The sequence below is a fragment of the Paenarthrobacter sp. NPDC089675 genome, assembly GCF_044749185.1.
Lineage (GTDB): Bacteria > Actinomycetota > Actinomycetes > Actinomycetales > Micrococcaceae > Arthrobacter.
Genome location: NZ_JBIVHM010000011.1, coordinates 54,701 through 109,330, shown reverse-complemented (window position 1 = coordinate 109,330; position 54,630 = coordinate 54,701). Strand labels below are relative to the sequence as shown.

General features: G+C 63.8%; 54 protein-coding genes, 1 pseudogene and 1 riboswitch (1 of these 56 running past the window's edge). Of the genes and pseudogenes, 24 read left to right on the top strand and 31 right to left on the bottom strand.

Annotated elements, in window-relative coordinates; genetic code table 11:
- The 6 genes and pseudogenes from ACIPY2_RS19605 to ACIPY2_RS19580 all read right to left on the bottom strand — a co-directional run.
- Nucleotides 1–607, bottom strand: a pseudogene (locus ACIPY2_RS19605) (urocanate hydratase); the annotation flags it as partial.
- Nucleotides 608–637: 30 nt separating this feature from the next.
- Nucleotides 638–1,552: an ABC transporter substrate-binding protein gene (locus tag ACIPY2_RS19600; RefSeq protein WP_400268068.1), complete on the bottom strand. Its 915-nt coding sequence runs from the start codon at nt 1,550–1,552 to the stop codon at nt 638–640.
- 76 nt (nt 1,553–1,628) lie between these two features.
- Nucleotides 1,629–2,381: an ABC transporter permease gene (locus tag ACIPY2_RS19595; RefSeq protein ID WP_400268067.1), complete on the bottom strand. Its 753-nt coding sequence runs from the start codon at nt 2,379–2,381 to the stop codon at nt 1,629–1,631.
- Complete coding sequence (locus ACIPY2_RS19590) at nt 2,342–2,992, bottom strand: ABC transporter permease (RefSeq protein ID WP_400268066.1); 651 nt, start codon at nt 2,990–2,992, stop codon at nt 2,342–2,344. The genes ACIPY2_RS19595 and ACIPY2_RS19590 overlap by 40 nt, the downstream gene beginning before the upstream one ends.
- Nucleotides 2,989–4,095: an ATP-binding cassette domain-containing protein gene (locus ACIPY2_RS19585; protein WP_400268065.1), complete on the bottom strand. Its 1,107-nt coding sequence runs from the start codon at nt 4,093–4,095 to the stop codon at nt 2,989–2,991. The genes ACIPY2_RS19590 and ACIPY2_RS19585 overlap by 4 nt, the downstream gene beginning before the upstream one ends.
- Nucleotides 4,092–4,778: an IclR family transcriptional regulator gene (locus tag ACIPY2_RS19580; protein ID WP_400268064.1), complete on the bottom strand. Its 687-nt coding sequence runs from the start codon at nt 4,776–4,778 to the stop codon at nt 4,092–4,094. The genes ACIPY2_RS19585 and ACIPY2_RS19580 overlap by 4 nt, the downstream gene beginning before the upstream one ends.
- A gap of 245 nt (nt 4,779–5,023) precedes the next feature.
- Between ACIPY2_RS19580 and ACIPY2_RS19575 the strand changes: the two genes are divergently transcribed.
- The 3 genes from ACIPY2_RS19575 (at nt 5,024) to ACIPY2_RS19565 (ending at nt 9,366) form a co-directional block, all read left to right on the top strand.
- Nucleotides 5,024–6,223: an allantoate amidohydrolase gene (locus ACIPY2_RS19575; RefSeq protein WP_400268063.1), complete on the top strand. Its 1,200-nt coding sequence runs from the start codon at nt 5,024–5,026 to the stop codon at nt 6,221–6,223.
- Entirely contained in the window at nt 6,220–7,569 is a 1,350-nt protein-coding gene (locus ACIPY2_RS19570) for a formimidoylglutamate deiminase (RefSeq protein ID WP_400268062.1), read from the top strand. Before ACIPY2_RS19575 ends, ACIPY2_RS19570 begins: the two co-directional genes overlap by 4 nt.
- Nucleotides 7,570–7,899: 330 nt before the next feature.
- Nucleotides 7,900–9,366: a sugar porter family MFS transporter gene (locus tag ACIPY2_RS19565; RefSeq protein WP_400268061.1), complete on the top strand. Its 1,467-nt coding sequence runs from the start codon at nt 7,900–7,902 to the stop codon at nt 9,364–9,366.
- Between the two features lie 65 nt (nt 9,367–9,431).
- On the opposite strand, the gene ACIPY2_RS19560 is transcribed toward ACIPY2_RS19565, so the two are convergent.
- The 3 genes from ACIPY2_RS19560 to ACIPY2_RS19550 all read right to left on the bottom strand — a co-directional run bounded on the left by ACIPY2_RS19560 (nt 9,432) and on the right by ACIPY2_RS19550 (nt 11,736).
- Complete coding sequence (locus ACIPY2_RS19560) at nt 9,432–10,658, bottom strand: MFS transporter (RefSeq protein ID WP_400268060.1); 1,227 nt, start codon at nt 10,656–10,658, stop codon at nt 9,432–9,434.
- Between the two features lie 20 nt (nt 10,659–10,678).
- On the bottom strand, nt 10,679–11,122 hold the full coding sequence (locus ACIPY2_RS19555) for a MarR family winged helix-turn-helix transcriptional regulator (RefSeq protein ID WP_400268059.1): 444 nt from the start codon (nt 11,120–11,122) through the stop codon (nt 10,679–10,681).
- 122 nt (nt 11,123–11,244) lie between these two features.
- Nucleotides 11,245–11,736, bottom strand: coding sequence for a GNAT family N-acetyltransferase (locus ACIPY2_RS19550; protein WP_400268058.1), 492 nt, complete (start codon nt 11,734–11,736; stop codon nt 11,245–11,247).
- A 106-nt stretch (nt 11,737–11,842) separates the two neighbouring features.
- On the opposite strand from ACIPY2_RS19550, the gene ACIPY2_RS19545 reads away from it, so the two are divergent.
- The 5 genes from ACIPY2_RS19545 to cycA all read left to right on the top strand — a co-directional run bounded on the left by ACIPY2_RS19545 (nt 11,843) and on the right by cycA (nt 15,722).
- Complete coding sequence (locus ACIPY2_RS19545) at nt 11,843–12,172, top strand: PadR family transcriptional regulator (RefSeq protein WP_400268057.1); 330 nt, start codon at nt 11,843–11,845, stop codon at nt 12,170–12,172.
- Between the two features lie 2 nt (nt 12,173–12,174).
- A complete protein-coding gene (locus tag ACIPY2_RS19540) occupies nt 12,175–12,546 on the top strand; it encodes a DUF1048 domain-containing protein (RefSeq protein ID WP_400268056.1) in 372 nt (123 codons plus the stop codon).
- Entirely contained in the window at nt 12,543–13,316 is a 774-nt protein-coding gene (locus tag ACIPY2_RS19535; protein ID WP_400268055.1) for an ABC transporter ATP-binding protein, read from the top strand. The genes ACIPY2_RS19540 and ACIPY2_RS19535 overlap by 4 nt, the downstream gene beginning before the upstream one ends.
- Nucleotides 13,313–14,074 carry an ABC transporter permease gene (locus ACIPY2_RS19530; RefSeq protein ID WP_400268054.1) on the top strand — a complete coding sequence of 254 codons (762 nt, stop codon included), beginning with the start codon at nt 13,313–13,315 and terminating at the stop codon, nt 14,072–14,074. Before ACIPY2_RS19535 ends, ACIPY2_RS19530 begins: the two co-directional genes overlap by 4 nt.
- Before the next feature lie 187 nt (nt 14,075–14,261).
- Nucleotides 14,262–15,722, top strand: a complete 1,461-nt coding sequence (cycA, locus tag ACIPY2_RS19525) for a D-serine/D-alanine/glycine transporter (protein ID WP_400268053.1) — start codon at nt 14,262–14,264, stop codon at nt 15,720–15,722.
- A gap of 334 nt (nt 15,723–16,056) precedes the next feature.
- On the opposite strand, the gene ACIPY2_RS19520 is transcribed toward cycA, so the two are convergent.
- The 3 genes from ACIPY2_RS19520 to ACIPY2_RS19510 form a co-directional block, all read right to left on the bottom strand.
- Entirely contained in the window at nt 16,057–17,205 is a 1,149-nt protein-coding gene (locus ACIPY2_RS19520; protein ID WP_400268052.1) for a mannitol-1-phosphate 5-dehydrogenase, read from the bottom strand.
- Entirely contained in the window at nt 17,205–19,223 is a 2,019-nt protein-coding gene (locus ACIPY2_RS19515) for a PTS mannitol transporter subunit IICBA (protein ID WP_400268051.1), read from the bottom strand. The genes ACIPY2_RS19520 and ACIPY2_RS19515 overlap by 1 nt, the downstream gene beginning before the upstream one ends.
- A 66-nt stretch (nt 19,224–19,289) precedes the next feature.
- Complete coding sequence (locus ACIPY2_RS19510; protein ID WP_400268050.1) at nt 19,290–20,012, bottom strand: TetR/AcrR family transcriptional regulator; 723 nt, start codon at nt 20,010–20,012, stop codon at nt 19,290–19,292.
- Nucleotides 20,013–20,141: 129 nt separating this feature from the next.
- Here ACIPY2_RS19510 and ptsP point away from each other — a divergent pair, with 129 nt between their 5' ends.
- The 6 genes from ptsP (at nt 20,142) to ACIPY2_RS19480 (ending at nt 24,182) form a co-directional block, all read left to right on the top strand.
- On the top strand, nt 20,142–21,827 hold the full coding sequence (gene ptsP / locus ACIPY2_RS19505) for a phosphoenolpyruvate--protein phosphotransferase (RefSeq protein ID WP_400268049.1): 1,686 nt from the start codon (nt 20,142–20,144) through the stop codon (nt 21,825–21,827).
- A 32-nt stretch (nt 21,828–21,859) separates the two neighbouring features.
- Nucleotides 21,860–22,138 carry an HPr family phosphocarrier protein gene (locus tag ACIPY2_RS19500; protein WP_400268048.1) on the top strand — a complete coding sequence of 93 codons (279 nt, stop codon included), beginning with the start codon at nt 21,860–21,862 and terminating at the stop codon, nt 22,136–22,138.
- A 125-nt stretch (nt 22,139–22,263) separates the two neighbouring features.
- On the top strand, nt 22,264–22,665 hold the full coding sequence (locus ACIPY2_RS19495) for a helix-turn-helix domain-containing protein (protein WP_400268047.1): 402 nt from the start codon (nt 22,264–22,266) through the stop codon (nt 22,663–22,665).
- Nucleotides 22,666–22,762: 97 nt separating this feature from the next.
- Nucleotides 22,763–23,014, top strand: coding sequence for a hypothetical protein (locus ACIPY2_RS19490; RefSeq protein WP_400268046.1), 252 nt, complete (start codon nt 22,763–22,765; stop codon nt 23,012–23,014).
- Nucleotides 23,015–23,022: 8 nt separating this feature from the next.
- The gene (locus tag ACIPY2_RS19485) at nt 23,023–23,826 is read left to right on the top strand and encodes an alpha/beta fold hydrolase (protein ID WP_400268045.1); all 804 of its coding nucleotides are present in this window, start codon (nt 23,023–23,025) and stop codon (nt 23,824–23,826) included.
- A gap of 113 nt (nt 23,827–23,939) precedes the next feature.
- Nucleotides 23,940–24,182, top strand: coding sequence for a DUF6480 family protein (locus ACIPY2_RS19480; RefSeq protein ID WP_400268044.1), 243 nt, complete (start codon nt 23,940–23,942; stop codon nt 24,180–24,182).
- 10 nt (nt 24,183–24,192) lie between these two features.
- Here ACIPY2_RS19480 and ACIPY2_RS19475 read toward each other — a convergent pair whose 3' ends face one another.
- Nucleotides 24,193–25,251: an ATP-dependent DNA ligase gene (locus tag ACIPY2_RS19475; protein ID WP_400268043.1), complete on the bottom strand. Its 1,059-nt coding sequence runs from the start codon at nt 25,249–25,251 to the stop codon at nt 24,193–24,195.
- Nucleotides 25,252–25,534: 283 nt separating this feature from the next.
- Nucleotides 25,535–25,684: riboswitch (cyclic di-AMP (ydaO/yuaA leader) on the top strand.
- A gap of 4 nt (nt 25,685–25,688) precedes the next feature.
- On the opposite strand from ACIPY2_RS19475, the gene ACIPY2_RS19470 reads away from it, so the two are divergent.
- Nucleotides 25,689–26,915 carry a hypothetical protein gene (locus ACIPY2_RS19470; protein ID WP_400268042.1) on the top strand — a complete coding sequence of 409 codons (1,227 nt, stop codon included), beginning with the start codon at nt 25,689–25,691 and terminating at the stop codon, nt 26,913–26,915.
- Nucleotides 26,916–27,111: 196 nt separating this feature from the next.
- Here the strand turns inward: ACIPY2_RS19470 and ACIPY2_RS19465 are convergent, their stop codons facing one another.
- Nucleotides 27,112–28,329 carry a PucR family transcriptional regulator gene (locus ACIPY2_RS19465; protein WP_400268074.1) on the bottom strand — a complete coding sequence of 406 codons (1,218 nt, stop codon included), beginning with the start codon at nt 28,327–28,329 and terminating at the stop codon, nt 27,112–27,114.
- Nucleotides 28,330–28,534: 205 nt separating this feature from the next.
- Here ACIPY2_RS19465 and ald point away from each other — a divergent pair, with 205 nt between their 5' ends.
- The gene (ald, locus tag ACIPY2_RS19460) at nt 28,535–29,653 is read left to right on the top strand and encodes an alanine dehydrogenase (RefSeq protein WP_400268041.1); all 1,119 of its coding nucleotides are present in this window, start codon (nt 28,535–28,537) and stop codon (nt 29,651–29,653) included.
- Between the two features lie 70 nt (nt 29,654–29,723).
- On the opposite strand, the gene ACIPY2_RS19455 is transcribed toward ald, so the two are convergent.
- The 3 genes from ACIPY2_RS19455 to ACIPY2_RS19445 all read right to left on the bottom strand — a co-directional run bounded on the left by ACIPY2_RS19455 (nt 29,724) and on the right by ACIPY2_RS19445 (nt 31,868).
- On the bottom strand, nt 29,724–30,476 hold the full coding sequence (locus ACIPY2_RS19455; RefSeq protein ID WP_400268040.1) for a hypothetical protein: 753 nt from the start codon (nt 30,474–30,476) through the stop codon (nt 29,724–29,726).
- Nucleotides 30,473–31,030, bottom strand: a complete 558-nt coding sequence (locus tag ACIPY2_RS19450) for an RNA polymerase sigma factor (RefSeq protein ID WP_400268039.1) — start codon at nt 31,028–31,030, stop codon at nt 30,473–30,475. The genes ACIPY2_RS19455 and ACIPY2_RS19450 overlap by 4 nt, the downstream gene beginning before the upstream one ends.
- 136 nt (nt 31,031–31,166) lie before the next feature.
- Complete coding sequence (locus ACIPY2_RS19445) at nt 31,167–31,868, bottom strand: hypothetical protein (protein WP_400268038.1); 702 nt, start codon at nt 31,866–31,868, stop codon at nt 31,167–31,169.
- A gap of 260 nt (nt 31,869–32,128) precedes the next feature.
- Between ACIPY2_RS19445 and ACIPY2_RS19440 the strand changes: the two genes are divergently transcribed.
- Together ACIPY2_RS19440 and ACIPY2_RS19435 are read left to right on the top strand one after the other, a co-directional pair.
- Nucleotides 32,129–33,319, top strand: a complete 1,191-nt coding sequence (locus ACIPY2_RS19440; RefSeq protein WP_400268037.1) for a WXG100 family type VII secretion target — start codon at nt 32,129–32,131, stop codon at nt 33,317–33,319.
- 34 nt (nt 33,320–33,353) lie between these two features.
- Nucleotides 33,354–33,827 carry a hypothetical protein gene (locus ACIPY2_RS19435; protein WP_400268036.1) on the top strand — a complete coding sequence of 158 codons (474 nt, stop codon included), beginning with the start codon at nt 33,354–33,356 and terminating at the stop codon, nt 33,825–33,827.
- Here ACIPY2_RS19435 and ACIPY2_RS19430 read toward each other — a convergent pair.
- From ACIPY2_RS19430 to ACIPY2_RS19405, 6 genes are all read right to left on the bottom strand, one after another.
- Entirely contained in the window at nt 33,824–34,873 is a 1,050-nt protein-coding gene (locus ACIPY2_RS19430; protein ID WP_400268035.1) for a Gfo/Idh/MocA family oxidoreductase, read from the bottom strand. The two genes, ACIPY2_RS19435 and ACIPY2_RS19430, sit on opposite strands and share 4 nt — an antisense overlap.
- A gap of 204 nt (nt 34,874–35,077) precedes the next feature.
- A complete protein-coding gene (locus ACIPY2_RS19425) occupies nt 35,078–36,808 on the bottom strand; it encodes an ABC transporter family substrate-binding protein (protein WP_400268034.1) in 1,731 nt (576 codons plus the stop codon).
- A gap of 76 nt (nt 36,809–36,884) precedes the next feature.
- Nucleotides 36,885–39,032 (bottom strand): dipeptide ABC transporter ATP-binding protein, encoded by a 2,148-nt coding sequence (locus ACIPY2_RS19420; RefSeq protein ID WP_400268033.1) that lies wholly within the window; start codon nt 39,030–39,032, stop codon nt 36,885–36,887.
- Nucleotides 39,029–39,991, bottom strand: a complete 963-nt coding sequence (locus ACIPY2_RS19415; protein ID WP_400268032.1) for an ABC transporter permease — start codon at nt 39,989–39,991, stop codon at nt 39,029–39,031. Before ACIPY2_RS19415 ends, ACIPY2_RS19420 begins: the two co-directional genes overlap by 4 nt.
- Nucleotides 39,991–40,974 carry an ABC transporter permease gene (locus ACIPY2_RS19410; RefSeq protein WP_400268031.1) on the bottom strand — a complete coding sequence of 328 codons (984 nt, stop codon included), beginning with the start codon at nt 40,972–40,974 and terminating at the stop codon, nt 39,991–39,993. The genes ACIPY2_RS19415 and ACIPY2_RS19410 overlap by 1 nt, the downstream gene beginning before the upstream one ends.
- Before the next feature lie 331 nt (nt 40,975–41,305).
- Nucleotides 41,306–41,905 (bottom strand): TetR/AcrR family transcriptional regulator, encoded by a 600-nt coding sequence (locus ACIPY2_RS19405; RefSeq protein WP_400268030.1) that lies wholly within the window; start codon nt 41,903–41,905, stop codon nt 41,306–41,308.
- An 88-nt stretch (nt 41,906–41,993) separates the two neighbouring features.
- Here ACIPY2_RS19405 and ACIPY2_RS19400 point away from each other — a divergent pair, with 88 nt between their 5' ends.
- Both ACIPY2_RS19400 and ACIPY2_RS19395 read left to right on the top strand, forming a co-directional pair.
- A complete protein-coding gene (locus ACIPY2_RS19400) occupies nt 41,994–42,563 on the top strand; it encodes an NAD(P)H-dependent oxidoreductase (protein ID WP_400268029.1) in 570 nt (189 codons plus the stop codon).
- A 541-nt stretch (nt 42,564–43,104) separates the two neighbouring features.
- A complete protein-coding gene (locus ACIPY2_RS19395; RefSeq protein WP_400268028.1) occupies nt 43,105–43,599 on the top strand; it encodes a GerMN domain-containing protein in 495 nt (164 codons plus the stop codon).
- 12 nt (nt 43,600–43,611) lie between these two features.
- Here ACIPY2_RS19395 and ACIPY2_RS19390 read toward each other — a convergent pair whose 3' ends face one another.
- The 3 genes from ACIPY2_RS19390 to ACIPY2_RS19380 form a co-directional block, all read right to left on the bottom strand.
- Entirely contained in the window at nt 43,612–44,151 is a 540-nt protein-coding gene (locus ACIPY2_RS19390; protein ID WP_400268027.1) for a hypothetical protein, read from the bottom strand.
- Entirely contained in the window at nt 44,132–45,187 is a 1,056-nt protein-coding gene (locus ACIPY2_RS19385) for a hypothetical protein (protein WP_400268026.1), read from the bottom strand. Before ACIPY2_RS19385 ends, ACIPY2_RS19390 begins: the two co-directional genes overlap by 20 nt.
- 124 nt (nt 45,188–45,311) lie before the next feature.
- Nucleotides 45,312–46,160 (bottom strand): isocitrate lyase/phosphoenolpyruvate mutase family protein, encoded by an 849-nt coding sequence (locus tag ACIPY2_RS19380; protein WP_400268025.1) that lies wholly within the window; start codon nt 46,158–46,160, stop codon nt 45,312–45,314.
- 112 nt (nt 46,161–46,272) lie between these two features.
- On the opposite strand from ACIPY2_RS19380, the gene ACIPY2_RS19375 reads away from it, so the two are divergent.
- The 3 genes from ACIPY2_RS19375 (at nt 46,273) to ACIPY2_RS19365 (ending at nt 48,489) form a co-directional block, all read left to right on the top strand.
- Nucleotides 46,273–47,580 (top strand): PLP-dependent aminotransferase family protein, encoded by a 1,308-nt coding sequence (locus ACIPY2_RS19375; RefSeq protein ID WP_400268024.1) that lies wholly within the window; start codon nt 46,273–46,275, stop codon nt 47,578–47,580.
- The gene (locus ACIPY2_RS19370) at nt 47,577–48,005 is read left to right on the top strand and encodes a universal stress protein (protein ID WP_400268023.1); all 429 of its coding nucleotides are present in this window, start codon (nt 47,577–47,579) and stop codon (nt 48,003–48,005) included. Before ACIPY2_RS19375 ends, ACIPY2_RS19370 begins: the two co-directional genes overlap by 4 nt.
- Nucleotides 48,006–48,177: 172 nt before the next feature.
- Nucleotides 48,178–48,489, top strand: coding sequence for a hypothetical protein (locus ACIPY2_RS19365; RefSeq protein ID WP_400268073.1), 312 nt, complete (start codon nt 48,178–48,180; stop codon nt 48,487–48,489).
- 57 nt (nt 48,490–48,546) lie between these two features.
- Here ACIPY2_RS19365 and ACIPY2_RS19360 read toward each other — a convergent pair whose 3' ends face one another.
- The 5 genes from ACIPY2_RS19360 to ACIPY2_RS19340 all read right to left on the bottom strand — a co-directional run bounded on the left by ACIPY2_RS19360 (nt 48,547) and on the right by ACIPY2_RS19340 (nt 54,422).
- Nucleotides 48,547–49,146 carry a phosphatase PAP2 family protein gene (locus ACIPY2_RS19360; protein ID WP_400268072.1) on the bottom strand — a complete coding sequence of 200 codons (600 nt, stop codon included), beginning with the start codon at nt 49,144–49,146 and terminating at the stop codon, nt 48,547–48,549.
- A 97-nt stretch (nt 49,147–49,243) separates the two neighbouring features.
- The gene (locus ACIPY2_RS19355; RefSeq protein WP_400268022.1) at nt 49,244–50,935 is read right to left on the bottom strand and encodes a dihydrolipoamide acetyltransferase family protein; all 1,692 of its coding nucleotides are present in this window, start codon (nt 50,933–50,935) and stop codon (nt 49,244–49,246) included.
- 53 nt (nt 50,936–50,988) lie between these two features.
- A complete protein-coding gene (locus ACIPY2_RS19350) occupies nt 50,989–51,969 on the bottom strand; it encodes an alpha-ketoacid dehydrogenase subunit beta (protein WP_400268021.1) in 981 nt (326 codons plus the stop codon).
- Nucleotides 51,969–53,153, bottom strand: a complete 1,185-nt coding sequence (pdhA, locus tag ACIPY2_RS19345; protein ID WP_400268020.1) for a pyruvate dehydrogenase (acetyl-transferring) E1 component subunit alpha — start codon at nt 53,151–53,153, stop codon at nt 51,969–51,971. The genes ACIPY2_RS19350 and pdhA overlap by 1 nt, the downstream gene beginning before the upstream one ends.
- Nucleotides 53,154–53,303: 150 nt before the next feature.
- The gene (locus ACIPY2_RS19340; protein ID WP_400268019.1) at nt 53,304–54,422 is read right to left on the bottom strand and encodes a histidinol-phosphate transaminase; all 1,119 of its coding nucleotides are present in this window, start codon (nt 54,420–54,422) and stop codon (nt 53,304–53,306) included.
- A gap of 103 nt (nt 54,423–54,525) precedes the next feature.
- Between ACIPY2_RS19340 and ACIPY2_RS19335 the strand changes: the two genes are divergently transcribed.
- Nucleotides 54,526–54,630, top strand: the 5' end (the start) of a protein-coding gene (locus ACIPY2_RS19335; RefSeq protein ID WP_400268018.1) for a phage holin family protein. The gene runs 324 nt beyond the window's last position; the window shows 105 of its 429 coding nt (coding positions 1–105); it begins with the start codon at nt 54,526–54,528; its stop codon lies off the right edge, out of view.

Sequence of the window (54,630 nt, the reverse complement as noted above, 5' to 3'; positions counted from 1 at the left end):
CGCCGTCGTTCAGCGTCACGGCCAGCGGTTGGGCGCCGCCCATGCCACCGCAGCCGCCGGTCAGGGTCAGCGTCCCGGCAAGCGGGCCCTCCGACTCGGCACCGGCCGCCACGCGGCCCTCCGCGGCGAGCTTGCGCCCGACGGCGGCAAACGTCTCATAAGTGCCCTGCAGGATCCCCTGGGTGCCGATGTAAATCCACGACCCGGCAGTCATCTGCCCGTACATCGTCAGGCCCTCAGCCTCCAGACGGCGGAACTCCGGCCACGTCGCCCAGTCCCCCACCAGATTCGAGTTCGCCAGCAACACACGCGGCGCCCACTCATTCGTGCGGAACACACCCACCGGCTTACCCGACTGCACCAGCAGCGTCTCGTCCTTCTCCATGGACTCCAGGGTCCGGGTAATCGCATCAAACGCAGCCCACGAACGCACAGCCCGGCCGGTGCCCCCGTAGACCACCAGGTCATCCGGACGCTCAGCAACCTCAGGATCAAGATTGTTCATCAACATACGCAACGGCGCTTCAGTCTGCCACGACTTAGCGGTGAGCTCCGTACCCCGGGCAGCCTTGACCGGGCGGGCTCCAGTAGTGAAATCGGCAGTCATTCTTACTCCTCTAAAGCGAACCGGAAAGGACTAGCCCAGGTTCTTGTTCTTGAGCCATTCCTTGGCGATCTCACCGATGTCTTCGAACTTGGCAACGCGACCGTTCATGGTGATCAGGTCCTCCGTGGTGAGCGCCGCGGAAACCTTGTCCAGGGTTTGCTTGACGGTGTCCGTGGACTTCTTCTGGTTGATGACGGGAACGATGTTCTCGGACAGGAAGAGGTTCTTGTTGTCTTCCAGCGCCACCAGGTTGTTGTCCTTCAGTGCCGGGTCCGTGCTAAACAGGTCTGCCACCTGTACCTGTCCCGAAAGGAGGGCGTTCAGCGTCAGCGGTCCACCGGCGTCGAGCGCGGAAAATTCCTTGAACTCAAGGCCGTAAACGGACTTCAGGCCGGCCACGCCGTTAAGCCGGGTCTTCCACTCCGGCGGGCCACCCAGGACGAGGTCCTTGGCCACGGGCTGCAGGTCTTCGATGGTCTTGAGTTTGTACTGGTCCGCGGTTTCCTTCTTGACTGCGAGGACGTCCTTGTCCTGCGCATCGGAAGCTTCGAGGACAGTAAGGCCTGACGGGATCTTGGTGGCAAGTTCCTTCTCCACTTCCTCAGAGGAGACTGCCTTGGTGGCGGAGTCGAGGTACTGCAGCAGGGCGCCGCCGTACTCCGGCATCAGGTCGATGGAACCGTCCTTGAGGGCGGGGATGGTGACTTCGCGGCTGCCGATACTGGGCTTCTCCGTGACGTTGACTCCCTTTGCCTTCAGGGCCTCGGCGTAGATCTTGGCGATCAGCTGGCTCTCGGGGAAGTCAGCAGAACCGACGATGATGCTGTCGCCCGAACCGCCGCCGGCAGCCGCGGTGTTGGAGGCGCTCATTGGATCGCCGCCGCAGGCGCTCAAGGTGATGGCGGCAACTGCCGCGAGGGTGAAACCGGTGAGGTACTTCTTCATGTCAACTCTCCTGGAAGGGGTGCCGCAGGGCATGCTGTGGCCAGGTGGGGGTGGGGGAGGTGCAAACAGGTACTGGCTAAACCGTGACGGGGGTCTTCACGGGTTCGGCTACGGGAGCCGTCTTGACGGTGCGCCGTGTCAGTCCGGGTGAGACAACGCGGCGGGTGATGAATGCGAGCAGCTGGTCGAAAAACAGTGCCAGCAGCGCGACGAGGACGGCTCCCGCGACCATTTGGCTGTAGTCGTTCTGTGCTTTGCCGTCGATGAGGAGGCGGCCGAGACCGCCAAGGGAAATGTATGCGGCGATGGTCGCCGTCGAGATGATCTGCAGCAGTGCGCTGCGGATGCCGGACAAAACCAGCGGAAGCGAACACGGGAGCTGGACGTCCGTGAGGATCTTCATGGTACGGAAGCCCATGCCTTTGGCGGCGTCGACGGCGGCAGCATCCACCGCGCGCACGCCGGCGTAGGTGTTGGTCAGGATGGGCGGAACGGCGAGCAGGATCAAGACGATGAGGCTCGGGAGGATGTAGCCCATACGCGACGGGAACGCGGGCGAGAGCAGCAGCACCAACAGGATCAGCAGGCCCACGCTGGGCAGGGCCCGGAGTGCGTTTGCCAGGCCGGCAATCATGAACACGCCTTTGCCTGTGACGCCGATGTAGATGCCAAGCGGGATGGCGATAACGGCCGCGATGGCCAGCGCGATAAGGGAGTACAGGAGGTGTTCGCCGATGAGGGTGGGGATACCGTCAGCGCCGCTCCAGTGCTTTGGATCGAACAAGTAGTTCACGAGTGCACCACCTTGGGAGTCCACGGTGTCAGCCACCGGTTGAGGAGAATGATCAGCCCGTCAAGGATCATGGCCAGGACCACGCAGAGGACGATTCCGGCGATGATCGGGGTGAAGAAGCGGAGCTGGAAGCCCTGCGTGAAGAGGGATCCCAACTGCGGGATACCGAGCAGCGCAGCCACGGACACGAGGCTGACGTTGGAGACGGCGGCGACGCGCAGGCCTGCCGAGATCACGGGGACTCCCACGGGCAATTCAACCTTCAACAGGCTCTGGTAGCCGCGGTAGCCCATGGCCTTCGCCGCTTGGACGGTGTCTTCAGGAACGGATTCGAGCGCGTCTGCCACCACGCGGACCAGGAGCGCCACCGTGTAGATGGTCAGTGCCGCGACGATGTTCAGCGGGTCAAGGATCTTCGTGCCGAGGATCAATGGCAGCAGGACGAACAGCGCCAAGGAAGGCACGGTGTACAGGAGACCCGCGACGCCCACCAGCAAGGGATAGATCCGGCGGCTCCGGTGCGCCCACCATCCGAGAGGCAACGCGATGAGCAAGCCCAGGATCAGTGGAATCACGGCAAGCAGCACGTGCCAGCCGAGCAGGAAGAGAATGTTGTCGGACTGCCGCCCAAGCCATTCGAAGTTCATCGCGCCGTCTCCAGGTGGGGTTCGGCCTCGATGGCCTTGACGACGTCGGTGGCAGTGACAGTGCCGAGCAGCTTGCCCTTGTCATCGACCACGACGCCGCGGCGGCTCGGGGAGGAGAGGGCGGCGTCGAGCAGTTGGCGCATGGTTCCCGATACAGCAGCGGGAATGCCGCTGAGGTTCAGGTGTTCGCGCTTCAGCTCGCCGTTGAAGAGCTCCGGCTGCACCCATCCCAAAGGCTTCCGGCCGCCGTCGACCACCAATACCCAAGCACCCGACGCCTTGGCGCGGGCCTCGTCGGAGGTGGCACCGAGTTGGATCACGGCTTCTTCGCCGATGGCCACATTGCCGGCCGTCTTGGTGAAGCCGAGCGAACGGTAGCCACGGTCGCGGCCGACGAAATCCGCCACGAACTCGTCGGCGGGCGAGGTGAGCAGCTCGGAGGGTGAGGCCATCTGTGCGAGCTTGCCGCCTACGCGCATCACGGCAACCTGGTCGCCGAGCTTGAGGGCCTCGTCAATATCGTGCGTGACCATGATGATGGTCTTGCCGATTTCGCGCTGCAGGCGGAGGAACTCATCCTGCAACTGCCCGCGGACCACAGGGTCCACTGCGCTGAAGGGTTCGTCCATGAGCATGAACGCCGGATCCGAAGCCAGTGCACGGGCGACGCCCACACGCTGCTGCTGGCCACCGGAGAGCTGCCAGGGGTAGCGCTTGGCAAAGCTCACGGGAAGGCCTACCCGCTCAATGAGTTCCAGGGCCTTGGTCCGCGCCTTCTGCCGGCTTTCGCCCAGCAATACCGGCATGGTGGCCACGTTGTCCACAATGGTCTTGTGCGGGAAGAGGCCGGCGTGCTGGATGACGTAGCCGATCCGGCGGCGGAGCAACGCTGCGTCCATGCCGGAGGTGGGCTCATCATCGAGGTAGATGGTGCCGCTGGTTGGTTCGATCAGGCGGTTGATCATCCGCAGGGAGGTGGTCTTGCCGCAACCGGACGGACCCACCAGAATGGTCAGCTTCCCGGTGGGAGCCTCCAGGTTGAGGCCATCGACGGCAACAGTCCCGTCGGGGTAGGCCTTGGTGACATTTTCAAACTTGATCATTTCGCTTCCATGCTTTCCTGGGGTAGCTCAGAAATTTCGGTGTTCAGGGTGAGGACGCCTGCAGCTTCCTCCACCAGGTGCTGGCCGATCTTGAGGGCCTTCAGTTCGTCCACGCGGTAGCTGGGGGCCACGATGCTTAAGGCAGCCACCGTCCTTCCACCCATCACCACGGGTGCGGCAATTGCCGTGACGTCGTCCTCCACACCGCTGCGGACCACGGCAAAGCCACGCTCGGGATGGTCACCCTTGAGGACTTGGCCGGAAGCTGTTCCTTCGAGCGGGATGCTCCGCCCGACCCAGCTGGAGTGCCTGATCGAATGAGTGCCCTCAACGATCGCGATGTAGATTCCCGTGTCCCCAACTCCGGGAATGCTCAGATAGCAGGACTCGCCCGTTTCGGCTACGAGCCGCTTCATGGCGGGCGTGCACAGTGCAACGAGCGATTCCTTGCCGAGTGCCAGGGCGCCGAGCTGGATGATGCTGGCACCGGGACGGAAGTTTCCGCCGTCGTCCCTTGAAACAAAACCGCTGCCTTCGAGGGTTCGGAGCAGACGGAGGGCCGTGCTTGGCGAGAGGTCCGCGACCCGCGCGGCGTCGCTCAGCGCAATGGCCCCCTCGGAGCACACGGCTCCCAAGAGTGCGAGCGCCCGCTCTACCGTCCGGGTCGAAGAATCTGCTGCCATGGTTTGGCCTGCTTTCAAGTGGTCTGGATCACCATGTCTTGCCACTTAGTAAAAACCAATTTTCATGGCATGGCAATAGCGTTGGATAAATTTCCCGGGATTCCGGGAAATATGTCGCCGCGGATCACCACCGCGTAACGCCGATGTTTCCTTGCCGTTAAATACTTCCAACCTGGCAGGAGACCCTTGCCATGTAGTGGCATCTGCTTTTTACTTGGTGGCAGTCGTCAACATCGGAGGAACACGTGGAAACCGTCAATCAGCTCCTTGACTCGATCAAGGACGTAGGCCGGGATGGAGTGCGCGGAGGCTACTCCAGGGCGGTATATTCAACGCCCGAACTCGACCTCCGGGAATGGTTCAAGGAGCAGGCAGCCCAACGCGGGCTTGGCGTCGAGACGGACCGCAACGGCATCATCTGGGCCTGGTGGGGTGAGCCCCAGGACGGCGCGCTGGTCACAGGCAGCCACCTTGATTCGGTCCCCGGCGGAGGCGCCTTTGACGGGCCCCTCGGTGTCGCTTCCGCGCTGGCCGCCGTCGACATCCTCAAAAGCCGGAGCCTTCAACATGGCCGGTCCCTGGCAGTGACCGTGTTTCCCGAGGAAGAAGGGTCCCGATTCGGCGTCGCCTGCCTCGGGTCCCGGCTCCTGACAGGGGCCATCGACGTGGACAAGGCACTGAATCTGCGTGACGTCGGAGGCGATACGTTCGCCGATGTCGCACGGTCCAACGGCCTTGATCCGAAGCACGTCGGCGCCGACCCTGGAGCGTTGGCCCGCATCGGCGACTTCGTTGAGCTGCACGTTGAGCAAGGCAAGGGCCTCGGGCAGGACGGTCCTGCGATCGCCGTCGGAAGTTCCATCCTGGGCCACGGTCGCTGGAAGATCAGCGTCAGCGGCCAGGGCAACCACGCAGGCACCACGCTCATGGCAGACCGCGCCGATCCAATGGTTGCCGCCGCACAGATCGTGCTGGCCGTGCGCGAAACTGCGGCCCAACAGCCCGATGCCCGCGCCACGGTCGGCCGCTTGACCCCAGTGCCCGGCGGTACCAACGTGATTGCCTCGCGGGTGGACCTCTGGCTGGACGCCCGCCACCCGGACGACGCCGTGACCGCCCGCCTCATCGAAGCGATCTACAGCGCGGCACAGCAAGTCGCCGCAGCAGAGGGTTGCACCGCAAGCCTCACGGAAGAGTCCTACAGCGGGACAGTCCATTTTGATTCCGGGCTGAGCCGAAGGATTGCCGATCTCCTTCCGGAGGCACCTGTGCTGGCAACCGGAGCCGGACATGATGCCGGCGTACTGTCCGCCTACGTACCCTCCGCCATGCTGTTTGTCCGCAACCCCAGCGGAATCTCGCACTCGCCCGAAGAGTACGTTGCCGACGAGGACGCCTCCGCCGGAGCCGTCGCCCTTGCGGACGTTTTGGAGGGTCTCCTGTGAGCACGTTCTGGTGTGAAACCGCGATCATCGCTGCCGAAAACGGTGCGCCCCAAGCCGCATCCGGAGTACGCCTGGAAACGGAAAACGGCCGGATTACCAGCGTCACGCCCGGTGCCACGCCGCAACCCGGAGACACGAAGCTGGAGGGCATCACGTTTCCTGCAGCTGCCAACGCCCACTCCCATGCGTTCCACAGGGTGTTGCGCGGCCGGACCCACGAAGGGCGCGGGGATTTCTGGGTATGGCGCGAACAGATGTACACGAGCGCCTCGGAGCTGACTCCGGAGAAATACGAGAAGCTTGCAACAGCCGTATTCGCGGAGATGGTAATCACCGGTTTCAGCAGCGTCGCGGAGTTCCACTACGTCCACCACCAACCCGACGGCGCTCCCTATGCCGAAGCCCATGCCATGGAGCTGGCGCTGGCCAGGGCTGCAATGGCCGCGGGCATCCGCTTGACGCTTCTGGACACCCTCTATCTGGCCGGCGGAATAGGTTCACCCCTCAGTCCCGAACAAACACGCTTCGGGGACGCGGACGTGCACGCCTGGCTCAAGCGCATTGCCTCGCTCCGGACCGCCATTGAGGCAACCTTCCCGGCGGACCGCGTCAGCGTCGGGGCCGCCCTGCACTCGGTCCGGGCGGTACCCGAAGAGGATCTGAAGGTAGTCGCTGCGCAGCTGCCCACGGACATTCCCCTTCACATCCACCTGAGCGAGCAACCCGCCGAAAACCAGGCGTGCCTCGAGGCGTACGGCACCACGCCCGCCCGCCTCTTGGAGCGTCATGGACTGCTGACCCGCAGGCTCTCGGCCGTGCATTCCACCCACCTGACCCCGGAAGACATCACTTCCCTTGGACAGGCCGGAACCACGGTGGTGATGTGCCCTACCACCGAGGCCGATCTCGCTGACGGGATCGGCCCGGCAAGGGAACTCTCCGACGCGGGAGCAACCATCGCCCTGGGCACCGACCAGCATGCGGTGATCGATCCCTGGGTGGAAATGCGTGCGCTCGAACACGGCGAGCGCCTGGGCAGCGGACAGCGGGGAAGGTTCACGCCGCGGGAATTGCTGCAGGCCGCAACGATGGGCGCCGCCCGGTCCATGGCCACGCCCGTCCCCGGGCCGGGAATTGGCGTGGGAAGCGTCTGCGATCTCATGGTGGTTGATCCGGCCTCCACCCGCACTGCAGGTTCCAGGCCATTGCAGATGGCGTTCAGCGCAACCGCCAGCGACGTCACGGAGGTCATCATCGGCGGAGAGCTGCTCGCCTCGCGTGGGGTTCACGCGCGGCTCGGGGAACCGGGAAGGCTGCTGACAGAGGCGCTGAAGGAGCTCTCGTAGCGTCGCTATCAGCTACAGACCGTGCGACGGCGGCACTTGGCTTTGCACCAAACCCAAGTGCCGCCGTCGTGCTTTGTGTTCATTTAATGGAGTCATAGGTGCGTTTTGCCATCAACTGTGGGCTCATCGCGGACTCCCAGCCGGCACCCAGTCCGCGGACAGGCATCCTTGCGTTAAGGAAGTGAATGCACGTCATCTCAACGCTCTTGACTGGAACTTGCCCGATATGGCGTGCCACACTGTGTAGCGCGTGTGCACCGGCGTCCCGTCGGGCCGGCCGACGACGTCTCCGCACCGCAGCCCCCAAACAACCTGCCCCAAGGGAGAAGCATGTCCAAGCCCAGCACCGAGGGTGCCCCACCAGTCTCCCGAAAAGTCATTGGACTGGCAGTGGCCGGCGCGGTAGGTGGATTCCTGTTCGGCTTCGACTCATCCGTGGTCAACGGCGCAGTGGATGCCATGAAGGACGAGTTCGTACTCAGTGAAGCCGTCACTGGATTCGCCGTGGCAATCGCCTTGCTCGGCTGTGCTTTGGGTGCCTATCTGGCGGGCAAGGTAGCCGACCGGTATGGCCGCATCCCCGCCATGAAGATCGGGGCGCTGCTGTTCCTGGTGAGCTCAATTGGCACAGGCCTGGCGTTCGGCGTGTGGGATTTGATCTTCTGGCGCCTTGTTGGTGGCCTGGGTATCGGCCTGGCCTCCGTGATCGCACCGGCCTACATTTCCGAGATTTCGCCCCGCCATGTCCGTGGGCGGCTTGCCTCCCTCCAGCAACTTGCCATCACCACGGGTATTTTCGCCGCACTCTTGTCCGATGCGCTCCTGGCCAACTCCGCCGGCAGCGCCGGGAACACCTTCTGGCTCGGGATCGAGGCCTGGCGATGGATGTTCATTGCATGTGCGGTCCCCGCGGCGGTCTACGGCCTGATCGCGTTCCGACTCCCCGAGTCGCCGCGCTTCCTTGTCCTCAACGGCAAGGACAAGCAGGCACGCTCCGTTTTCGAAACCATCATGCCGAACGACGACATCGACCGGCACATCCGTGAAATCCAGGAATCCATCCACGAGGACGAACTCTCCAGCAAAAAGGGTTCGCTTCGCGGCAAAGCATTCGGCCTGCAGCCTGTGGTCTGGATCGGCATCATCCTGTCCGTGCTGCAGCAGTTTGTGGGCATCAACGTGATCTTCTACTACTCCACCACGCTATGGAAGGCTGTCGGTTTCCAGGAGAAGGATTCCCTGGCCATCTCGGTGGCGACGTCCGTGACGAACATCCTGGTGACCTTGGTGGCCATTGCCCTGGTGGACCGTGTGGGCCGGCGTCCGATCCTCCTGACGGGATCCATCGGCATGGCAGTTTCCCTGGGTGTCATGGCCGTTGCCTTCTCCTCGGCAACGGGGACGGGTTCGGACATCACACTTCCCGGCGCGTGGGGCCCTGTCGCCTTGGTTGCGGCGAACGTGTTCGTGGTCAGCTTCGGCGCCTCGTGGGGTCCGCTGGTCTGGGTCCTGCTGGGCGAAATCTTCCCGGCCCGCATCCGCGCCCGCGCGCTCGGACTGGCCGCCGCTGCACAGTGGATCGCCAACTTCGCCATCACACTGAGCTTCCCGATCATGGCGGCAGGTTCGCTCCCCCTGACGTATGCCATGTACGCGGCGTTCGCCGCGGCGTCGTTCTTCTTTGTGATGTCCAAGGTTCCCGAAACGAACGGCATGTCCTTGGAGCAGGCCGAAACGCTGTTCGTGCCCAAGGGAGCACCGGTCTCTCCGCTGCCCACCGCACGCGAACCCAAGTAGGTTGCAGTAGAGCGCGTCATGACGGCTCATAACGCGCTCTACTGCGACCCAGTTGCGTGGGGGGGCTACACGAGGTGCGGCTCGTGGGACTTCAGGAAGTTGCGGCCTCCGAATGCCACCAGAATGGCGATCACCATGGCCACGGCACCGGCGAAGAAGGGCACCTGCGGCCCGAAGTGCTCACCGAGCTGGGCTGCGGCAAACGGAGCCAGCGCGCCACCCATCCAGCGGACAAAGTTGTAACCTGCCGAGGCGATGGGACGGGGTGAATCGGAGACCCCCATGGCCAGTTCGGTGTAGATCGTGTTGTTGATGCCCAGCAGGGCACCCGCCACGATGACAAGCACGACGACGGCGGGAACCGAGTGCCCCGCGGCCAGTCCCAGCCCGATCAGGTCGAGCATGAGGACGAAGAGCGTTCCAGTGAGGACCTTGACGGCGCCGAAGCGGTTCTGCAGGACGGGGGCCACGAAAACCGAGAAGACTGCAACCGCGACGCCCCAGCCGAAGAACACCCCGCCGATGCCGTAAGCGTCCATGCCAAGGATGAACGGAGTGAAGGCCAGGATCGTGAAGAAGCCGTAGTTGTAGAACAGGGCACTCGCCGCCGTGGTGCTCAGGCCCCTGTGGCCGAGCGCCAGGAGCGGATCCCGCAAGCGTGACTTCTTGGCCGGTGCGGGAGTCTTGGGCAGGAGCGCCAGCAGGGCAATAAAGGCTGCGGCCATCAGGACGGCGGTACCAAAGAACGGCGCCCGCCACTGCCAGCCACCCAGCAGGGCCCCCAGCAACGGGCCGAGGGAGATGCCAAGGCCGAGGGCGGCCTCGTAAAGGATGATCGCGGTTCCGGTACCACCACTGGCCACACCAACAATGACGGCCAATGCCGTAGCCACGAACAGCGCGTTGCCGAGGCCCCACCCCGCGCGGAATCCGACCAGCTGTTCCACGCTTCCGGAGAGCCCGGACAGTGAAGCGAACACCACAATGATGGCCAGCCCGATCAGCAGGGTCTTCTTGCCGCCGATCCGCGAGGATACGAAGCCGCTGACGAGCATCGCCACCGCCGTCACGAGGAAGTAGCTCGTGAAGAGCAGGGAGACTTCGCTGGGGGAGGCTTCCAGGTTCTTGGCGATCGCAGGAAGGATCGGGTCCACCAGGCCGATGCCCATGAAGGCGAATACCGCGGCCAGGGCAGTGGCCCAGACGGCCTTGGGCTGTTTGAGGAAGGAAACCTTCTCGGCTTCCAAGGTGTTTTCGGCGCTTGTTGAGGCGTCAGCCAACTGGCGTGACATGCGGAGTTACTCCTGTTCGATTAATTCTGGAATGAGTTGTTGATTTTGGTGATTACAGGCAGTGCCGCAGCGAGCTGCCCGACTTCGGCTTGGGTAAGTCCTTGGAGGAGTTCTGCCACCATGGTGTTGCGCCGATGGTTGGCGGACTCGACGGCGGCCAGTCCGGCCTTGGTGGTGACCACCTGCACGGCGCGTGAATCATGGGGATCCGGCTGACGAGTGACCAGGCCGGCGCGTTCGAGCTTGATGATCTGTTCCGTGGCGCTGGGTACCTTGATCCCGAGGTTCCGGGCGATGTCTCCCACGCGAAGCCCGCCGTCGGAAATCATCGATAGCAGGCTGAGCTGCGCGGCGGTAAGTTCGCCCTCCGGGTCCAGGCGGCGGAACATGTACACGCCCAAGCGGAGAGCTTCACGGAACTCCTGCGCGAGATCAAGCAACCGGGGGTCGAAGTCGTTCGTCATATTTAGGTAGCCTAATAGTTAGGGTACCTAAAAGTCAAGCCTCACCACACCCAACTGAGGGACAGCAGGCGTTGCAATGGGGCGCGTAGCGACATTTACTGCCCCCAGTTGGGCAGGCGGGGCTAGAGGGTGAGCTTCATTCCCTCATGACTCGCAACAAAGCCCAGGCGCTCGTAGAAGCGATGCGCGCCAGTGCGGGACTTGTCAGTAGTGAGTTGGACCAAGCTGCAGCCGCGCTCACGGGCCTGGTCGATGGCCCATTGGATCATCAGCGCACCAACCCCTTGGCCCCGAAGGCCGCGCGAGACCCGGACTGCCTCGATCTGCGAGCGCCACGAGCCCTTGCGCGACAGGCCCGGGAGATAGCTGAGCTGGAAGGTGGCCACCACTTCGCCGGCCAGCTCCCCCACCACCAGGAGGTGGGACGGGTCGACGTCGATCGCGTCAAATGCCGCCTCGTATGGCGCCAGGTCCGCCGCGTTTTCACGCGCGGCGCCCAGTTGATCGTCGGCCAAAAGGCGGAGGATCGCCGGGAGGTCGCCTTTGACTGCGCGCCGCAGCTCAAAGGTTCCGGAGTCGACGACGGCGGTCATCAGGGCGGGGTGCGTGGTCATTGCCCCAGCATGCCATTTTAATTCGCAACTCAGTATTGCTAAGTACCGGTACTCAGTTCTACTATGTAGTGGTAGTCAGTAATACCGAGTAGTGAGGAGGTGTCCGATGGGCAAGCAAATGACGGAAATGCTCAAAGGGACACTGGAGGGCATCGTGCTGGCCCTCCTGACCGGAAAACCGGCGTATGGATACGAAATCACCACGCTGCTCCGGGCCCAGGGGTTCACCGACATCGCAGAGGGCACGGTGTACGCCCTGTTGGTGCGGATCGAGCAAAAAGGCCTGGTGGACGTGGAAAAACGACCATCCGAAAAGGGCCCGCCGCGGAAGGTGTACACACTCAACGCCATTGGCAAAAACGAATTGGACGACTTTTGGAACACCTGGAGCTTCTTGTCCGAACGGCTTGAAGAACTCCGCAAGGAAGGGAAATAACAATGGCAGCCAAATGGATCGAACTGGTCACCGGATCACTCGAGCAGAAGAAGCAGTACCGGCAAGCAAAGGCACGGCTTGACGCCCTGCCGGAGCCCTACAAGAGCGTGGCAGCAGCGTTCAACCGCTACCTCACCTATTACGGCGGGGTAACCGCGGGCGACACGATCGTCCAGATGTACACCGACCACGTAGACCTGTGGGAGCGGGCCTCGATCGACGGCACGCCGGTCACAGAAATCGTCGGCGATGACCCCATCGAGTTCGCGGAAACGTTCGCACAGGCGTACGGCGGCAAACGCTGGATCGACAAGGAGCGCACCCGGCTCATCGAAGCGGTGGACGACGCGAAAGCAAAGGAGGAAGAGTCATGACTGCGCCGGCCATTCGAGTCCAAGGCATCGAGAAGTCCTACAAGGACCTCCACGTCCTGCAGGGAGTCGACTTCGAGGTAGCGACGGGCAGCATCTTTGCCCTCCTGGGATCCAACGGGGCAGGCAAGACCACCATGGTCAAGATCCTGTCCACGTTGCTCACGGCGGACGCAGGCGCCGCCGCCGTCGAAGGTTTCGACGTCGCTACCGAACCCCTCAAGGTGCGGGAGTCCATCAGCCTCACAGGGCAGTTCGCCGCCGTCGATGAAATCCTCACGGGTAGGGAGAACCTTGTGCTGGTGGCCAAGCTGCGGCACCTCAAGGAACCCGCCCGGGTAGCAGATGAATTGCTTGCCCGGTTCGGCCTGGCCGAGGCGGGGGGCCGCAAGGTGGCCACCTACTCCGGCGGCATGCGGCGCAGGCTGGACATCGCCATGAGCCTGATCGGCCACCCCAAGGTGATCTTCCTTGACGAACCCACCACGGGCCTTGATCCCGAGGCGCGGCTGGAGGTGTGGCAGGTGGTGAAGGAACTCGCCAAGCAAGGCACCACCGTCCTGCTGACAACGCAATACCTCGACGAGGCCGAGCACCTGGCAGACCGGATCGCCATCCTGCACCAAGGACGCATCATCGCCAACGGAACGCTCGCCGAACTGAAGCAACTCCTGCCGCCGGCAACGGTGGAATACGTCGAAAAGCAGCCCACGCTGGAAGAAATCTTCCTTGCACTGGTGGGAAACAACGAGGCAGCAAAGGAACTGACATGAGCACGCATTTCCTCGCGGACACGTCCGTCCTGACGGGCCGATCCTTACGGCATATCTTCCGGAGCGTGGACACCATCATCACCACGGCCATCACGCCGATCGCCTTGATGCTGCTGTTCGTGTACGTCTTCGGCGGCGCCATCAGGACCGGCGCGGAAAACTACGTGAACTACCTCTTGCCGGGCATCATGCTGATAGCCATCGCTTCTGGGATCGCCTACACGGCCGTCCGGTTGTTCACGGATCTGCAGGGCGGGATCTTCGAGCGGCTCCAGTCAATGCCGATCGCCCGCTCTTCGGTCCTGTGGGCACACGTCCTGACGTCCCTTGTGGCCAACGGGCTCTCCGTGGTGATCATCGTGGGGGTAGCCCTGCTCATGGGTTTCCGCACCTCGGCAAGCGTGCTGGACTGGCTCGGCGTTGCCGGCATCCTCACGCTGTTCACCCTGGCATTGACCTGGATCGCCATCATCGCCGGCTTGTCTGCCAAGTCTTTTGACGGCGCCGGCGGGTTCTCCTACCCGCTGATCTTCCTGCCCTTCATCAGCTCGGCGTTCGTCCCAACGGACACCATGCCGGGTCCCGTACGCTGGTTCGCCGAGAACCAGCCGGTCACGTCGATCGTCAACACGATCCAGGCCCTGTTCGAACAACGCCCGGTGGGAACGGACATCTGGGTCGCCCTGGCTTGGTGCTTGGGGATCCTGGTAGTGGCGTACGCCTTCGCAGCGAGGGTGTACCGCCGCAAGATCTCCTGACCTTCAGACGCAGACCTCCGGGCGCAAACCTCCGGGCGCAAAGGCCGAAGCTCCCCTGATCTCAGCGGGAGCTTTCGCCATGCAGACCGATTCGCCATTCGCCGGACATAAGCTATAGCTTTATCGAACCAGTTCTGTAACGGCCGTCACCTTTTTGACGGTTACTCCGAAGGGTTCTTGAACACTCATGTCTGACCAGACAACAACAGGGCAGCGCACTGCCTCCAGCAGGGACGGCGAGCCCCACCTGTCACGCTCGCTCAGCAATCGCCACATCCAGCTTCTGGCCATCGGCGGCGCCATCGGAACGGGCCTCTTCATGGGCTCCGGCAAGACCATCTCCGTAGCCGGCCCCTCCGTGATCTTCGTGTACATGATCATCGGCTTCATGCTGTTCTTCGTCATGCGCGCCATGGGGCAACTCCTGCTGTCCAACCTGAACTACAAGTCCTTCAGCGACTTTGCGGGCGACCTCCTGGGTCCATGGGCCGGCTTCTTCACCGGCTGGACCTACTGGTTCTGCTGGGTGGTCACCGGCGTAGCCGACGTCATCGCCATCGCGGGTTACGCCAACGAGCTCTGGCCGGGCATCCAGCTGTGGATTCCGGGACTTGCAACCATCATCATCCTGCTGCTCCTGAACCTTCCCACAGTGAAGGCCTTCGGTGAGACGGAATTCTGGTTCGCCCTCATCAAGATCGTGGCGATCGTGGCGCTGATCGTGGTTGGCCTGGTGATGATCTTCACCGGCTTCCAGTCTTCGGCGGGCACGGCCGGCTTCACCAATCTCTGGTCCCACGGCGGCTTCTTCCCGAAGGAATTCATGGGCTTCGTGGCCGGATTCCAGATCGCCGTCTTCGCGTTTGTGGGTATCGAACTCGTAGGCACTGCAGCGGCCGAAACCAAGAACCCCGAGCACAACCTTCCCCGCGCGATCAACGCCATCCCGCTGCGCGTCATGCTCTTCTACGTAGGCGCCCTCATCATCCTGATGTCCGTCACCCCGTGGACCGAGTTCAAGGCCGGACACAGCCCGTTCATCGCCATGTTCTCCCTCGCAGGCCTGGGCATCGCGGCCACGGTGGTCAACCTGGTGGTCCTCACCTCGGCCATGTCCTCGGCCAACTCCGGCATCTACTCCACCTCGCGCATGGTCTTCGGCCTGGCAAACGACGGCGACGCACCCAAGGTCTTCGGCCGGCTCTCCAGCCGCAAAGTACCCCAGAACGCCCTGTTCCTTTCCTGCGTCCTCCTGCTGGCCGGCGTCGTGCTCCTCTACGCGGGCAAGGACGTCGGGGCGGCGTTCGACATGGTGACCACGGTGTCCGCCGTCTGCTTCATGTTCGTCTGGTCGATCATCCTGGCCAGCTACCTCGTGTACCGCAAACGCCGTCCCGAGCAGCACGCGGCATCCACGTTCAAGATGCCCGGCGGCATCGTGATGGTGTGGGTGGTGTTCGCGTTCTTCGCGTTCCTGGTCTGGGCGCTGACCACGCAGCCGGACACGCTGACCGCGCTGCTGGTGACACCGATCTGGTTCGCGATCCTCGGCGCGGCTTACGCCGTGGTCCGCCGTTCGCCGCTCCATCAGGCCCGCGTGGCCGAGTGGAAGGCGATGTCGGACGCCGAAACCGCGGCAGCGCGCTAAACCGCAAACGCACAAAAGCACGACGCCGGACCCCCTCCTTGGGTGCCCGGCGTCGCGCTTTCTGCGATCCTCGCTCACATCCCGTCCCGTTCCTACGGATCCTCGCTCACATCCCATCCAGTTCCGGCGGATCCTCGCTCACATCCCGTCCAGTTCCGGCCGGGCAGGTGCCGTTGGGAATGCGGTCTGGTTAATGGGAAGAGCCCGACGCCGGCGCCCAACTTGAGGCGCCGACGTCGGGCTTCACCCGGCGGGACGTGAGAGAGCAAACCCCCAAACCCGGGTGGGACGTGAGAGAGCAAACCCCCAAACCCCGGCGGGATGTGAGAGAGGATCAGATCTCGGCTTGGCGGGCCTCGACGAGCTTCTGCACAGCGGGGAACAGCGGGTGCGTCGCAGGCAGTTCCGTGACTCGTTCGACGACGGCCGCCGCGTCAAGTTCGGACAGCAGCTTGGACAGTTCCACGGCTTCGTCGTCCGAACCATCGTCGAAACGCAGGGCCGCGGACATGGCCTCGAGCAGAGCAACAGGAGTCACGCCGCGTTCGGCCAACTCCGCCGCCGGACCAACGAACCGCTCATGCCGCCCAAGCTTGCGCAACGGAGCACGCCCCACCCGTACCACGGTGTCCGGCAAGTGCGGGTTGGTGAAGCGGGACAGGATCTTCTGCACATACGCTTCCTGCGCAGCTTCCTCGAAACCGTGCTTTGCGACCAGAAGTTGCTTGGTCTCCTCCAGCACGGCCCGGACCTTGGATGCAACCGACGGATCCGCCATGGCATCGGAGATCTTCTCCAACCCGGCCTGGTACCCGAAGTAGGCTGCCGAAGCGTGGCCTGTGTTCACCGTGAACAGCTTGCGCTCGATGTACGGCCCCAGCTCGTCCACAAAGGTGGCTCCGGGGATGACCGGAGCGTTGCCGCCAAACGGAGTCCGGTCGATCACCCACTCAAAGAACGTCTCCACCGTGACGTCCAGGCCTTGGCCCGGCGCTTGGTTGGGCACGATCCGGTCCACTGCAGTGTTGGCAAAAACGGCCACCGAGTCCAGGTCTCCCGCGGATTCGTCCCAGGCTGCCCGGACCTCCACCTGGAGGAGGTCCGTGGCGTTGATGGCGTTCTCGCAGGCCATCACCTGGAGCGGCGGCAGGTCTGCCGGCCGGGCGGCTAGTCCGCGGGCGATCACGGGCGCAACGAACTTCAGGATGTGCGGCCCAACCGCCGTGGTGACCACGTCCGCCGTCGAGATCTCCTCAACAACAGCCGATTCCTGCGTGCTCGAGTTCAGTGCCCTGAAACCGTCCACGGTCTTGACCGCGGGGTTCTCGCCCACTTCATGGACGTCGTAGGAGTCTGCGGATGCGAGCTGGCTGATCAGCGCATCCGCGACGTCCGCGAAAACCACTTCGTAACCGGCTTCGTGGAGCAGGAGCCCCACAAAGCCGCGTCCAATATTGCCGGCCCCAAAATGGACTGCCTTCACTATGCGTTGACCTTTCCGAACAGCTCCAGGACTTCCTCAACCGTGGTCGCCTGTTCGAGCTGGGCCACCTGGGCCTTGTTGGTGAAGATCTTGGCAATGGAGGACAGGATGTGGAGGTGCTCGTTGTTGATGCCGGCGACGCCCACCACGAACTTCACCTGCTTGCCGCCCCAGTCGATGCCTTCGGGGTAGCGGACGATCGAAACAGCCGAGTGCTTGATGTGGTCCTTGGCGTCGTTGGTGCCGTGCGGGATGGCCAGGAAGCTGCCCATGTACGTGGACACCGATTCCTCGCGTTCGTGCATGGCGTGGACGTAGCTCATGTCCACGGCGCCGCGGTCCAGCAGGAGCTGTCCGGCCTCGTCGATAGCGCTGTCGCGGTCGCGGGAGCTGCCGTTCAGGACCACGCTTTCGGCCAGCAATACGTCTTTGCCTCCGACGGCGGCAGCCGGCTCCGCCGCATGCGCACCATGGCTGGGGGCTGCTGTTGCTTCCGCAGCTCCGTCCGGGTGGGCGGCGGCAGGACCCTCCGTGTTGCTCGTCTTCACAAGCTCCACGATTTCGTCGTACTTGGGGCTGTTCATGAAGTTGTCCACCGAGTAGTGCACCGCACTGGAGGTCCTCGGCTGGGCGCGTTCCGTGAGGTCCTGGTGTGTGACCACCACGTCGTAGGTGTCGCTCAGGTTGGCGATGGCCGAGTTGGTGACCTTCACTTCCGGGAAGCCGGCGGCCTTGATCTTGTTGCGCAGCACCGAGGCACCCATGGCGCTGGAGCCCATGCCGGCGTCGCAAGCGAAAACGATGTTCTGGACCGGACGCGTCAAAACTGCCACATCGCTGCGGCCGCCGCCCTCGCCTACAAGAGCGGAGGAGACCGAGCTCTTCTTGCCCTTCATTTCTTCCATGCGGGACGTCGCTGCCGAGAGGTCGGCGTCGCCCTTGTCCTTGGAAGTACGCAGGATCAGCGAGGCGATCAGGAACGAAACCGTGGCTGCGAGGACGACGGCCAGGATCACGCCCACGTAGCTGTCGCGCGAGGTCTGGAAAATGACGGCGATGATGGAACCCGGAGCTGCCGGAGCCACGAGGCCGGAGTTGGTGATGGCCAGGGTGGCAATGCCGGTCATGCCGCCACCGATCGCAGCGAGGATCAGGATCGGCTTCATCAGCACGTACGGGAAGTAGATCTCGTGGATGCCGCCGAAGAAGTGGATGATCGCAGCACCCGGAGCCGAAGCCCGTGCAGCGCCGCGGCCGAAGAACATGTAGGCCAGCAGGATGCCCAAGCCGGGGCCGGGGTTGGCTTCAAGCAGGAACAGGATGGACTTGCCGTGATCGAGCGACTGCTGGATACCCAACGGCGTCAGGACACCGTGGTTGATGGCGTTATTGAGGAACAGGACCTTGGCAGGCTCAATGAAGATGCTGGTCAGCGGCAGGAGGCCGTTATTGACCAGGAACTGCACCACGCTGCCTGCGCCTGCCGTGAAGAGTTTGACCACCCAGGCGAGGCCATAGAACCCACCCAATGCCAGGATTGCGCCCCAGATGCCGGCCGAGAAGTTGTTCACCAGCATTTCGAAGCCGGGCCGGATCTTGCCATCCCAAAGCCGGTCCAGCTGCTTGATGGACCAGCCACCCAGGGGACCCATGATCATGGCGCCGATGAACATCGGCGAGTCGGTACCGGCAATGACACCCATGGTTGCGATGGCGCCAACGACGCCACCGCGGACGTCGTAGACCATCTTGCCGCCGGTGTAGCCGATCAGGATCGGGAGCAGGTACGTGACCATCGGTCCAACGATGCCCACGTTGGGAGCGCCCGCGGCATTGGTGCCGAAGCCGCCCAGTTCAGGGACGGGAATCCAGCCGACTTTGATGAACAGGGCCGTGATGAGGCCCCAGGCGATGAAGGCGCCGATGTTGGGCATGATCATGCCGGACAGGAAGGTTCCGAACTTTTGGACACCGACCCGCGCACTGGTGCGGGGCTTCGCAACGGTCTCTGTTGCCATGTGAATTCCTAACGTGTGTCCCGCGGCGGCGCGGGGTCAGTCGATATAGATCGAGAGAGGACAGCTTCAGGAGCTGCTGGAAATGCGGTGAAGCCACTCAAGGAAAAGCTTCAGTTCAGAGCTGGACAGTTGGTCTGAATGCGAGGCCTGCAGTGCCGCATTCAGGGCGATTGCCGCAACAACCACGGAGGACTTACCGGAGTCCTCCGCTGCGGCGCCACGGGCTGTGTCCGTGGAGACGGCGAAAATCATGGAATCCCGGGTCATGGTTGAGAGCTCCAGGTTCCGGTCTTCGGCCGGTTCGGCGATAAGCATGAGCGTGACGCCCACGTTGGCCGCGAGGATGCTGCGTGCCGCTTCACGGGGCGGCGCATTGATCTGACCTGAGATGGCGGCCTTGTTCAGCATTTCCTCCAGGAGGGCTTCAGCATCGGCCACGATGGCCGGGCGGCTCTCCGGGCGGATATTGCCGAACATCACCAGGTACAGATGGGGCTGGGTGAGACCGAACTGGACGTGGTTGTCCCACATCCGGCGGACGTCCTCCAAGGGTTCCCCCGACGGTGCAAAATCCCGCTCCCCCGCCACATACTCCTCAAAGCCGGCCGAGACGACAGCGTCGAACAGGCCTTCCTTGTCGCCGAAGTGGTGGTAGAGCGTTGGCGCCGTGACCCCCGCTAGCTTGGTGATCTGGCGCGTCGAGACCGCTGACCCCTCCGAATTCGCCAGCAATTCGGCAGCTGCGCGAAGCAACCGAATTTTCGGCGGAAGCTGGTCATCGAAACTCATAACCGCTACCCTAGCACCTATAGCATTGCTATATGAAGTAGCTCACAAGGAAATTTTGTAAGCTAAATTCGCAGGCTCTCGGTGCCGTCGCCGGCGGGTCTTGACCAACCAGCAGGAACAGAGGATTCAGTGCAGAATTTCCAAGGAGTAGGGGTAAGCCCTGGACGCATCGTCGGCCTGGTCCGCCAGATGCCCAAGCCGGTGAGCGAACCGCCGTCGGGCGAACGGCTCGCCGCGGACGTCAGCCCGGAAGACGCCGTCGCGCTTTTGAAGGCGGCAGCCCAGACCGTGCATGACGAACTGAAGCGGCGCGCGGACACCGCCACCGGCGACGGCAAGGCAGTCCTCGAGGCGACTGCGCTCATGGCCAAGGACACCATGCTGCTCAAGTCAGCCACCAAGCTCATCAACGCCGGAACCTCTGCCGAGCGCGCCATCTGGGAAGCAGGAGCATCCGTCTCCGAGATGCTGCACAACCTGGGCGGCTACATGGCAGAACGCGCCACGGATGTCCTGGACGTCCGCGCCCGCATTGTTGCCGAACTCCGCGGCGTCCCCGCTCCCGGCATCCCCTCCTCAGACACACCCTTCATCCTCGTAGCCGAGGACCTCGCTCCTGCCGACACCGCCACGCTGGACCCGTCCAAGGTGCTGGCACTGGTCACTTCCGGCGGCGGACCGCAGTCCCACACTGCGATCATCGCCCGTTCCCTGGGCCTGCCCGCCGTCGTGGCCGCCCACGGCGTGGATGACATCGCTGACGGCTCGGAAGTCTACGTGGACGGGGCCGCCGGTTTCGTCGCCGTTGAACCGTCCGCCGAACACCGCGCCTCGGCGACCGCCTGGGCGGAGACCTCCGCGACGCTCGCCTCCTTCGACGGAAACGGCACGACGGCGGACGGCCACCTCGTGCCGCTCCTCGCCAACGTTGGAGGCGCCAAGGACGCCGTGGCTGCCGCGGGGCTTGGAGCGCAGGGCGTTGGCCTGTTCCGCACCGAGTTCTGCTTCCTGGAACGCGACACCGAGCCGTCAGTCGATGAACAGGCTGCCGCCTACAAGGCTGTGTTCGACGCCTTCCCGGGCAAAAAGGTGGTGCTGCGTACCCTCGACGCCGGCGCCGACAAGCCGCTCCCATTCCTGACCGACGCCACCGAACCCAACCCTGCACTGGGTGTGCGCGGCTACCGGACGGACTTCACCACGCCCGGCGTCCTTGAACGCCAACTCCAGGCGATCGCCCGGGCCGCATCGGAATCCGAGGCCGACGTCTGGGTCATGGCCCCGATGATCTCCACCGCCGCCGAAGCCGGACGCTTCGCATCCCTGTGTGCTGCTGCCGGGCTGAAGACCCCGGGCGTGATGGTGGAAGTTCCCTCTGCCGCACTGACCGCAGCCACGGTGCTCAGGGAAGTCGGCTTCGCGTCCCTCGGCACCAACGACCTTACCCAATACGCCATGGCAGCCGACCGGCAGCTCGGCCCGCTCGCGGAGCTCAACACTCCTTGGCAGCCGGCCGTCCTTCGGCTCGTGCAACTAACGGTGGAAGGCTCGGCACAAGAGGGCAACAACAAGCCGATCGGCGTCTGTGGTGAGGCAGCCGCGGACCCGGCCCTCGCCGTCGTCCTTACCGGACTGGGCGTCAGCACGTTGTCCATGACCGCCCGCTCCCTTGCCGCCGTCGGAACCGTGCTCAAGACCGCCACGCTGGAACAGGCCCAGGAACTGGCACGCCTGGCCCTCTCCGCACCGAGCGCCACCGAAGCCCGCGAATGGGTCCGTGCGAAGCTCCCCGTCCTCGAAGAACTCGGCCTCTAAGTTCCGCTCCGTCCTCAAGCAAGGAGAAACCCATGCCCGAACGTACAGCCACCATCGCCAGCAAGTCCGGCCTCCACGCCCGTCCGGCGGCCCTCTTTGCGGAGGCCGCAGGGGAACAACCGGTGGAGGTCACCATCGCCATGCAGGGCGAACCTGCCGATGACGCGCTCGACGCCGCCAGCATCCTTTCGCTCATGACGCTCGGCGCCGCAAAGGGCGACGTCGTTGTGCTGCGGGCCGAGGGCGAAGGTGCAGACGAGGCGTTGGATACGCTGGTCAAGCTGCTGGAGACGGATCTCGACGCGGTCTGATCCTCACGGCTGCACATCCGAAACGGGGCTGCGCTGCGGAGAAGGCCGGGCGCTCGGCCTTCTCCGCAGCGACCCCCCCGTAACGGCCGCCTGAGGAATGGCCAAGCCCGCGCTAGGCTTCTGCCATGGCATTGATAGCTCCCCGCGTCACGGCTGGCCTGCCCGCCGATGACGCCCGGAATCTGGAACGCTCCCTCCAGGACTCCACCGACATCACGGTATTCGTGGACGGCACGGTCCACCGCCTCCCCGACCAGGCGAGGGACGCCGTCGTCGACCTCCTCGCGAGGCTCAGCCGTGGCGAAACGGTGACTGTCAGCAGCGTGGAAGAGATGCTGACCACCTCGCAGGCCGCGGAGCTTGCGGGCATTTCACACACCTATCTGCGGAACATGACCGATCGCGGTGAAATCCCTGTGGAATACCGGGGAACGCACCGCCGGATCCGGCAGGCTTCGATCATCGCCTGGCTGGAAACCCAGAAGCGCAAGCAGGCGGAAGCGGCTTCCGCCAATGAAGGAGCCTAGCCGGAAGCCGACCGAAAAAGTTTCGGCGTGATAAGGATCAAGCAACGATCCGAGCCAACAGACCGGCACCCGCAAAGGCCGGGGTTACGCTTGTTTGGTGGGCAATTTCAAAGGGTGGCATATCGTGGCCGGGATGGCCGCCATGGCACTTGCCGCACCCTTGGGCTCCGCACTGGGTCTGAACTTCGTCGCCACCTTCATGTTCGCGTGCGTTGTTTTTGTTGCGGTGGCTATGTGGACCGAGGCACGGATCGCCCGTCGCCGCGAAGCAGCAGGGGCCGCCGGCGCACCTGAGGGGCCGAACAACCACGCCGACACCACCGAACCCGACGACGCGGCACGGGATTGAAGCCAGCGTTGGGAATCCGGCCAAATAAGCAAACCACCTCGCTGCTCTCTGCCAATGTGGAGGTTCAAGGCCTCCACGGACGGATCCTCTGGGCCGACGGAAGCCCTGCGCCCGGAGCACAGACAGAGCCCGCGTACGTCCTGATCCACGGCATCGGCGTATCGCACCGCTACCTCGCCCGCCTGCACGCTGTCCTCGCGGCAAAGGCCCCCACGTATTCGATCGACCTGCCGGGCTTTGGCGGAACACCCAAGCCGGACCACCAACTGTCGGCCGAAGAGTACGGCGCGTTCATTGCCGGAGCCCTGAGCCAATCCGGCGTGGACGACTACATCCTGGTGGGCCATTCCATGGGCGTCCAGTTCGCCATCGAGGCGGCCCTTTGCGCCCCGGAGCGGTCACAGCACTTGGTACTAATGGGCCCGGTTGTGGATTCCAGGCACAAGAACCTGCCCCGGCAATCCCTCGCCCTTTTCCTGGACAGCCTTCTCCGTGAGAGCCCGTCGTCCAACTGGATCGTCATAACCGACTACCTCCGCTGCGGCCCTCGCTGGTACGCGACGGAACTCCCCGTGATGATGAAATACCCCACCGAGAAGCGCCTCTCGCTGGTGGACATACCGGTCCTGATCCTGCGCGGCAGCCGGGACCACGTGGCCGGTCCGGAGTGGTCGCTTCGGCTTTCCCGCGCGGTGCCCCAGGGACGCCTGGTGGAGATACCCGGCGTCGGGCACGTGGCCCAGCACATGCGGCCCAAGACGGTGGCGGACGCCATCAGGAGCTTCGTCGCCGCGACGTCCCGGCACAACTAGGCAGATACGCACGACGACGGCGCGCGGCATGGTGCCCTTGTTGCCTTGGACCGGCCGCGGCTAGGCTGGCAAGGCAAGCCAAATAGTAAGTTTGCTTAGGAAGGGGTTTGACCATGACCACGTACGACCCGGAAGACGATCCCCAGACCTTCGGCGTGTCCGGAGCGGCCGAGCCCGACAGCATCCACGAAGACCCGGACATGCGGCAGGACGAAGACCGCGATCCCGCCGCCTCCGCCAACCCCGATCCCGAAAACGGGAATGTCACCGGGCTCGAGCCCGGCGGCGGGGTGCCCCCGGGAGAAACTCCTCCGGCCGAGGGCAGCATGAGCAGCGACCAAGGCCACGAGGAGTAACCACCAGGAACTACGTCAGCTTCAGGATCTCGCCGAGGTCATAATCGGCGGGCTCCTCAAGCTGCGCGTAGGTGCAGCTGTCCGGGGTCCGGTCCGGCCGCCACCGTCGGAACTGGGTGGTGTGCCGGAAACGGTCGCCCTCCATGTAGTCGTAGGCCACCTCGATGACGAGTTCCGGCCGCAGCGGGACAAAGGAGAAGTCCTTCCCTGCGCTCCACCGGCTCTGGGCACCCGGCATCCGTGATCCCCCGGCTTCCTGGCTGGCCCATTCACCCCAGGGGTGCTCGGCAAATTCCACTTGGTACGGCTCCAACTCGGCCACCAGGGCTTCCCGCTTGGCCATGGGGAACGACGCCACCACGCCCACGTGATGGAGTCGGCCCGAGTCGTCGTAGAGCCCGAGCAACATCGACCCAACAACCTGGGCCGTCTTGTGCCAACGGAATCCGGCCACCACGCAGTCGGCGGTCCGTTCGTGCTTGGTCTTGAACATCACCCGCTTGTTCGGCTGGTAGGTGCCGTCGAGAGGTTTGGACAGCACGCCGTCGAGCCCTGCCCCTTCAAGCTGCACGAACCATTCCTTGGCCCGCCCAAGGTCCGTGACTGCGGGCGTGACGTACACCGGCGGCTCGGCGTCGGCGAGCGCCTTTTCCAAGGCGGTCCGGCGTTCAGAGAAGGGCCGGCCGGTCAGGTCTTCTTCACCGAGGGCGAGCAGATCGAACGCCACCAGGGACGACGGCGTCTTTTCCGCGAGCATCCGGACCCTGCTGTCCGCTGGGTGGATGCGCTGCTGCAGACCCTCAAAATCGAGTCGGTTCCCGGAGATCAGGATGATCTCGCCATCCACCACACACTTCTCCGGGAGGTTCCTCTTCAACGCCTCCACAAGTTCGGGGAAGTAGCGGGTCATGGGTTTCTCGTTGCGGCTGCCAAGGATGATGTCGTCGCCGTCCTTGAAGACGATAGTACGGAACCCGTCCCATTTGGGCTCGTAGTGCCCAACGTCGGGGATGTTCGGGACGGACTTGGCGAGCATGGGCGAAACGGGCGGCATCACGGGTAGGTCCATAGCTCATGTCTACCGGCCAGTACGCACCGAGGGCTAGTGTTGGCGGCCGGACATTTTGGCCGTGTTGGCTGCAGGAGACCCACCAAGCGCACCAGATACAGCGGATCGGGCACGAGCTTCCCGCCTGGCGCCAGCCCCGAAGCCTAAGCGCCAGGGACCACGTAAAAAGGCGGACGTTCCGTCCGTTACATTAATGTGACTTTACTTCCCTGCTCCTGTACGGTCGAAGGGCGTGCCCGATCTCCGCTGGGCCGCTTCCGGGGTGACGCCGAGCTCTGCCGCATCCCGGAATCCGCCAGACCCGCGGCAGAGACGGGGGACCCAGAGTTCCCGGGCCTGATTTCCCTGCAGGCCCTTGGGGTGAAGCCGCCACGCGCGGCCGGACGGCCTCGTCCGAACCCGACAGCTAACCTCGCAGGCGTTGAGAGGCAAACACCATGTCCCCAACCATGGATCAGCCGCGCCGTGCCCAAATAGCGGACGAGCGCACCAAGCCATCCGGACGCCGTCGGGCCCAACCCAGCGGACAGGTCACCGGAACAGAAAGCACGACGCCGGAACCCGCCACCGCGGCCCAGCCCACCACACCTGCGCCCATGACGCGCGCGGAACGGCGGGCGGCCGAGCGCGAGCAGGCCGAGCGCGAGCAGGCGTCCGGAGCTGTTCCTGCCCGCGACGATTCGACCACGCCCGGTCCGCCCACCGCGGCCCTCCCGGTAATCAAGGCCCCCGAAACTCCGGCCGAAGCAGAACCAGCCACCGCGGCCATCCCGGTAATCCAAGCACCCGAAGCAGAACCAGCCACCGCGGCCATTCCCACGGTGCCTGCCCCGCAACCGAAGTCGGCAGCGCAAATCGCCGCCGCGGCCACTGCTGCTGCCGGCCTGGCAAGCGGAGCACCCGAGCGGGCTCGCGTTTCAGAGCACACGGACGCCCGAAAGGCTACGGCACAGCCGACGCCGGCAAGGCCGACTACGGCAAAACCCGCCTTTGGCTCCTTCGGCGGTTCGTCATTCAGCCGGGAACCGCACGCAGTCCTGACCAAGGCCGCGTCGGTCAAGACCATGGGCCAGCGCATGGCAGTAGTTGCCGGCGCACTTGGCCTGGTTCTGACGGTAGGCACAGTCAGCCATGCCTTGGACCTGCCCCTCTTTGGCCAGGACAGCCACAGCCAGCAGGCCAATGGCGCAAACGCGGGCAGCAACGGACGCGCTTCCGGCAAGGCCACCCCCGGCCCGACTCCGTCCTACACCACCGCTTCCTCCACTTCCCCGGCAGCAACAGCAGAGACAGGACAGTCGGAGACGACGCAAGCCGCGGCGGAGGCACCCGCAGCTGTATCGCCGTCGTCCGTTCCTGCTCCGCAAGTCTCGCTGGCCGCGCCCAAGTGGGTTCCTTCCGCCGCGCCTTCGGCCGTGGTTCCGGTCCCCGGAGTAACCACGCCGGTTCCGAGCCAGCCCGCGCCGCCGTCGGACACCGTCACTGCGCCAAGCCCCACGCCAAGCACGACGCCGACTGTCACACCCACGCCGTCGCCCACCCCCACGCAGACGACAAAGCCGAGGCCGAGCAACAACCCAAAAGCCAGCAGCACGCCGTCGGCCAGTGATCCGTCACTGAGCGTGGACGGCCTGTTGGATGTGGCCAAGGAGGTCCTCAAGTGAGCACCCGAATGCCACGGATCACCGCGCACGTAGGCTGGCACGGCCGGTACTGCAGCAGCAGCCGCACGGCAACGTTCCGCCGTCGGATGGGGCGTTGGAGTTGCCAACGCCTGCGCCGCTCGCAGTAGCCCGGTTCAAAAGCACCGTCTAAAAAGGAGGCAGTCACCCGCAAGGGTGGCTGCCTCTTTTTTAGCCCTCAGATCCTGGGCCGGCCGGCCCACCGGCGGGCTTTCAGGGCGGCGTGAAGTTCCAGGCGGATGGCGCCGTTCAGGGGATCCGCCCCGATGAATTGCCGGATCCGTCCAAGCCTGTTGTAAATGCTGGAGCGGTGCAGATGCAGTTTGGCCGCCACGTCCTGGACCGAGCCGTCATTGTCGTAGAGCAACTCAAGGACCGGCAGCAGCTCGCCGTTACGGTCGTGGTCCTCGAGCGCGCGGAAGTGGACAGATCCCGTGTCATCCCAACCCCCTGGCGCCTGCAGCCGATCGAAGAGTTGATATACGCCCACCGCGCGGCTGTCCACGAGCTCTCCCAGCGGGGCATCGACCGCCGCCGCCTGGGCAGCCACTTTGGACTGCCTGTAGGCCCCGGCGAGTTGCCGGATCACTTGGATCGGTTCGCTGATTCCCAGGATGACCCGCTCCACCGAACGTCCGGCGCGCTTGGCCAACTCCAGTTGGTAATGCACCAGGACCTGGGCGTGGTGGGCACGGCCGCCCGATTCCCGGAACAGCACCACCGAGTGCGTCTCGGTACCGGCGCTGAACAGCGCAGCGTCCACGCCGATGGTTGACTGCAAAGCAGCGGAGCGATGCGTCAAGGTTGCGGCGATGGGGTCGACGGCGGATCCGGCACCCTGCGCGTCGAGGATGGTCACCACCTGCCATGGACCTTTGCCTTGGATTTCCTTCCAACCGGCCACTGCGGCCACGGCATTCGATTCACCGTTGCAAGCGGCCAGGAATTCCTGCTCCCGGCGTCGGCGGAACTCGGACTCGGCCGTGTTCGAGTCGAGGAGCAGACCCGCAAGCAGGTCCAACTCGTCCCGCACGCCGGGCAACTGGGCCAGGATCGCCGTCGCGCTTTGCTCCTCAAGGTCCTGCTGCACCCACAGGTACCCCACGCGGAATCCGCGGACCAGCAAGGGCACGCAAACCCGGCCCAGCATGCCCAGGTCCTCGTTCGCCGGGACCACCACGGGACGGACCGCCGTCGCAATTCCGTGCGAAAGCTGCCAGGCGCTGACGTCGCTGGGGACGCGCTTGCTGAGGAGGAAGTTCACCCGGACACGGTCGGCGTGGGACTGGTTGGAACTGTAGGCCAGGAGGACGCCGTCGAGGTCTTCCAGGGACAAGCCGCGGCCGAGCTTCGCCGCGACGCGTTCAACGATCTGCTCAACGTCCTGCTGCATCAGGAAATCGTACCAACAGCAGGCGACACCTGACGCTCCAAGGTTCGACAAATGTCGATCCCACAGACACAAAAACCTTGATTTCTCGGGGCTTAACCGTCGGTGCCGCGAGCTGGTCCATGTCGCCTGCCTCACAGCCGGATTTATTCTGGAAGCACAGCCCACGCACCAAACCCGGCCGAAAAAGCCGCTAAAGATGGAGCCCCAAATGATCATTGGCGTCCCCAAGGAAATCAAGAACAACGAGTTCCGCGTAGCCATCACGGCCGCCGGCGTCCACGAGTTCCGCACCCACGGACACACCGTCCTGGTGGAGCGCGGCGCAGGCCTGGGTTCGGGCATCACCGACGAGGAATACTCGATCGCCGGCGCAGAAATCGTCAACGAAGCCGATGACGTCTGGGGCCGCGCTGACATGGTCATGAAGGTCAAGGAGCCCATCGCTGCCGAGTACCACCGCTTCCGCAAGGGCCTGATCCTCTTCACCTACCTGCACCTCGCCGCAGAGCCCGAGCTCACCGCCGAGCTCATCAACTCCGGCGTCACGGCAATCGCCTACGAAACCGTCCAGGAAGGCCGCGCGCTTCCGCTGCTCGCCCCAATGTCGGAGGTCGCAGGCCGCCTGTCCGTGGTGGTCGGCGCGTCCTCGCTCATGGCCCCCGCCGGTGGCAAGGGTGTGCTCCTCGGCGGCGTACCGGGCGTACGCCCCGCAAAAGTCGTTGTCCTCGGAGCCGGCGTTGCGGGAACCAACGCCGCCGCCATGGCGCTGGGCCTCGGTGCCGATGTCACCATCATGGACATCAACATCAACCGGCTGCGCGAACTCGACGCCCTCTACCAGGGCCGCCTGAAGACCGTCGCCTCCAACGCCTACGAGATCGAGAAGTCAGTTGTCGACGCAGATCTCGTGATCGGCTCCGTCCTGATCCCGGGTGCCAAGGCACCCAAGCTGGTCACCAACGAACTCGTGTCTCGAATGAAGCCGGGCTCGGTGCTGGTGGACATCGCAGTGGACCAGGGCGGCTGCTTCGAGGACACCCACCCCACCACGCACCAGGAACCGACATACAAGGTCCACAACTCGATCTTCTACTGCGTTGCCAACATGCCCGGCGCTGTTCCGAACACCTCCACGTACGCACTGACCAACGTCACCCTGCGCTACGCGGTTGCCCTGGCCAACCTCGGCGTCAAGGCGGCCTTCGACCGCGACCCCGCCCTCGCAGCCGGCCTCAACATCGCCGCCGGCCACGTGGCACACCACTCCGTCTCCGAGGCGCACAACCTGCCCCTCGTTGAGGACTGGCACAGCGTGGTTACCGCCTAGCCACCAAGGCAAGGACGACGGCGGGGTGCGGCTTCCACACGAAGCCGCACCCCGCCGTCAGCTTTAACTGTCACTTCGAGGGGTTGCCGGGAGCCTTGGGAACCTCGGGGACCAAGTGAGTGGGTACGGGGACCGGGATGGTTGAGGACCCCAGGCCCGATGGAAGATCCGGGGTGCCGAGGACCGGCGCCGTGATCTCCGGCGCCGGTGCGTTGCCGGGGTTTCCGGGGGCTTTGGATGGCTGCTGGAGTCCTCCGGCAGGCGACTTCACGGATTTTGCGGGGTCGGCCTTTTCGGTGGTGGTGCCTGCGGCCGGCTTGGATTCTCCGGCACCGTCTGTTGATTTGGGGGCGGACGGTGCCGGACCAACGACGTGTCCGGGCGATTGCGCCGGCACGCTCGACTGCTCGTGCGGTACGTGGGCCGGCCCGGGCGCGAAGTTCGAAACCACGGACCCCACTGCGGCACCAAGATGCTGGATAGTGGCGGGGATGCCACCCTCCTGGGCGGCTGCCGCAGTTGCCCCGCCTCCGAGGGCCACGGCTACGGCAAGTCCCGCAATGGCAGCGCGGCGCTTACGACGGCGGGCAGCCAGCTCGTCCTTCACCTGCGGCAGGACGGTGGTAACCGCCGTCGTCGGTCCCGCGGTGGACGCCCCGCCCGCCATGAGGGCACGTACGGCATCGGAGGGCGGGGGCGCGGCCGCGAGCGAACGGAGTTCCAGGAGTTCGTCTCGGACATCTTCGGGCTGCGGGAACCCCGACTCGGACAGGAAACGGTCCACCGCGGTTTCGGCCTGCTGCCGCTGCTTCTGTTCGCTCATGATGTGCCGTTCCTTCGCAATGCTTGCTTCCCCAAGGCCTTCTTTCGCAGCGCATTCAGTGCCCTGCGTTGGAGCTGTTTCACGGCCCCTTGGGACTTCCCCATGATTTCCGCCGTCTCTTCCACGGAGAGGTCCGCCACCACGCGCAGCGCGAGCACCTCGCGGTAATCGTAGGCGAGGTCCTCCATCAGTTCGGTCGCCCCAATGCCCCCCACCGCCTGCTCTTCAGCCGAAGGGGCGCTCCGGCTGTCCAGATCGGCGTCGTACGGGGTCGGTTCGGGAATGCGTTCCCGCCTCCGGTAATGGTCCACCATGCGTGCATGGGCGATCGAGAAGAGCAGCGTCTTGGCGCCTTGGAGTCCACCGTGAAGGGTCTCCAGCTTGGGGTAGAGGGCCAGGAAGACGTCTTGGGTTACGGCTTCCGGGTCGTCCACCCCGCGGGCGCGGAGGTAGCCGAACACCGGACCTGAAAAGTTGTTGTAGGCAGCCGTGAAGAGCAGAGCGGGATCGTCGTGATCCGTCTGCACCTTCTCTTCAACCAAAGGGTTCAGCACCCGCGGATGCCTCCATCCAGCCCAGTGCAGTGACGTCCCCGGGCCCCTGGCGCCACTGCTGCCGACGTTCGTTGCATGGCGGGGGCTCTCGGCCTGAACCAAGAGCCCCCGCCCTTAAACCGTAACCGCCGAGTGTCTAGCGGACGGAATCGAGTGCTGCGCCGGGGGCTGCGGGAACGTGGGTCGGAACCTGCGAAGGCACTGCCGGGACGGCAGGGGTCGCAGGAACGGCCGGTACGTTGGGCGTCGCCGGAACAGCGGGCACAGCCGGTACGGCCGGGAGCTTGGCGTCGACGGACGTTCCGGCGTCGACGTTGGCCGAAGCATTGGCGTCGGCCTTCAGGCCGGCTGCCTTTCCTGCGTCCACAACGGCTGCGCAGTGGGCGTCAACCTTGGTTTCGCCTCCTGCGGCGACAACCAGGGACTTGTAGCCCGGAACCTTGGCGTCGTGGGCCAGGCCACCGTTGAGGAAAGCAGTGCAGAGGCCGAATGCCTCAGGAGTTGCCTTCACGACATCCGCTGCGGCTTCCTTGGCGGTTGCCACCGCGTCGGCTGCCTTCTCCTGCCCGGCCGCCTTGGCGTCCGCGGCGGTGGACTTGGCGGTCGCGACGGCGTCCGATGCTTTGGCGGTCGCGGCGTCAGCGGCGTTGTTGACGCCTGCAGCGGCCTTCTCCGCGGCCGGAGCGGGAGCGCCAACGAGGTTGTGTGCACCCTGCTGAAGGTCGGCGGGCAGGGCACCGTTGAAGGCTGCTACACCGGTTCCGCCGGCCGCAACGGCTCCGGCGGCCAGGACGCCCGCGGCGACTTTGCTGGTGGCGAGAACAGAGAACAAGGACATAAAGACCCTCCGAAAGTTTGGGAGATTGCCCCGGCAACAGATTGTCCGCTGCCGGATGACCACTGTGCGGACGTGGCCCGCACACCCCCTACATCGATTGGCGCCCCGGCGAGGTTACGCCTTTCCCAAAAAATTTTCCGGGGTGCGTATCCACCGGGGAAGTAGTCCCCATCGCGGAGGCGGACGGCCGGGGCTAGGCTCGTGGAAAACGGGCGCCACATCCGCGCCCCGAACTCACTTCAACGCAGGGGGATGCGCTTGTGGCACAAGGTTTGATCGGTGCGGATGTCGAGGACCTCCGCAAGCTGTCGCAATTGATGGACACCGAGGCGGAAAAAATCTCGGGGCTCCAGCGTGAGCTGACAGCATTGATCCGGAACGGACACTACTGGAAGGGCAACGACGCTGAGCGTTTCCGCAGCCAGTGGAACGGCGACCTCGCCAGGCGGCTCGGGGCAGCTGCGGAGTGTTTGAAAGCCAATGCCAAGACCCTGCGGCTTAATGCAACGCAGCAGGAGCTCGCCTCCCGCGGAGATGCCTTCTCTGTCAGCAGCAGTTACTCGGACGTCAAGGGTTTTACCGCGGACCTCGGAAGCGTCGGCCCCTTCAAGGTGGACGCCAAGGGTTCACAGGGCGTCGAAGGCAAGAGTGAAGCCCACGGCTCAGTCGGTCCGGACGGAGTGGAATTCGGTGCCTCCGCAAACGGATCTGCGGGTAGTCGGTTCGTGGTCACCGGAAGCGGCGAATTCGGTCCGGTCAAGACGAGCACCACCAACGAGACCTTCGTTGGTGCCCGAGGCGATGGAAGCGTCAGCGCGCGGGTCCCGTTCGGCTTCAATCCCTTCGATCCCGTGTCCCTCCAGGCCAAGGGTGAAGGCTTCGTGGGCGCCGAAAACATCACCACCACCAAGAGCGACTTCTTTGACGGTTGGGTCAACACCACGTCAACGGCCCGGGCGATGACCGGCGTCGACGTCAGTGCACACGCCAATTCCAACAGCCCGTTCCTCTTCGGCGGAGGCGGTGAAGCCTTCGCCGGGCAGAAGCTGACCGTCGAAAACGAGACGGACGTGGCCGGCGGATTGTTGGGTTTTGGGCAGGGCACGGAAGTACGCGCCGGAGCCTGGGCAAGCGCGGGTGAGGCGGAGGTCTCCAAGAGCAAGGCCGACGGCGTCACCGGTTCCGCTGCGAGCGCGGGGGCCGGTGCAGAGCTGACCCAGTCGCAGTATGTGGAGTTCCTTGGCCAGCGCCTGACCGCTTCGGGAACGGTCGCAGCAGGGGCCGGCGAGGGTTACACCGTCAAGGCCTCGATGGATGAGGACGGGCTCACTCTCGGTATCGGCGCAAAGGTCACTGCCGAGCTCGGTTTGGGCGGCGGCGGAGAAGTCAGGATCAGCCCCTCGGGCTTCAAGGACTCAGTGACCGGCTTTATCGATTTCCTGAAGAACTAGTTCACCACTCTGCAGCCACCACCTAAGGATTTCCATGCCAGCACAACAAGTATTTCCCTCCCCCGGCTTTCCCGCCTTCCCCGCCATCCGGGTGAGCCCCCCCGAAGGTTGGATCCAACGCGTTGTTCCGGACGCCTTGGGTGCTTTGATGGGCCCTGAGCGGGCCGGGGAATACACACCGAATGTTGTCATTTCGGTTTCGCGTCGTACGCCCGGGTACCTGCTGCAGGACATCGCCGGCTCGGTTGATGGATTCCTGGCCACCCTCCCCGATGCCGTGCTCCTGGGCACGGAACCGGCGGCCATCAACGGCAGGGACTGGCACATCCGGGAAGCCCGGTACACCCATCCCGAGGCAGGATCGCTGACCCAGTTCACGGCTGTCACGGTGGTGGACCAGGAAGTCGCGGTGGATGTGGTTCAGTTGACCGGGAGTTGCCGGGCCGGGGAAGGCAGCGAAGACATCAAGGCAATCTATGCCTTGGTTGCCAGCACGGAGATCGCCTAGCCCGCGAGCCTCCTCGCCTGCTCGATCAGCTTGAGCACTTCGACCGACCCGGCCGGATCCACAGGTACCGGGAGCGCGGAGGCCGTGCCGCCGTCGTCGAGCTTTTCCGCAAGGAGGCGGTAAAACTCGGGATAGGCACCGCGTTCGGTGGCCACCGACGTTTTCTGCCCGTCCACTTCCAGGGTTCCGTACTGTCCGGGAGGCTCGACGCCGTACTCCGGGTCCGTTGGCAGCCCGCCTCCCTGGACGAACGGCTCCTGCGGGTCGGTGCCGAATTTCACGAAGCCGCCTTCCGTCCCGAGGATCCGGAAACGCGGGCCATGGAGCTGGCTGTTGAGGTTGAGCGTCACGTGGCTGATGACGCCGGAGTCGTGGCGGAGGGCGATGAAGATATCGTCGTCCGCTGGTTCCTGGGGGCGCCTTGCCGTGATCTCCGCGTACGTGACCTTCGCCGGACCGAAGAACTGGAGGGCCAGGTCAAGGACGTGGGTCCCAAGGTCGAACAGGATTCCGCCGCCATCCTCCGCTGTGGCGCCGGCTTTCCATTCCTTGGCGATGGTCGGCGCCCACCGCTCCATGCCCGATTCGAACCGGGTCACTGTACCGAGCGTTCCGGCGTCGAGCAGCTTCCTGACGGTGAGGGCGTCGCCGTCCCAGCGGCGGTTCTGGTAAACCGTGAGGACGCGGCCTTCCTTTGCGGCCAGGGCGATCAGTTCCTCGCCGTCTGCGCTGTTAACCACGAACGGTTTGTCCACCACGACGTCCAGTCCTGCTTCCAGGGCGGCTTTCGCCAGTGGGAAGTGCGTGGCGGGCGGGGTGCCCAGCACAATGAGGTCCAGCTGGTCCGCGAGGGCCAGGATGTTTTGCGGGGTGTCGACGATTTTCGCTTGCGGATAGCTCTTTTGCGCTTTCCCCCGACGGTCAGAGTCCGAGGTGGCGATGACACTCAGCTCGTAAGCCGGGTTGGCTGCGATAAACGGCGCATGGAAGACGCTGCCGGACAGGCCGAAGCCTGCGACGGCGGTACGGATCGGCGAGGAAGTCATGTGGCAAGGCTACCGATCCTCGATCACATAACACCCCTTTCCCGGCAGTTCCTCTCTCACCCGATGAGAGAGGAACGGGTCCCGGGCCGCGGGAAGTGAGAGAGGAACGGGGACGGGAAAGGCCGGGACCCCTCCGCGTGCCGTGGAACGAACCATCGGCCGCAGGGGAATCCCGGCCCTCTACCGGTCAAGCTTCGAAAGGTGTTAGCCCTTCTTCTTGCCCTTTTCCCAACCGATGGTGGTCCAGTCCGGGACGTTTGAGTTGCTCTTGAACAGGGCCGGTCCGTAGTTGGCCAGGCCCGTGTGGACGAACTGGATCTCCGGGCCGTTCAGGACGGTGCCCATGGAGAAGTACTTGGCCATGTGCTTCTTTTCCACGTCCATGGCAGCCTTGTTCCGCTCGGCGTCGTCGGCGATGGTAGCCAGGCGCTTGATTTCAGCGTCCAGCTCAGCGTCGCCCAGACCGTTCTCGTTGGTGGTGGAATCGTAGAACTGCTTCACGCCGTCAGTGGCATCCGAACCAACGGTGTAACCGGAAATGGTGACATCGAAGTCGCGGGTACCAATAACCTTGCCGAAGTCGGCGTCGCCGCGCTGGTCAATGGTCACGTCCATACCGGCAGCCTGGAGCTGCTTCTGCAGGGTCTGCGAGGTGGCAGCGGTAGTGGGGTCATCGCCGAAGTTGGTGATCTTGAAAGCAACAGGAACACCGTCCTTCGCCATGATGCCCTTGTCGTTGGCCGTGTAGCCGGCATCGGTCAGGACCTTCTTGGCAGCGTCGGCGCCGGTGTCCTTCACGGGGTAGTTGTCCTGGTAGTACGGGGAGAACGGCATGAGCATCATGGAGCCCGAGCTCTCTTCCGACCAGTTCAAGCCGTTGAAGCGGACGTCGCGGATGGCTTTGCGGTCGACGGCGGTGAAGATCGCCTTGCGCACGGCCACGTCCGTCAGCGCGGGCTTCTTGGCGTTGAGGTTCAGGCCGCCTGCAAAGAGGCGCTGGCCGCGGCGGACGTCGGAGTCCTTGGTGCCTTCGAGCTGCTTGTAGCGGCCCAGGGTACGGCCGCTGGTGGCGTCGATTTCGCCGTTCTTGAAAGCTGCGATAGTTGCGCTCGGTTCCATCTGGCGCCAGATGATCTTGTCCAGGACCGGCTTCTGGCCCCACCACTTGTCATTGGGAACCATGGTGACGGTCTTCGCCGTCGAGTCGTACTTCTCCACCTTGAACGGGCCGGCCATCCACTCCGGGTGCATCTCTCCGGCGAAGCCCTTGTTGAAGATGTCGGCGGTGTTGATCGCGGGGTGGATCAGGCCGAAGAACAGGCTTTCCAAGGGGTAGACAGGCTGCGTGGTGGTGACGATGACTTCCTTGTCGTTGGCACCAGCCTTGACGGAATCAACGAAGGCGTAGGCGCCTGCGGTGACGATGTCGATGGACTTGTCCTCGCCTTTGAGCATGTTCCATGTGTTCTGGAAGGTCTTGACGTCGATCGGCGTACCGTCGTTCCAGGTCGCCTTGTCATTGACCTTGATGGTGATGGTCTGCTTGCCGTCCTTGACTTCGCTCTTGACGTCCTCGCAGAAGTCCTTGTTGGGCGAAGCCTTGCCGTCGAAGTCCAGCTTCCAGCAACCACCGATGCCGCCGCTGCTCATGCCTACCGGATTTACGGGAGTCAGCAGCGCGGACGTGTCTGCGCTGTTGCCCACATTGGAGTTGTTGTTGAAATCCGGGCCAATGCTGCCTGTGGCCAGGGTGACCGTGCCGCCCTGTTCAAGGTCCTTGGTTTCCTTGGCGTTGACGCTGATCAGCTTGCTGATGTCACCGCCTGCCTCTTCGGCCTTCTGGGAGGCCGGACCCGACGGCGTTCCCCCGCCGCAAGCGGTCAGCATCAGCGCTGCTGCCAGTGCTACGCCGCCGATCGTCGTGTACTTCTTCATGGTTTGCCCTTCATGTTTTTACGACTTGGATTGCGAGTTGAATATTGGGTTTCACGTTCGGTTGAGTCATTTGTTGTCAGGCATGCACCACCAGCATGTCGGCATCAATTTCTCCGTCCGGGAAGAAGCATGCGAATTCCTGTTGCCCTTCCGAAGCCAGGGGCGGCTCCAGATTAAGGCACTTCTCCTGTTTGGCAGGTGGCAGCGCGGCGAAGACGGGGCAACGAGTCGCGAAGTTACAGCCCTTGGGGGCGTCCAGCGGGCTGGGGAGGTCTCCCTGCAGGATGATGCGCTCGCGGGTACGTTCCGCTTCAGGGTCCGGGACGGGGATCGCGGACAGCAGTGCGCGGGTGTAGGGGTGGCGGGGGTTATCGAAAACGTCGTCCACTTGCCCGGTTTCCACGATCTTCCCCAGGTACATCACAGCAACCCTGTTGGAGATGTGGCGCACCACGGACAGATCGTGAGCCACCATGAGGTAGCTCAGTCCGAGTTCGGCCCGCAGTTGGTCCAACAGGTTGATGACCCCGGCCTGGACGGAGACGTCCAGCGCAGAGACGGGCTCGTCCAGGACCACCAGTTTGGGGTTGACCGCGAGCGCCCGGGCGATGCCGATGCGCTGGCGCTGGCCTCCGGAGAATTGGTTGGGGAAACGGTTGACGTGGTCCGGTTGCAGCCCCACCAGCCGCATGAGTTCCATGATGCGTTTCCGGACGGCGGCCTTGGGCATGCCGAGGTTCTCCAACGGCTCGGCCAGAACCTCGTAGACGGTGAACCGCGGGTCCAGGGCACCCGTGGGGTCCTGGAAGACCATCTGCATTTCCTTGCGCATGGCCATCTTGGTTTTGTTGTCCGTGGCTGCTTTGTTGCTGACGCCTCCGATGACCACCTCGCCCACCTGCTCCGGGTGGAATTCCATGATCTCCAGGAGCGTGGTGGTCTTGCCGCAGCCGGACTCGCCGACGATCGAGAGGCATTCGCCCTCGCGGATATCGAAGCTCACTCCGTCCACGGCTTTGACCGTGCCAATACGCCGTTTGATCAGGGCACCCTTGAGCAGGGGGAAGTGCTTCTTCACGTCCTTCAGTTCCAAGACCTTTTCGCGCTCGAGGCGGGGCACGCTGTCGAATTTTGACACCGGAACCGGCGGCGCTTGGAAGATCCGGTGCGCGTCGGCGTCGCCGGCCAGCTCTTCCGACTTGATGCAGGCCGCGCGGTGTTCGTCCGAGCCGGCGACCTTCCAGAGGTCCGGCTCGCCTTCAAGGCAGGCTTCGCTGGCCAGCGGGCAGCGCGGCGCGAACGAACAACCCGTTACCGGCAGCGTGAGGTTGGGAGGGGTGCCTTCGATGGGGACCAGGGACTGCTTTTCGGAGCTGTCCACACGGGGGACTGCGCCCAGGAGGCCCAAGGTATAGGGCATCCGGGGGTTGTAGTAGATGTCCTCCACGGTGCCGGTTTCCACCGGTTTGCCGGCGTACATCACCATGATGTCGTCGGCCATGCCCGCTACCACGCCAAGGTCGTGGGTGATCATGACGACGGCGGCACCGGTCTCCTCCTGCGCAGTGTGGAGGACCTCCAGTACCTGGGCCTGGATGGTGACGTCCAACGCCGTCGTGGGCTCATCGGCGATGAGCACCCGCGGATCGTTGGCGATCGCGATGGCGATCATGACGCGCTGACGCATGCCACCTGAGAATTCGTGCGGGAAGGCTTTCAGCCGGTCCTTGGGACTCGGAATGCCCACCATCCGCAAAAGTTCGACGGCGCGGGCTTCTTTGGCCTGCTTGCTCATGGTGGGGTTGTGCACCGTGAGGGCTTCGATGATCTGGTTACCAACCGTGTAAACCGGGGTCAGTGAGGACAGCGGGTCCTGGAAGACCATCGCGATATCGTTGCCGCGGTGCTTGCACATGGCCTTGTCGCTCAGGCCCAGGAGTTCCTTGCCCTTGAACCGGACGGAGCCGGTGATGTCCGCGGTTTCCGGCAGGAGGCCCAGGATTGCCATGGACGTAACTGACTTGCCGGAGCCGGACTCGCCCACGATGCCCAGCGTCTTTCCCGGCATGAGATCGAAATCCACTCCGCGGACGGCGTGGACCACGCCGTTCTCGGAGTTGAAGCGGACGTTGAGGTCGCGGACGCTGAGCACGGCATCACCGGCTGCGTAAAGGCCGGCGTCGCGGAGTCGTTCGGCCGGGTTCCGGGAGGTGTTGGTGCTCATTTGACGATCTTCTTTGCGGTCTTGGTCTTTGCCCGGCCTATGGAGCTGGAGCTGGGGTCGAAGGCGTCGCGGAGGCCATCGTTCATCATGGCCAGGGAGCCCGTCAGCAGGAACATGACAATCAGCGGAACCCAGAACATCCACGGGAAGGAGGACACCTGGCCGGTCGCCTGGCCTATCAGGACACCGAGGCTCACGTCAGGGAGCTTGATGCCGATGCCGATGAAGGAGAAGGCAACCTCGGCCAGCACCGCACCGGTGATGCCGCGCGTGAAGTCCAGGACCAGGAGCGAGCCGATGTTGGGTACCAGGTGCCGCCACACGATCCTTCGGGAAGGGACACCCATGTATTTGGCGGCTTTTACGTAGTCGCGCTGCATCAAAGACATGGACAGCGAGCGCACCAGGCGGGCCGTGCCCATCCAGCTGAAGAAGAGCAGGACGATGACCAGGAGCAGCCAACTGGGCAGGTTCCGGAGTCCGGCATTGCCGCTCGTTGCGACGGCGACCACCAGGATGGCCGGCATCATGATGAGGGCTTCGAGGATGAACAGCATGGTGGCATCGACCTTGCCGCCGAAGAACGCCATGGTGCAGCCGTAGACCGCCGAAATCAGGACTGACAGGCCGCCGACGATCAGGCCGATGAAGATCGAGGTCCGGGTACCGTCCACGATCAGCGCCATGAGGTCGATACCGGCCTGGGTGGTGCCGAAGAAGTGGTCGGGCGAAGGGCCCATTCCGATGTTGAGGGGATCGATCGTGTCCTTGTCCCACGGCGTCAGGAAACCGCCCAGCAGGGAGAACAGGAACAGTGCAAGGAAGATGAACAGGCCGGCGACGGCGGTCCGGTTCCGCATGAAGCGCCGGAAGATGATGCGGGACTTGCCGATGACGACGTCCTGGTCGGAAACCCGGGATTCGTCAATTTCCGCGATGGGATCAATGATGTTCGTCATTACTGGACCCTCACTCGCGGATCGACCAGTGTGGTAGCGAAATCGGCAAGAATAGCGCCGATCGCGAAGATCACCGAACCGTAGGCCAGGGTGGCGGTGGCGACGTTGACGTCCTGGAGGCCGATTGCCTGGATGCTCCACAACCCGATGCCGGGCCATGCGAAGATCGCCTCGGCGAAGAAGCCGCCCGTGAAGATTGCCGGGATGGTGAAGGCAATGCTTTGGGCTACCGGAATGAAGGACACCCTCAAGGCGTGCTTGCGGATGGCTTGGTTGCGGCTGAGCCCCTTGGCCCGGGCTGTCCGCACGAAGTCCGCGTTGACATTGTCCAGCAAGTATTGGCGTTGGGCGATCTGGTAGCCCGCCCAACCGAAGATGGTCATGGCGAAGGTGGGCACGGCGTAGTGGGCCACAAGGTCGACGAACGCCGGCCAGCCCGGGTCGATTCCCGGCGTCGAGATTCCGGTCACGAAGAAGATGCGCTCCCCCACGGCTTCGTTGACGCCGATGGCGCCCAACTGGACCAGGAAGTAGGCGATCGGTGCCGGGAGAATGTGGACCAAATAGCTATATGACGTGATGACCCGGTCCGGGAACTTGTACTGCCGGGCTGCCGAGTACACGCCCAGGGCGACTCCGATGATCAGCGTCAGGATGATGGAGGCGATGAAAAGCCGGGTGGAGACCATCACGCGGTCGGCGAACTCGGCGTTCACGTACGCCCCGTTGGGGCTGCGGCCCCAATCCCAGCGGGTGAGGATCCCCCCGAGCCACTCGATATAGCGCTGCCAAGGATTCGCGTTGGGGTCCAGGCCGAGCCCCTTGAAGGACGCTGCCACTTGTTCGGGGGTGGGCCGCGGGATCTTCTCTTGTTCCAGCAGTGCCGGTTTGAGCGTTGAGACTGCCAGGAAGTATCCCGCACTCGTGGTCAGGAAGATCATGATCAGGTAGATCCCCGACCGCTTCAACAGGTATTTCAGCATGTGGGGCGGCTGCCCTTGATCGTGGCAAAGCTCAAAGCTGGTCCTTCCGCGGGTACCGGCGGTGGCCGGTGTCAGCTACGAATTGGCGCAGGGATGATGTACCCCCAAGCCCCTTCAGTGAACACCGGCCGTCGTATGGCGTGGGTCACATTCAAGAGGAAACTACCACAATAACTGCTTCACATATCGCTTCACAGGGTCCAGTTTCGCCCCTGCGGCCACATTGTTATGTACAGACTGCGTCACGAAACGGCAGGTTACGCCACTAGGTTCTTTTCTGCGCGTCTTATGAAAGGGAGCTTGCCCGGTGTCAACGGAGTGTTTTGGCGCGTCACTTCGCCAAGCGGGAGACCAGCTCAGCCCAGGATTCAGTGAGCCGCTTGGGCGAGATTCCGTGGACACGCACGTCGTTGACAATCCGCTCCGGATCCAGCGCGGAGATCAAGGTCATGGCCATCACCCAGGGATCGGGGACGCCCGCATCGCGCAGCAGGACCTCGATGTGCCGGTGCGCCAGGACGGTGGCCGGCACCTCAAAGCGGTTCCGGGTTGACGCACCTGCGGCCTTCCAGAGGTCCCCGTACTCCAGGACAAAGTAGATGCGGCCCTCGCCGAAAGCCACAAGCCGGTCCACTGGCGGGGCGCCCGGGCCCAGCGGCGGAGGTCCGAACATGAAGCCGCGTTGGAACTCGGATTCGGAGTCGCTGAGCAGGGTCATCATGAGACCCGCCCGACTGCCGAAACGGCGGAAGACCGTTCCCTTGCCCACCTTCGCTTTGCAGGCGAGGGCGTCCATGGTCAGCGCCTCGGCGCCGAATTCGTCCACGAGCTCGCGGGCGGCGCACAGGAGCCGCTCGCGGTTGCGGGCAGCATCGCTGCGCTCGTGGGGCGCTCCGAGCGGCACGTCCGGGCGCATTGGGATGAAGCTCACAAGAAACATTCTAGACCCGGGAAATAGAAAGCGGACCGTGGTCCGTTTAGTATCGGTGAAGGCTCAAGAACCCAACAAGGAGACCACAATGTCCAAGAGCACCGTCCTCACCCTCGTCGGCAGCCTCCGCGCCGATTCCCACAACAAGAAGCTCGCCGAAGCCATCCAGCTGAACGCGCCGGAAAACGTGGACGTCCAGATCCACGGCTCCCTGGGCAACATCCCGTTCTACAACGAAGACATCGACGTCGAAGGCCAGGTTCCCGCCGAAGCCGCCGCCCTCCGCGAAGCTGCGTCCCAGGCCGACGCCATCCTCCTGGTCACCCCGGAGCACAACGGCACCGTTCCGGCGTCGCTGAAGAACGCCATCGACTGGCTGTCCCGCCCGTTCGGCGCCGGCGCCCTCGCGGGCAAGCCGACCGCCGTCGTCGGAACCGCTTTTGGCCAGTACGGTGGCGTGTGGGCCCAGGACGAGGCACGCAAGGCCGTGGGCATCGCCGGCGCAAAGGTCCTCGAGGACGTCAAGCTTGCTGTTCCGGGTTCCATGATCCGCTTTGCCGAACTGCACCCGAAGGACGACGCCGAAGTTGTTGAGCAGATCAAGGGCATCTTCGAGCCCCTGACGGCCATCCAGGACGAAGAAGAAGCTGCAGCATAAGGCTCCCCTCTTTCTTGCCCCCGTTCCGCCTGTTTGCCCCAGCGCGGAACGGGGGCATTTTTCTTGGTCCGGCGGAGTGTGACCAAGTCTTGTCCGAACCGACATCCAAGCGGCATGTTGCTCCCGACGCCCGCGGCCTACCGTTTAAGGACAGGTAAACGGACAGGAGCGTGGGGCTGCCGTGCGTGCCGGGCGGGGAATGCAGAGTACGACGGCGATCGCGGCTGCCTGCCTCGTGTTCGGTTGCTGGGTGGTCGGTTGTACGGCGCCGTCTTCACCCCCGCCTGACGGAGCAGCCTCACCGGGCGCTGCCGTTTCAACCGATACTGCTTCGCCGCCTCCCGGCAGTGTGCCCTCCCTTTCCGGTCCAGCCGCTTTCCCGACGTTCCCAACCCCTGCCGCCGGTTCGTCCACGGCCGCTGGACAGGCCTCGGAAGGGGCCTCGGGTGATACCGCGGCAACCCCGCGAACGACCAGCGGTTCGTCCACAGTTTCAGGCCCGGCTCCCGGAACTGCGAGCGGAACCCCAACCCAAGGCGCCGTGGCCACCACGGGACCCGCCGTCGGCCCTTCAACCGAGCCTCCCGCGTCGCCGGGCCCTGCCGCCCGCGCCGCCAAAGCCCAGCTTCAGCCCGGCTCCGGCCCGGCGGTCTACTACGTAGCCATCAACGACGGCGGCTCCCGCGGCGTGCGTTTCGGGTGCAACGACAGTCTTGTGGCCGTTCCAGGGGCCGCTTCACCCGGAGATGCGTTGACCGTGGCACTTGGGCGGCTGTTGGGTGCGGGCATGCCGCTGGACAACGACGCCGCGCTTTACGACTCCTTGGCGGCATCATCGCTTCGCTTCGTGTCCGGGTATGTCAACGGATCCACGGCAGTGGTCAACCTCAGCGGCTCCTTGCGGCCAGGCGGCGTCTGTGACATCCCCAGGATCGAAGCGCAGCTTACGCACACAGTCGTGGCGGCCAGCGGCGCATCCCGGGCCGAAATCTACGTCAACGGAATGCCCTTGGAGGTTGCGCTGAGCCTGCGGTAGTTGGGGTGGCCCTCACGCGGTTGCGATCGCAAGGACCCTGCGCAGGGCCCACGCCACGCGCAGCAAAGCCAGCACCGAAGCGAACGCGAGGACGAACACCACCGCCTCGGGAATCCAGAGACCCGTGCGGGCGTCTCCCTCAAGGACGACAGTGACCAGCGAGGCCACCAGAAGCAACCCAAGTCCCGGAATGGCGAAGAGGAAGACTTCACCGATCTGGCGACGATGCGTTGCCGTGAGCTTCTCAAGGGGCAGCTCACGCTGCCCGGGTGCGGCTTTCTTGCCCAGGACGTTGATCAGCATGGAAACACTTGTGAGCGTCAGCCCTGCCGTGGCGCCGGCCAGGGTGGCGAGCGTTTGGAACAGCGTCCGGCGGGCTCCCGGGTCTACCCCTTCGAGAACGAGGTAATGCCCGGCCAGACTCGCGATTCCCAGCCACAGAAGGACCGCGAGGGACGCCCAAACATAGTCAGCCTTGGGATGCAGCAGGAACCATCGCCACAACGTACGGCGTCGTCGGCTCCGCTCAACATCAACGTCGTACAAGCTCATGGCCTGCACCGCCTTGGGAATCCGCCACGTCGGGGGTGTCGGTATCGGCTTGTTCCCGCACCTCCACAGCTGCTGCGTCACGAACCGCGGCCGCGCCGGCCGCCACGACGTCCGGAACAGCACTGTTATCCGGAGCGCCTTTGATTTCAGGGAGGGTGCGGGCAAAGAAGGCCTCATTGTCCCGGGCCTGCTTATTCAGGATCGACACGGCTTCGGCCACGGATTTGGCGGGATCGTTGAAGACGTCGGCATCAACCTCGATGTGCGAGACGAACCTTTCCTTCAGGAGGTCGACGACCTCGCGCTCACCAGTCAGCGAATCCTTGCCCTCGGCCACCACGTAATCAAAATGCTCCACCGACCCCGCACGCCGAAAGAGATCGATCAACTGCTGGATCCGCTCCCGGATCCGCTGCTTGTCCTCGGCCTTGCCCGAGCGGCCCACGCTCAGCGATATGCGGAAAGTTCCTTCCGTCATGAGCCGCGACGCACTGTCCAGGACATCCGCCCATTCGCCTTCCATGAGCTTTCCCGACAACCGCTCGGCCGGAAGAGCGAACTCGAACCGGCTCACTTCCAGCCGGTTGAGAATCTCCTCGACATCCTCACGCACCACGGGAACCAGGCCCAGCTCAAGGCCCAACATGCCGCCGAGGTATTCACCCAGCCGCGACGCTCGAGGACCATTCCCACTGGCGAGAACTGCCATCACGTTGCGCTTCAGGAAGGCGAAATAGGTGGTTTCCAGAAGGTGGTCACCGGGCGCCAAGGGCAAAGCCTTCCGGCGCCCCAGGGCATCCCCTACACTTGGCAGGTTGGTGTGCCGGACCCGGTCCAGCAGCAGCACAGGGTGCGGCGAAAGGGTGGCTGCCTGGGCCAACAGGACCGTTCCGTCCGCACACGCAAAATGCCGGTCTGTCCGAACGTCCTGGGCTGCCTTGAGGACCTCAGCAACCCGGCGCGCGGGAAATGGGCGGGTCAACTGCTCGCCTTGCAATTGCTCGATACGCCAGAACTGGACGCTTCGCCTCGCCATCCAACCTCCCTTTGACCGGCCCTGCTCCGCCCACTGCGGTACTTGCCTGCTCAGTCCAAGCTAACGGTGGGGTCCGACATTAAAGCCGAGTGGCGCCGTCGAACGCCTGACCGGGCTTCACGCGTCAAAGACTGTATTTTGGCCCCTGCGCGAACAGTGCATCCATCTCATCGTGGGAGCGCGTCCCGGCGAGACCTGCCCAGTTGCCATCACCAAGGATTTCCGTGGCAACGCGTGCCACCTTGGCGTAGGCGGCTTTGGCGGTGTTTCCACCAATGCTGACGCGACGGATGCCGGCGTCGTGGAGTTCCAAAGGTGACGGCGAGCCGACGCCTCCCAGCGCATTCACCGGAGCCGGTATGTGGCTTGAGAGCTCGTGCAGGACATGCAGGTCCACCACTCCGGGCACGAAGATTCCGTCGGCGCCGGCCGTGAGGTAGGCCTCAGCCCGCGTGAGCGTCTCCTCGTAGGCCGTCTCCGGAAACTGTCCTGACAAGTAAGTGTCGGTGCGGGCGTTGATGAAGAGAGGGATACCGCGGTCGTCTGCCGTGGCGCGGATCAAGGCGATTCGACGCGACTGTTCTGCGATGTCCGTCAAGGGTTCCACGCCCGAGTCTTCGATGTTGATTCCAACGGCGCCGGCATCAAGTACTGCGTGGATGGTGGCACGGAGTTCGTCGTCGGTGCGCCCGTACCCCGTTTCGATATCCGCCGAGACGGGGAGGCTGGTGGCTGCCACGACCCTTCCCAAGGCCGCCATCGCCAAGCCCCACGGCACGTGGTCGCCGTCCCGGAAACCCAGGCTCCAGGAGACCGCCGAGCTTGAGGTGGCGATCGCCGTCGCTCCGGCGTCCTGAACTACCCGCGCAGAGGCCGCATCCCAAACGTTGACCAGGACCAAGGGCGCGGGCCCGGCATCGTGCAGAGCGCGGAAGTGTTCGGCCTTGGTTACGGATCCCCGGTGCGATGTCATGAGTACATTCCAGCCGCTCGTGCTGCTGCCGTAAAGCAGCAGCCTTGTGGATTCCCTTCTTTTTGAAAACATATGTTGCACTGTTGGCAACCCTCGGGAGTATCCTGTGACTGTGACCCACGAAACATTGGATGCCGGAACCACTCTGCCCGCCGAAGCCATCGACGCCATCGAGCGCGCTGCGACCGCCGCTCACCCGCACGAGGGACTGTTCTCCGCGCGGGCCGCCAACATCAAGCAGTCCGCCGTGAGAGACGTCTTCGATATCTCCATGCAGCCCGGACTGGTCTCCCTGGCGGGCGGAAATCCATATCTCCAGTCCTTGCCGCTGGAGAAACTGGGCCAAAGCGCTGCCCGGATCATCGCCGAGGAAGGCATGACGGCGCTGCAATACGGCGGCGGACAAGGCACCGAAGAGCTGCGCCGACAAATCTGCGAAGTCATGGCCGCCGAGGGCATCACAGACGCCCTGCCGGAGAACGTTGTGATTACCGCCGGCTCGCAATCGGCGCAGGACGTGGCCACCAAGGTGTTCTGCAACCCGGGCGATGTTGTCCTGGTGGAAAACCCCACCTACGTTGGGGCCTTGAATACGTTCGAGGCTTACCAGGTGCAGGTGGAACCGGTGGAAATGGACGACGACGGTTTGATACCTGAGCTGTTGGAGGCACGGATCGCAGCCCTTCAGGCCGAGGGCAAGAACATCAAGTTCCTCTACACCATCCCCAACTTCAACAACCCCTCCGGGATCACTTTGGCAGCAGATCGCCGCCAACGGATCGTTGATATATGCCGCGAAGCGAATATCTTGGTGTTGGAGGACAATCCCTATGGACTCCTTCGTTTCGACGGGCATCCGATTGCCCCGATGCGGGCCGCCAACCCGGACGACGTCATCTACCTCGGTTCGTTCTCCAAAATCTTCGCACCGGGCCTGCGGATTGGCTGGGCCTTGGTTCCGGCCCACCTGCAGCGCCGGTTCTATCTGGCCTCCGAGTCAGTCACGCTCTGCCCGCCGCCGCTGAACCAGATGCTGATCTCCGAATACCTGCGGGCATATGACTGGCGCGGCCAGATCGACACCTACCGGACCCTCTACGCCGAGCGCTGCCAGGCACTCCTCTCAGCGCTGGATGAACACATGCCGGCAGGCCTCAGCTGGACTAAACCCGACGGCGGTTTCTTCGTCTGGGTCACCCTGCCCCAAGGCGTGGACACCTACCCCCTGCTGGGCAAGGCCATCGACGCCGGAGTGGTGTTCATCCCCGGCGCGGCATTCCTGCCCGCCGACGGCCCTTCCAACAAGTTGCGCCTCGCCTTCAGCGCTGTGCCACCGGATACCATTGCCGAAGGCGTACGGCGCCTGGCCCCTGTCCTCGCAGAAGCCATCCAAGCCAGCAATGAAGGAGCATCGCTATGACCGGAGTTGTCATCGTAGGAGTCGACGGAAGCGAGACCGCCCTAAGGGCTGCCAAGGCGGCCCAGCAACTTGCCATCGGCCTCGGGGCGGGCCTCCGCGTGGTCAGCGCTTTCGACAGCAACAGGACCGAGGTCGTAGAGATCGGCACGGACCGCTGGATTGTTTCGGACGCCGCCGAAGCCGAAGCAGTGGCCCGCGCAGTGGCCGAACAGCTCCAGGATGATCGACTCGAGGTCACGTACTCCTCAGCACGCGGCAAGCCCGGCGAAGCCCTGGTCAAGGAAGCTGAAGTCCTCGACGCCCGGCTGATCGTGGTGGGCAACCGCCGCATGCAGGGACTGGGGAGGGTCTTGGGCAGCGTAGCCAACACCGTGGCCCACAATGCTCCCTGCGATGTGTACATCGCCAAGACAGACGAGCCGTAAAGCGAGCTGGATCACGCCGCCGGGTGGGGAGACTCACCCGGCTTTTGGCGTCTTTTGGAGAAGTTCGCAGAGGCAACCGTTATAAAATCGAGATGCCCCCAATGGCGTGAGCCACCACCACTCTTCCGAATTCAGGGGATCTTTCTTGCTTACTTTGCAGCCGCGCCAGCGCGTGGGACACGACATCCTGCTTGCCCGCCACGGGAACAACATCAGCACCATGCACTTCGACCGCAGCAACGACCGCGTCATTGCGCTGCTCGACGACGGCTCCTGGGACAGCGCCCCCAACCTCATCGCCCCACAGCTGGAAATGCCGGAGACCATCGGCAGCGTCTTCCGCAAAGACTGGCGCTTCCTCTCCGTGGCCTGCATCGCGATGATCACCGTGGCCGCGGTCGCCATGGGCATCAGCGTTGAGATGGCCAACCACATGTCCACGACCGAACTCCAGGCGCTGCTGGTCAATTACCCGGCGTTCTAGGGTTCTGCCCAAGCAGCATCGCAAAAGCCGCCGGTGGTCCCGGCGGCTTTGCTGTTTCTAGGCCAGCATCCAATTCCGGAGCAGCCACCAAAGCACCGCAATAACGCCACCGCCAAAGAAGGCGCCGACTATGACCTGTGCCAGCGTGTGGGCGCGCAACACTATCCGGGACCAGCCCACCGCAGGCACCAACAGCAGCACAGGCAGCCAAGCGGGACCGAACATCAGCACGGTGATAACGGCTGCTGCCGAGATAGCCGAAGCGTGCCCGCTCATCTTCCAGAAAGCACTCACTACCGCCAGGACGGCGATCCCGCCGATCAGCGCGGTAATCATGACCGCGACGCTCACCGGACCGTTGATCCACCTGAGAACACCAAGGCCGGCCACAACAGAGGCCAGGGCAAGCAGGAGCAACGGAGTGCGCTGCCGGCGGTCGCTGACGTGATGGTCCGTAATCCGCCCCAGCTTCACCATCACCAGCACGTAAGCCAGCGGCAGGACACAGACGAAGAACGCACCCAGCAAGCCGAACCACAATGTTCCGGGGAACCCGGGCTCGATCGCCGGGCTGATCAACAGCAGGACGCTCACCACCACCGGCGGTTGGAACACTTCCGTCAGGACCTTGGCCACCGTGCGCCACGGCCCTGTGATCAGCTGCGGCGCCTTTACGAGTTGCGGCGCTGTGGTGTGCTGCGGCGCTGTGGCGTGCTGCGGCGCCGTGGTGACAGGCGCCGGAGCATCCTTACGATCAGTCAAGCAGCAGCGCCGGTTCTTCCAGGATCGCAGCCACATCGGCCATAAAACGGGCCGACAAGTCACCGTCGACCACGCGATGATCGAACGAGCCGCCCAGTGTGGTGATCCAACGCGGGATCACCTCACCGTCCAGGACCCACGGCTTCTGCTTGATGGTGCCGAACGCGATGATCGCCACTTCGCCGGGGTTGATGATCGGCGTACCCGTATCGATACCGAGTGCGCCGATATTGGTGATAGTCAAGCTGCCACCCTGCATCTCGGCCGGCTGGGTCTTGCCCGCGCGTGCCTTGGTGGCCAGCTCGTTGAGCGCCAACGCCAATTCCTTGAGGGAAAGGTCCTGCGCGTCCTTGATGTTGGGGACCATCAGTCCACGAGGTGTAGCCGCGGCAATGCCGAGGTTCATGAAGTGCTTGATCTGGATTTCTGCACCGCCGTTGCCGTCGGCGTCATCCACCCAAGTGGCATTGACACTCGGGTTCCTGGCGGCCGCCCAGATGACCGCCTTAGCAAGAATGAGCAGCGGCGAAACCTTAATGCCCTCAAAGTCGCGGGACGCCTTCAGCCGCTTCACGAACTCCATTGTCCGGCTAGCGTCGACGTCAACGAAGATGCTGACATGCGGGGCAGTGAAGGCGGAGTCCACCATTGCCTTGGCCGTCGCCTTCCGGACTCCCTTCACCGGGACCCGCTCAATACGCTGGTCTTGCGGCTTCCTGGAGGCTCCCCAGAAGGTATCGGCCTTGTCCAGTTCCGCGTCACGCTGGGCCTGGTAGCTGACCAGGTCCTCACGGGTCACTTCGCCGCGCTGGCCGGTGGCTACAACATCGGCCAAGTCGATCCCGAGGTCCCGGGCAAACTTGCGGACGGGCGGCTTGGCCAGGACTTTGTTGACCAGTCCACTGATGGTTCCGCCGATTGCCGCACCGCGGGCCGCCGCCGTCTGGGCGAGGCCCGACTGGACGGGGACCTGCTGCGAGGCGGGCGCTGCCTGTGCCGGTGCTGCCGGCGCCGATTGTCCTGTTGCTCCTTGGGTCGGAGCAGCGGAACGTCCGACGGCGTTGTCCGGGTGCGGTCGGTGCGACGCCGGCGTCACGGCTGCTTGGGCCTCCAGCACGGCCTGGTGATCCTGAACGGTTCCCTCGGCGTTTTCGGCGATCCGGACCGCGTCGGCCGCAGCGGCGGGCCGCTTGCGCGGACGGCGCTTGACGGCGTCGGCCTTTGGCCCCGAGCCAACCAGCGGGCCGCCTGCCGGTGCCTCGCCGGAGTCTGCCGGGAGCTTTCCGTAAACGGGTGCTGGGGTTTGAACGGGTGCTGGGGTTTGAACGGGTGCTGCGGCTTGCACCGGGGAAGATTCCCCAGTGCCGGCGGGTACCGGCGAAGGTTGGCGCCCCTCATTGCCTGAAACGCTGCCTGAAGCGCGCTCGGAAACGCTGTCCGGAGCGCTGTCTGAAACGGCGATAATGGCCGTGCCAACTTCCACGGTGATGCCCTCGGGAACCAACAGCTCGGTAACTGTTCCGGCAAACGGAGACGGCAACTCAACGAGCGACTTGGCTGTCTCGATCTCGCACAGGACATCATTGATGGCTACGGTGTCGCCCGGCTTGACCTTCCAGGACACCACTTCGGCTTCGGTGAGACCTTCGCCAACGTCCGGCAGGTTGAATTTCTTTACAGTCACAGTGGTCCTCGGATTTCCGTGCGCCCTGCAGATGCGGGCTGAATCAGGGCGGGTTAGTAGGCCAGGGAGCGGTCGAGCGCTTCGAGGATCTTGTCGATGTCCGGCAAGTAATCCTCCTCGACCTTCGCCACGGGGTATGGCATGTGGAACCCGCCGACGCGGATCACCGGCGCTTCCAAATGGAGGAAAGCACGTTCAGTGATTCGTGCGGCGATCTCACCGCCGATGCCGCCGAAGGTTGGAGCTTCATGGGCTACGATCAAGCGCCCCGTTTTCTTGACCGACGCTTCAACGGTGTCGAAATCCAAGGGTGAGATGGAGCGGAGGTCGATGACCTCAATGCTTCGTCCATCTTCCCTGGCCGCCTCGGCAGCTGCCAGTGCTACCGGCACCAAGGGACCGTAGGCGACAATCGTGGCATCGCTGCCCTCGCGGATGACGTGGGCCTTGAACGGATCTTCGGAAAGACCGGCGTTCTCAACATCCACTTCACCCTTGAGCCAATAACGGCGCTTGGGTTCGAAGAAAATCACAGGGTCCTGGCATTCGATGGCCTTTTGGATCATCCAATAGGCATCGTGCGGATTGGACGGAGAAATGATGCGTAGCCCGGCCGTGTGGGCGAACAATGCTTCCGGCGACTCGGAGTGGTGCTCGATCGAGCCGATGCCCCCGCCATAGGGAATCCGAATGACCACGGGCACGCTGAGCTTTCCAAGGCTGCGGGAGTGAATCTTGGCCAACTGCGTGGTGATTTGGTTGAAAGCGGGGAAGACAAAGCCATCAAACTGGATCTCGCACACCGGTGTATAGCCGCGCAGGGCCAAGCCGATGGCCGTTCCCACAATGCCCGATTCCGCAAGCGGGCTGTCCACGACGCGATCCTCGCCGAACTCCTTGATCAGGCCGTCGGTGACGCGGTAGACGCCGCCGAGATGCCCGATGTCCTCGCCCATCAGCAAGGACTTCGGATTGCTTTTCAGCGACGCGCGGAGGCCCTCATTGATGGCCTTGGCAATGGTCATGGTTGCCATCAGTTGGAAGCCTCCTCTTCGCTTTCAAAACCTGCCGAGTATTCCTCGAACCAGGCCAACTCCTCCGCGATCAGCGGGTGTTGCCCTGCGTAGACATTGGCGAAGGCCTCGCGGATATCCGGAACCTCAAGCCCGTGGGTCGTGCTGCGGACATAATTGGCGAGTTCGTCGCCGTCGGCCTCCACCTGTGCAAAGAACGCATCATCGGCCAGACCCTCGGCACGCAAGTACTTCTCCAAACGGTCCAGCGGATCCTTCTCGCGCCAAGCGGATTCTTCCGCGGATTCGCGGTACTTCGTGGGATCGTCGGCGGTGGTGTGGGCGCCGAGGCGGTAGGTGTAAGCCTCGATCAGGACCGGCCCGCGGCCTTCGCGAGCATGTTCCAGCGCCCACTCGGTGACGGCGTGGACGGCGATGACATCATTGCCGTCCACGCGGATGCCGGGGAAGCCGTAGCCCTTGGCACGGTTGGCCAACGGGACCTTTGTTTGGACTTCCGTCGGAACCGAGATGGCCCAATGGTTGTTCTGGCAGAAGAACACAACGGGAGCGTCGTAGGAAGCCGCGAAAACCATGGATTCGTGAACGTCGCCTTCGGAACTGGCGCCATCGCCAAAGTAGGCCACAACGGCGGCCTTTTCCCCCGATGAATCCTCGGCCGCTTTCTGGTCCCTCTGGATGCCCATTGCATAGCCCACAGCGTGCAACGTCTGCGCAGCAAGAACCAGGGTGTAGAGGTGGAAGTTGTTCTGGCGCGGATCCCACCCGCCATTGGAGATGCCCCGGAACTGCCGCAGCAGTTCAGCCAGGTCTACATTGCGGACAAGGGCCACACCGTGTTCGCGGTAAGTGGGAAAAATGTAATCCTGCGGCTGGCTCGCATGGCCCGAACCGATCTGGGCTGCTTCCTGTCCTGTGAGCGGAACCCACAATGCGAGCTCACCCTGACGCTGGAGAGCGGTGGCTTCCTGGTCGAAGCGGCGGATCTTTGCCATATCCGCGTAGAACACACGGAGTTTCTCGGGATCGATCCGCTTGGCATAGTCCGAAAAGACGGGGTCGGTTCCGAGCTTTCCGTCGGGACCTAGCAACTGGACCATCTCTACGGATTCGCCCGGAGATACCGCAGCGGACGTTGCCGCCAGTGTCTCTTCGGCGCCCGGGGGCAGTTGTGTCGAGCCCATTCCGTCTCCTTGCTTGCCCGACCACCGGCCGCGCAACGTCATTCGCTGGGATATATGCCCATTCAGGAATGCATTCCTGAATGGGCATATATTTTGGCTTTCGGTCCTTACTTTATAGGCAGTAAGTAGCGTAGGCGCATTTGTTAACCGCTAGGAACCCAGCGGCACCTTTGTATAACTCGCACATAGCTCAAGGAATCGGGAGTTGGCTTCCACCTCGCCGATGGTGACCCTGACGCCTTCGTTGCCGAAAGCCCGCACGGACAAAGCCTGCTCGGCGGCAAGCGCCGCAAACTCGCTGCTGTTCTCCCCGAGATTCAACCAGACAAAGTTGCCTTGGGCCTCCGGAATGAACCAGCCCATTCCGCGCAAACCAGCGGTCACCCTGGCCCGCTCCTCAACCAGGCTTTGTACCCTTTCCACAACCTGATCGAAATTCTCAATCGAGGTAACTGCGGCACGTTCTGCGATTTGGGATACAGCGAAAGGCGTTGCCGTTACGCGGAGGTGTTGGGTCAGCAGGGGCCCGGACACGCTATAGCCAACCCGCAATCCGGCCAAACCGTGTGCCTTGGAAAAAGTACGCAGCACCACTACGTTCGGGTATTTCCGGTACAGCTTGATGCCATCCACGGCCTCCGGATCCCGCACGAACTCTTGGTAGGCCTCATCGATGACAATCACCACGCTGGGGGGTACTGACTGGATGAAGCGCTCAGTTTCCTCTGCAGTAAGGATGGGCCCGGTGGGGTTGTTCGGAGTGCACAGCAGGATCACCTTGGTACGAACCGTGACCGCGGCAGCCATGGTTTCAAGGTCATGCCGGCCGTCTTTCAGCAAGGGGATCTGTACCCTGGCGGCGCCGGCCAACCCAACACAGATGGGGTAGGCCTCGAAGGAACGCCATGCGTAGATGACCTCGTCCGGCTTGCCATCGTCGTTCTGGCCCGCGAAGGTGGCGAGGATCTGGTTGAGGGCCCCCAGGCTGCCGGCACCCGTGACGACGTCGTCAGCCGGGATATCAAGGAAGCCAGCCAAGGCATTCCGCAGCTTGCTGGCGAGGGGATCAGGGTAGCGGTTGATGTCCGACTGATCCGCGATCGCCTGCAGCACTGCAGGAATCGGGGGCAGGGGGTTCTCATTGGACGACAATTTGTAGCTGGTAAGGCCCTCGATCGCCACAGGAGGTTTTCCTGCGGCGTACTTGGGGAGCCTGTCCACGACCGGTCGGGGGAGTACGCCCTCCGGTGCGTTGTCAGTAGTAGTCATGGCTTCAAGCCTAATGGCACCCCTGCTGCCACCGCCGCCCCAATTGCAGGCATCCTTGACCGGTTCCAGCCTGAACACAGCTGCATGTGGAAGCATTGGCGCCATGGGTTCATTCATTGTTCGGGTCGTCATCAACGGACTTGCCCTGTGGGTTGCCAGTTGGCTGCTCACCGGGCTCGAGATCTCCAGTGCGGCCACCGAGAAGGCT

Excerpts from the sequence above, each read along its gene's own strand:
- ACIPY2_RS19455 (WP_400268040.1), bottom strand. The coding sequence starts at position 30,476 with ATGAGCGAACAGAAGCAGCGGCAGCAGGCCGAAACCGCGGTGGACCGT.
- ACIPY2_RS19430 (WP_400268035.1), bottom strand. The coding sequence starts at position 34,873 with ATGACTTCCTCGCCGATCCGTACCGCCGTCGCAGGCTTCGGCCTGTCC.
- ACIPY2_RS19420 (WP_400268033.1), bottom strand. The coding sequence starts at position 39,032 with ATGAGCACCAACACCTCCCGGAACCCGGCCGAACGACTCCGCGACGCC.
- ACIPY2_RS19600 (WP_400268068.1), bottom strand. The coding sequence starts at position 1,552 with ATGAAGAAGTACCTCACCGGTTTCACCCTCGCGGCAGTTGCCGCCATC.
- ACIPY2_RS19555 (WP_400268059.1), bottom strand. The coding sequence starts at position 11,122 with ATGACGAACGACTTCGACCCCCGGTTGCTTGATCTCGCGCAGGAGTTC.
- ACIPY2_RS19540 (WP_400268056.1), top strand. The coding sequence starts at position 12,175 with ATGGCAGCCAAATGGATCGAACTGGTCACCGGATCACTCGAGCAGAAG.
- ACIPY2_RS19585 (WP_400268065.1), bottom strand. The coding sequence starts at position 4,095 with ATGATCAAGTTTGAAAATGTCACCAAGGCCTACCCCGACGGGACTGTT.
- ACIPY2_RS19470 (WP_400268042.1), top strand. The coding sequence starts at position 25,689 with ATGTCCCCAACCATGGATCAGCCGCGCCGTGCCCAAATAGCGGACGAG.
- ACIPY2_RS19515 (WP_400268051.1), bottom strand. The coding sequence starts at position 19,223 with ATGGCAACAGAGACCGTTGCGAAGCCCCGCACCAGTGCGCGGGTCGGT.
- ACIPY2_RS19410 (WP_400268031.1), bottom strand. The coding sequence starts at position 40,974 with ATGCTGAAATACCTGTTGAAGCGGTCGGGGATCTACCTGATCATGATC.
- ACIPY2_RS19380 (WP_400268025.1), bottom strand. The coding sequence starts at position 46,160 with ATGACATCGCACCGGGGATCCGTAACCAAGGCCGAACACTTCCGCGCT.
- cycA (WP_400268053.1), top strand. The coding sequence starts at position 14,262 with ATGTCTGACCAGACAACAACAGGGCAGCGCACTGCCTCCAGCAGGGAC.
- ACIPY2_RS19415 (WP_400268032.1), bottom strand. The coding sequence starts at position 39,991 with ATGACGAACATCATTGATCCCATCGCGGAAATTGACGAATCCCGGGTT.
- ACIPY2_RS19495 (WP_400268047.1), top strand. The coding sequence starts at position 22,264 with ATGGCATTGATAGCTCCCCGCGTCACGGCTGGCCTGCCCGCCGATGAC.
- ACIPY2_RS19500 (WP_400268048.1), top strand. The coding sequence starts at position 21,860 with ATGCCCGAACGTACAGCCACCATCGCCAGCAAGTCCGGCCTCCACGCC.
- ACIPY2_RS19480 (WP_400268044.1), top strand. The coding sequence starts at position 23,940 with ATGACCACGTACGACCCGGAAGACGATCCCCAGACCTTCGGCGTGTCC.
- ACIPY2_RS19340 (WP_400268019.1), bottom strand. The coding sequence starts at position 54,422 with ATGACTACTACTGACAACGCACCGGAGGGCGTACTCCCCCGACCGGTC.
- ACIPY2_RS19560 (WP_400268060.1), bottom strand. The coding sequence starts at position 10,658 with ATGTCACGCCAGTTGGCTGACGCCTCAACAAGCGCCGAAAACACCTTG.
- ACIPY2_RS19445 (WP_400268038.1), bottom strand. The coding sequence starts at position 31,868 with ATGTCCTTGTTCTCTGTTCTCGCCACCAGCAAAGTCGCCGCGGGCGTC.
- ACIPY2_RS19435 (WP_400268036.1), top strand. The coding sequence starts at position 33,354 with ATGCCAGCACAACAAGTATTTCCCTCCCCCGGCTTTCCCGCCTTCCCC.
- ACIPY2_RS19425 (WP_400268034.1), bottom strand. The coding sequence starts at position 36,808 with ATGAAGAAGTACACGACGATCGGCGGCGTAGCACTGGCAGCAGCGCTG.
- ACIPY2_RS19550 (WP_400268058.1), bottom strand. The coding sequence starts at position 11,736 with ATGACCACGCACCCCGCCCTGATGACCGCCGTCGTCGACTCCGGAACC.
- ACIPY2_RS19350 (WP_400268021.1), bottom strand. The coding sequence starts at position 51,969 with ATGGCAACCATGACCATTGCCAAGGCCATCAATGAGGGCCTCCGCGCG.
- ACIPY2_RS19565 (WP_400268061.1), top strand. The coding sequence starts at position 7,900 with ATGTCCAAGCCCAGCACCGAGGGTGCCCCACCAGTCTCCCGAAAAGTC.
- ACIPY2_RS19530 (WP_400268054.1), top strand. The coding sequence starts at position 13,313 with ATGAGCACGCATTTCCTCGCGGACACGTCCGTCCTGACGGGCCGATCC.
- ald (WP_400268041.1), top strand. The coding sequence starts at position 28,535 with ATGATCATTGGCGTCCCCAAGGAAATCAAGAACAACGAGTTCCGCGTA.
- ACIPY2_RS19390 (WP_400268027.1), bottom strand. The coding sequence starts at position 44,151 with ATGAGCTTGTACGACGTTGATGTTGAGCGGAGCCGACGACGCCGTACG.
- ACIPY2_RS19580 (WP_400268064.1), bottom strand. The coding sequence starts at position 4,778 with ATGGCAGCAGATTCTTCGACCCGGACGGTAGAGCGGGCGCTCGCACTC.
- ACIPY2_RS19385 (WP_400268026.1), bottom strand. The coding sequence starts at position 45,187 with ATGGCGAGGCGAAGCGTCCAGTTCTGGCGTATCGAGCAATTGCAAGGC.
- ACIPY2_RS19535 (WP_400268055.1), top strand. The coding sequence starts at position 12,543 with ATGACTGCGCCGGCCATTCGAGTCCAAGGCATCGAGAAGTCCTACAAG.
- ACIPY2_RS19545 (WP_400268057.1), top strand. The coding sequence starts at position 11,843 with ATGGGCAAGCAAATGACGGAAATGCTCAAAGGGACACTGGAGGGCATC.
- ACIPY2_RS19370 (WP_400268023.1), top strand. The coding sequence starts at position 47,577 with ATGACCGGAGTTGTCATCGTAGGAGTCGACGGAAGCGAGACCGCCCTA.
- ACIPY2_RS19590 (WP_400268066.1), bottom strand. The coding sequence starts at position 2,992 with ATGAACTTCGAATGGCTTGGGCGGCAGTCCGACAACATTCTCTTCCTG.
- ACIPY2_RS19400 (WP_400268029.1), top strand. The coding sequence starts at position 41,994 with ATGTCCAAGAGCACCGTCCTCACCCTCGTCGGCAGCCTCCGCGCCGAT.
- ACIPY2_RS19510 (WP_400268050.1), bottom strand. The coding sequence starts at position 20,012 with ATGAGTTTCGATGACCAGCTTCCGCCGAAAATTCGGTTGCTTCGCGCA.
- ACIPY2_RS19475 (WP_400268043.1), bottom strand. The coding sequence starts at position 25,251 with ATGGACCTACCCGTGATGCCGCCCGTTTCGCCCATGCTCGCCAAGTCC.
- pdhA (WP_400268020.1), bottom strand. The coding sequence starts at position 53,153 with ATGGGCTCGACACAACTGCCCCCGGGCGCCGAAGAGACACTGGCGGCA.